The sequence below is a fragment of the Rufibacter immobilis genome (assembly GCF_003721565.1).
Lineage (GTDB): Bacteria > Bacteroidota > Bacteroidia > Cytophagales > Hymenobacteraceae > Nibribacter > Nibribacter immobilis.
Genome location: NZ_RJJE01000017.1, coordinates 953,779 through 1,011,449 on the forward strand (window position 1 = coordinate 953,779; position 57,671 = coordinate 1,011,449).

Consider the following 57,671-nt stretch of genomic DNA (forward strand, 5'->3'; position numbering starts at 1 on the left):
GTGAACAGCGCCACCGACGCATTCACTTCCTGCAACTCCCCGGCCTGCACCCCCTGCTCAATAAAAGAAGCCAGTTTTTTCTCATACCGGCTTCTCAGGTTCTTGAACTCCTGCAAAGGCTCCGGGGAGAGAAACTTCCAGTCATTATTAGCCACGGAAACGGCCGGTCCTTTGGTGGTCATGAGCCGGATGTGCAGCCCAATGAGCGCCTTCAGTTTCTGGGTGATGGGCTGCTGCGCCTGCTCAATCTCGGTGAGTTGGGTAATATAGGTGTGGGCGATGTCAAAACAGATGGTTTTCAGGATCTCGTCCTTGGAGCTGATGTAATGGTACATGGTGGCGGCATCCATCCCCACCTGCTCGGCCAGGTCGCGCATAGACGTGCCCCCAAAGCCTTTCTCCTTGAAAAGTTTGGCGGCTTCCTCTATGATAAACTCCCGGCGGATGTCCTTCTTTTTCTTGGCCATGTACGTTGTTCCGCTTCGGCGAAAGCTTCTAGCGCATCCTTATATGACACCTGCTGCCCTCACTGAAACTTCTTCCTTTAACAAGTATAGAGAGATTATACTTAAAAGTCAAATGTTTGTTTGAAAATATTAGTCTAACAGAAAAGCCCCGCCAGTACTTCCACTGACGGGGCTTTTCTATTGCAACCAATGCTTACCGGTCTCGCCAGAGGTACACAGTTAATCGTTCTTCACCAGGAATTCATAGCGTTTGTTTTCCTTCTCATCCAGGATGCAAACAAATTCGCCGGTTTTAAGGGGTTGGTCCAGCACCAATCTGCCAGAGTTCTTGTAACCGGAAACACCAGCCACAATGGCCGGAGAAACAATAGAAGCCTCTAACTTGGTCCTCAGGCGCTCCTGCCCGGTGGCATCCAGCACCAATACCGTGAACAATTTTGGGTCAACAGAAGCAGCCGTGTACCTTAGGATATCTATTAAAAGAATACCGCCGGTGGGCACCTTGGCCAGTTCTTCCTTCTTCAGAGCCTCGTTCCATTTTTTTGCTCGGGCATCTCGCTGCACTTTCGCCTTCAGTTCTTTGGGCGTGTCATAAACAACGGCGGTGGTACGGTTAAGCGTCACGTCCAGGATGTTCAAATCCTTGGTGGGCAACGGCTGCTCGTGCTTTTTTACGCCCTGCGCAGCCGCAATTACTGGAAGTAGTAGGACAATAGAAAGTAAAATTTTTCTCATATTTAACTAAGTAGGTTTAACCATAACAAACTTAATTTTAAACAGCCACATCCGCAATTCCTCTAAAAAATAAACTGGTTAAAATTTAATCATAATCTTAGCTCCTCCACCTAACCGGCAAAGCTACTACTGCCTTCTAGATGCTTCATTGAACATATTTATAGAGAATTATCTATATAAGCCTTTTTACCAAGCAAAGCACTGATGCAGATCAGTCTTCTTTAATTGGATTTAAGTAAATATCACTTTTTAAACATTATTTCATACATTAAATATAGGATTAATCATAAACTAACAAACGTTAATTTTATGATTGAGTAAAGACACAGGAAACCCTTTAGGTGAAAGGTGGGAGTTCAATGTTTAAGAGAAAGTAAGGGAAGTGAAAGAGCGGCGAGGGCAAGGCCGAAAATATTTTTAAGATTTTATGATAAAGTTGAACGTTTTTCTTCCGTTATTGGTAGTAACGATATAATTATTAAATCAATATGAACAACGGTAAAGTAAAATTCTTTAACACCGAAAAAGGCTTCGGCTTTATTAAAGACACCAATTCCAATCAGGAGTATTTCGTGCACGTATCTGGTCTGGTAGACGAAATCAGAGAGAATGACGAAGTTACTTTTGATCTTAAAGAAGGCAAAAAAGGACTAAACGCGATCAATGTGAAGTTGGCTTAGTCCTTCGCTATAAAGACATTGAATTAAAGCCTTGCCTCCTGGCAAGGCTTTTTTTGTGCCAGCTGCCGCCGTTTAGGGGCCGTTTTTCCAAAATAAAGCCTAAACCAGCGGCAGGAACAATTAGGAAAAACGTTGCATTGACAGCATTTTCAGGAGTATCTTGTACTACTGAACCATACGTTTCTCATTGTGCAGCACCCCAAAGACAAAGAAGCCCTCTCCCACCTTTATAATAAAGTTCTTCCCCCACTGGCCGAACGCATCTACCAGCACCTTACCCAGATCACGCCCCTGTTCGATGACTTCGGGCTGGAGAAAATAGTAGACACTTGGACGAAGGACCCTAACGCCACCTCGGGCAAAGAAATCAGCCTGGAGAACGGCAATGTGCTGTACATGGGGCTGCGGTTGCAGCTCACCGGTTTTCAGGGGGGAAGTGTACCGCCCTTCGACCTGCGCAAAGACCTGCTGTTCACGCTGGGCTACTCGTCTTACGAGGTAGGACCCGACAAAAACACTCCCTGGACAGAGAAGCCGTACTTGCAACCTTGGACCACCTCTGAGATGGAGGAACTGGCCGAACGCTGGTGCGGTGAATTAATTGATGACATCACGGCAAAACTACAGACGCCGGAGAGGTAATTCAACCGCCACACGGGCTACTCCTTTTTCCGTTCACCAAAACCTGATTGCGCTATGTTGCCTCCACCAGATGATGAAGACTTCGCCCTGCCAGACCAGTTGCCCCTCTACCAGAAAGGCCGCGAAATTTTTGCCGTGACCCAAAAGATTGTGGCGCTCATTGAGGACGACGAGGAAATACTGGTTTCCCTCAAAGACTGCATGCTCCAGGATGCGGCCCTGCTCACGGTGAAAGTGGCCGGCGCCGAGGCCGGGGACCTCTACGACCTGCGGATGGAGAACGCCACCCTCATCCGGAAAGCGGCCCGAGACCTACTCACCCACTGCACCAGCCTGGAAATGTTCGGGTACCAAGACGTGCATTACCTGCGCATTCTGCGGGAACTGGTGGAGGATTACCGCCTGTTTTTCCTGGATTGGGTGCAGGGCTTTGATCCCTGGCATGCTGTTCTAGATCCCTGGGGCCTGTTCAATCCGCCGGGGGCTTAACTCATCTGGCTCTGGTTTGGGGCAGTTTTCAGAAAAAGAGCCGCTAAACGCCCATTCCCTTACCCTGCCGGAACTGCGCCCGCTGAATGGAGAAAAATAGAAGAGCAACTTATTTCAGAGGCGGAAGTAAAAGTGGCTAATGGCGTAAACAAGCACCTGATGCTATCCTGCCATTGCTCATCCCCCTTAGTACATGAAGGAAATACAGGACATAGTGCGGGCCTTCGCCCAACATGAGAAAGCCGGGAAACAAACGGCCTTGGCTACCGTGGTACACGTGGAAGGCTCCTCTTACCGCAGGCCCGGTGCCCGGATGCTGGTATCTGAAGACGGGCAGTTGACCGGGGCCATTAGTGGCGGCTGCCTGGAAGGTGATGCCCTCCGGAAGGCGCGGCTGGCCATGGCCCAGGGAAAACCCTCTCTGGTGAAATATGACACCATGGACGATGACGACGCCAAACTGGGCGTGGGCCTGGGCTGCAACGGCATCATCCATATTCTCATAGAACCTATAGATACCACCCAACCTACCCATCCGCTGGCCCTGCTGCAAAAGGTGTTGGAACGGCGGCGAACGGCAGTGGTGGTAACGCTTTTTTCGTTGCAGGACCGCAAAGCCCCGCAACCGGGCACCTGTTTGCTTTACCTACCGCATCATCAGAATTGCCAGCCATTCCAGCACTTTTTATCTCCTGCCCTGCTTGCGCAACTGGAGCCACACGTGCTGCAGGCCGCTGCGCAGGAAGAATCCCAAACCGTGGAGCTGGAAGAGCAGGGACAAACCTATACCGCCTTTGTGGAAGTGCTCAAACCGGCCCCGGCCCTGGTCATTTGCGGAGCGGGGAACGATGTGCTTCCGCTGGTACACCTGGCGCAGGTTTTAGGCTGGCACACCACCGTGGTAGATGGTCGGGCTAATTACGCCACGGCAGAACGTTTTCCCACGGCTCAGCAGGTGATTGTCTCTAAACCCGAGCAAGTGCTTTCCCAGGTGGCAGTTGACCAACACACGGTGTTTCTGCTGCTCACGCACAACTATAACTATGATATAGCCATGCTCCGGCAGCTGTTGCCGCTGCAACTGAAATATGTGGGGGTGCTAGGACCTAAGAAGAAGACCGAACGGCTTCTGGAAGAGCTGCAGCAGGAAGGAATGTACTTAGACAGTGAGCAAAGGCAATCGCTGTTTGGACCGGTGGGCTTAGACATAGGCGCCGAAACCTCAGAAGAGATCGCGCTCTCCATCCTCGCCGAGATTAAAGCGGTATTCGCCCAACGGGGCGGCGGAAACCTTCGGGAAAAAGCGCTGCCCATCCATGCGGCGCAGGAAACATCAGCGGCACCTTTTCCCTCTTAGCCTTATGACCAAGACCGGCATTGTGATTCTTGCGGCGGGTGCCTCCACCAGACTAGGCCAGGCGAAACAGAGTCTTCTGTACCAGGGGCAGACCTTGTTGCAACGGACGCTAGATGTAGCTTTGTCCTTAGGCGATGCCCGCGTAGTGGTGGTGCTGGGAGCCAACGCCGCTACTATCCATCCGCAGCTTAAGACCGCTGAAGCCGAAGTGATCATCAACCCTGATTGGCCCGAGGGCATGGCCTCTTCCATCCGTACGGGCCTGAGCGCCCTGGTACATCTTGCCCCCGAGACTTCCTCGGCCCTGTTCCTGCTCTGCGATCAACCCTTTGTGACAACTTCGCTGCTTCAGCAGATGACAACGGCGCTGGAAAAAACCGAAAAAGGAATTGTGGCCTGTTCCTACCAAAACACCCTTGGGGCTCCGGTGCTCTTCAGCCAAAAATTCTTTCCCCAGCTGATGCAACTGAAAGGCCAGGAAGGTGCTAAAAAGCTACTACACAAACATCCGGAACAGATTGAAACCATTGCCTTTCCGCAGGGCGCCATTGACATTGACACCCCCTCAGACTACGCCGCGTTGCAGCGGCAGAAAACTAATTCTTAAGCTCTTCCCTCATCACTCCTATTACCCAATCTCCTCCACCAGCCGTTTAGCGGCTCTTTTTCCTAAATCGGGCCAAAACTGGAAACGGCACATGCAGCCGGTTAGAATTCTTCTATTCTACCGTAAACAGAACCCAGACCTACGCGTAAAGGAATAGAGTCTGGTTGAGTTATACCTCAGCCAGCAGGGATGGGATAGGCGTGTGCACATGCCTGTGCGGAAGGAATTGCGGGTCGCTGAGAGAGAAAGCGGCTTTTCTAAACAGGATGTTTCACCCGTTCAACCGGAATTTCATGAACTCAGAAAACGAACCGGGCAACGCCGTCTCCCAACGGCCCACCCTGCCCGACTCCCGGCCCGTCACCCTCCGGGTCAACGGGACCACCCACCACTTGCAGCTCGCCCCCTGGACCTCCTTGCTGGATGCCCTGCGCGAACACCTCCACCTCACCGGCACCAAGAAAGGCTGCGACCACGGCCAATGCGGCGCCTGCACCCTGCTGGTAGACGGCAAACGCATCAACTCCTGCCTCACTTTGGCCGTGATGCAGCAAGACAAAGCCATTACCACCGTGGAGGGCCTGGCCCAGGGCGATGAATTACACCCCGTACAGCAGGCGTTCATAGACCATGATGCTTTCCAGTGTGGGTACTGTACCCCAGGCCAGATCTGCTCCGTCATAGGTTTAGTGAACGAAGGGCAGGCTAAAACGCTGGACGACATCAAAGATCTTATGAGCGGAAACGTGTGTAGATGCGGGGCTTATGCCAACATTATTCAAGTAGCGCGTGAGGCGCTGGAAAGGAACACCGGCCTATGAGACCTTTTTCATACACCCAATCTCCAGATGTGACCACCGCCGTTCAGGAAGTCTCTGCCCAGGGAGCCAAATTCATTGCGGGCGGTACCAACCTGCTGGACCTCATGAAGATTGATGTCATGAGCCCCAGCCATTTGGTAGACATCACGCAACTGGCCCTGAACACTATTGAAGAAACTCCTGACGGAGGACTTCGGTTAGGGGCTCTGGCCAAGAACGCTGACACCGCCTACCATGAACTGGTGCAGACCCGGTACCCTTTGCTCGCGCACGCCATTCTGGCGGGAGCCACGGCCCAACTCCGCAACATGGCCACTGACGGTGGAAATCTTTTGCAGCGCACCCGCTGCTATTACTTCTATGACACCCACACGCCCTGCAACAAGCGGGAACCGGGCTCCGGTTGTTCGGCCATTAAGGGGTATAACCGTGACCTGGCCATTCTGGGCACCAGTGAACATTGCATCGCTACCCATCCATCAGACATGTGCGTGGCCCTGGCCGCCCTGGAAGCCACGGTGCATGTAAAAAGCAGCCAGGGCGAAAGAGCCATCCCCTTCGCGGAGTTCCACCGCCTGCCCGGCGACACGCCCCACCTGGACACCAACCTGCATCCCACTGAGATCATCACCGCCATTGAGTTACCGGCCAAAGGCTTCGCCCAGCACTACGCGTATCTAAAGTTGCGGGACCGGGCTTCGTATGCGTTTGCGCTGGTGTCAGTGGCGGCGGCTTTGGAACTGGAAGGCGATACGGTGAAAGAAGCGCGCATTGCCTTGGGCGGCGTGGCCCACAAACCTTGGCGGGTACCGGAGGCTGAGGCGCTGCTTCAGGGCAAACCCGCTTCCAAAGAAAACTTTAGAGCAGTAGCCGAAGCGTATCTGGCAGGTGCAAAAGGGTACGGAGACAACACATTCAAAATTGAGCTGGCCAAACGTGCCATTGTACGTGCACTGGAGCAAGCCATTAGTATGGAGGGCAAGTCATGAAAGAGAACTATACAGGTGCTCCCGCCAATCGGGTAGACGGGCGGGCCAAGGTAACCGGAGAAGCCAAATACACCGCCGAGTTTGACATCCCGGAGGTGGCCTACGGCGTTGTGGTGAACAGCAGCATCGCCAAAGGGAAAATCAAACGCATAGACACCTCCGCAGCCCTGGCTTTACCGGGCGTGTTGCAGGTGTTCACCCATGAGAACCGCCCCGGCTACACCTGGCTGGACAGCCACTACCAGGACGAAGATTCGCCGCCCGGTTCTCCGTTCCGGCCACTGTACAGCAAGGAAATCATGTTCAGCATGCAGCCCATTGCCCTGGTAGTAGCCGAAACCTTTGAACTGGCCCGGTACGCCGCCCTGCTGGTACAGGTAGACTATGAAATGCAGCCCCACGAAACAGACTTCAAGGCAAATTTGAAGGATGCCTACCGGCCGAAGAAGTACAAATCCACCAAGCCCCCGGAACCGCGCGGCGATGCCGAAGGCGCATATGACCAGGCGGCTCTGAAACTGAAGGAAACCTACATCCATCCGCCCCAGCACCACAACCCCATGGAAATGCACGCGGCCATTGCCAAATGGGATGAAGACGGAAAGCTGACGGTTTATGACAAGATTCAGGGAGTGCAGAACAGCCAGAAATACCTTTCCAACGCGTTCGGGCTTAAGCCGGATGACGTGCACGTGATCTCGCCATTTGTGGGCGGGGCATTCGGGTCTGGCCTACGGCCGCAGTACCAACTGTTTCTGGCGGTGCTGGCGGCGCGCGAACTCAAGAGAGCCGTGAAAGTGGTACTGACCCGGCAGCAGATGTTCTCCTTCGGCCACCGGCCCAACACCTTGCAGGAGATTTCCATTGGCGCCTCCACCGAAGGCAAACTGGAATCCGTTCAGCACCATGCCTACGGCGAGACCTCCCGCTTTGAAGACTACCACGAGGATGTGGTGATCTGGCCCGGGGTACTCTACCACTGCGACAACATGAAGGTAAGCCACCAGCTGGTGGGGCTGGACGTGTACACCCCATTGGACATGCGCGCGCCCGGCGGCTCTACCGGTATTTTCGCGCTGGAGATTGCCATAGACGAAATGGCCTACAAGACCGGGATTGATCCCCTGGAGTTCAGGCTCCGGAATTATACTACCACTGACCAGAGCAAAGGCCTGCCCCACTCCAGCAAGGAACTGAAGGAATGTTACCGGCAGGGCGCCGAACGGTTTGGCTGGGACAAGCGCTCCATGGCCCCACGGTCCATGAAAGAAGGCAACCAGCTTATAGGCTGGGGCATGGCGCACGGGGCCTGGGAAGCCAAACAGCAGGAAGCCTCGGCCAAAGTGGTCCTGAGCCCCGAAGGGAAACTGACCGTAAGCAGCGCCACCGCCGACATTGGCACCGGTACCTACACCGTCATGAGCCAGATTGCCGCCGAGACCATGGGCCTGCCGCTGGAAAACGTCACCTTTTTGTTGGGTGATTCCACCTTGCCCAAGTCGCCGCTGGAGGGCGGGTCCTGGACGGTGGCCTCGGTGGGTTCTGCCGTGAAGCTGGTGTGCCAGAAACTACAGGAAGACCTCCTGAAACTAGCCCAGAAAATGGAGAACTCGCCTTTCAAGGATGCCCAACCGGAGGAAGTGTCCTTTGCCAACGGGCAGATGTTCCTGACGCAGGCCCCCGCCAGCTCTATTTCGCTGCTCGCGCTGCTGCAACAGAACGAAGGAAAACCAGTGGAAGCCGAAGCCACCCAGAAACCGGAGAAAGAGCAGAAGAAATACTCCAGCTACTCCCACTCGGCCACGTTTGTGGAGGTACAGGTAGACGAAGACCTGGGCACCATCAAAGTCACCCGGGTGGTGAGCGCCATTGCCGCCGGACGCATCATCAACCCCAAAACGGGCCGCAGCCAGATTCTGGGCGGCACCGTGTGGGGCATCGGTTTCGCGTTGCAGGAGCATACCGTCATGGACAATCACCTGGGCCGCTTCATGAACCACGACCTGGACAAGTACCACCTGCCCGTGAACGCCGATACCCCCGCCACCGACATTATTTTTGTGGAGGAGAAAGACGAGGTGGTCAACCCGCTGGGCGTGAAAGGTCTGGGCGAGATAGGTATTGTGAGCGTTACCCCTGCCATTGCCAACGCTGTCTTCCATGCCACCGGCAAGCGCATCAGGGAGTTGCCCATCACCTTAGATAAGTTACTATAATTGCTTTGCGTTTAGGGGCTGTTTTTCAAAAAACAGCCCCTAAACGCTTTTATACCCTTGGTTTCAGTTTAGTACTCACCGCCTGCACGGCAAATCCTGTCTCCTCTTCACCGCAGGCTTCTTTCCATAGAATCCTCCCAGCCAGTTCATCGCTTCCCAAAGAACTGCAGAGCACCAATGAATTTCCTTTTGTCCTGATTTTGGAAAAAGAGCCGCTAAACGCAAAGCCTAGTGCCTGGCTGCTTTCTCAGCTTCCTGCAAACCGTCTGGAGTGAAGCGGCAGAAGATGGACATGTCTGGCGCGTGGTCCAGCTCCACCAGATTCTTGTAGTGCAGGTCCCTGATTTCCTGCTCAATTTCGCCCAGTGACAAGCCCGGGGTCTGCGCCGAGATGGCCACCGGATCAAGAGGCCAGCTGGTTTGATCTTCCCGGTCTTTCACCAGGGCATACATTGCTTTCAATATTCTGCTTTCTTTCGCCATAGCCAATAGATTTTGTCGCGTTCGTTCTTATTGTCTGGTAAGGGAGTTCCAAAAAACGGCCCCTGCTGATGTACGCAAAAACTCCCCCCATGGCCAAACAGCGCGTTATGCCGCGCATGAACGGCAAAATTGCAAGCCAGGGTTTAGGGGCTCTTTTTCCAAAAACAGGCCCAAAACGCAGGCCCTTCGCCCGCTCCTTACGGTGTCTCCTGCTCCAGCTCCACAGATGGCAAGGGCTGCTTTCGGTTGAGCTTCTGGACTACCTTGCCTAAACTCAACCCCTGCACAATGATGGAGAAAAGCACCACTATGTACGTGATGGAGACAATGAAATTGCGTTCCATCCCCTGGGTTAAGGAGAGGGCCAGCGCAATGGAAATACCGCCCCTGAGTCCGCCCCAGGTCATGATGAGGAGCGTACGGCCGGGGAACTGGTGCTTGAACCGGAACAGCAGCGCCGGCAGGAACAGAGACACCAACCGAGCCAGCAACAGCAGCGCGATAGCGGCAATCCCCACATACACGAAGGCATGGTGGATGGGAATAACAATGAGTTCCAACCCAATAAGCACAAACAACAGGGCGTTCATGATTTCATCCGTCAGCTCCCAGAACTTGTGCACGTAATCAGTGGTGGTGGCAGACATGGCGTATTCAGTGCCGCGGTTGCCAATGAACAGGCCCGCCACCACCATGGCCAAAGGGCCCGAAAAGTGCAGCAGGGGGGCCAGAGCAATACCGCCCATCACCAGCGCCAGCGTAATCAGGACCTCGGTTTGGTAATGGTCAATGGATTTCATCATGCGGTAAGCCAAGTAGCCCAGTACCACGCCCAGCAGAATTCCGCCGCCCACTTCTTCCAAGACCAGCAGCCCAATCTCTGAAGTTTCAATCTCGGAGGCGCCCTCTCGGGCGATGTTAAAAATGGTCAGGAACACGACTACCCCCACGCCATCGTTGAAAAGCGACTCCCCGGTAATGTTGGTTTCCACGGCTTCAGACACGCCCGTCTTCTTCAGGATAGACAAGACTGCAATGGGGTCTGTGGGCGAGATGAGCGCCCCAAACAGCAGGCAATGGATGAAAGGAACCGGCTGGTACAGAAACGGCACCAGGTAGTACAGCATGGCCCCCACCGCAAAAGTGGAGATAAGCGTGCCCACCGTTGCGAACGCCAGAATAGGCACCATAGACTGCCGGAGCTTCTTCACGTCTGTGTGCAGCGCCCCGGCAAACAGCAGGAAACCCAGCATGAAATCCAGGAGGAAATCTGAGAAATCCAGTTGCGTGAGCAAAGCCCGCAGGAAATGCACCAGCGGCGAAGTTATACTTCCCGCTAAAAGAATCACCAGCGACAAAAGCAGCGACAGCACCATTAAACCAATGGTGGCGGGTAGTTTTATAAACTTAATATTGATGAACGCCAGCACCGCAGACAGCGCGATGATGAGTGAGAACAGTTGCAGTGGCTCCACAGGCACGTTGGTTTAGGTACATCTTTCCCCTCACGTACGAAAAATCTGGGTGCAATGCGGGAGATTCAGGCTAAAACCACTCCTGAATCTCACGCACTTGTACTAGTCCAGCTTCGGCTCAGGACCTCTGAACGCGTCTTTCCTGGCCACCGCCGGCAGCTTCACGGGCCGGTTTTCTTTAGCCGATTGGTAGATGGCTTCCATGATGCGGTGGTCCTGCAAACCTTCCTGCCCGGGGGTGAACGGCTCCAGGTCTTTGAGAATACACTCAGAGAAATGGTCTATCTCGGTGGCGAACTGGTTTTTGTGCTCCATCTCTATGTCCTCCTTTTTGCCCAGCTTACCTTCGGCGCGGGAGGTTTTGAGTTGCTGGCCGGTGTAGGAAAAGGCGGGGTCCATATTGAGCCAGCCGCGTTCGCAGAGCACCCGGTAGCGGCGGCTCTCGTGGGTGTTGTAGTGGGTGGCGCAGTTGGCCACCACCCCGCTGGGGAACCGCATCTGCCAGCTCATGAGCTCCTCCACTTCCTTGAACAGCGGGTTACCGGGCGTGCTGTACTGGTAGGCGAACACCTCCGTAGGCTCCTCACCCAGCAGAAACCGGATGGTGTTGAGGCAGTACAGCCCAATATCGGGCAGGGCCCCGCCCCCGGCCAGCGCTTTCTTGTGCCGCCAGTGCTGCGGATTGGCAGAACTCTGGCAGTTGAACGCCTCTATGAACTTAGTTTCCCCGAATTTCTTGTCGCGCAGCAGCGTGCGGGCGTGGCGGTTAAAGGGCTCGTACTGGATGCGGTAGGCCACCATGAGCTTGCGGTTGGCTTTCTGGCAGGCGTCAATCATGGCCTGGCACTCGGCCGAGGAATTGGCCATAGGTTTCTCGCAGAGGATGTGCTTGCCCGCCTGCGCGCCCCTAATGGTGTACTCGGCGTGCATGGAGTTGGGCAGCACAATGTAAATGGCCTGCACCTCGGGGTTGTCTTTGAGTTGGTCGTAGGTCTGGTAGCTGTAGCAGTTCTCGGGTTTGATGCCGTATTGCTGCGCCACTTTCCGCATTTTCTCGGGGCTGCCGCTCACCAGCGCCACCGGCTTGGATTTCTTGCATTGCCCGAAGGCCGGCAACAGTTCCTCCAGCGTGAGGTGCCCCAGCCCCACTAGGGCATAACCAATCCGCCGGTCGGGCGGCAAAGGCGTGGGCGTGGGTCCCGACTGGCGGTCGGCGTCTGATTTCCAGGGTTCCAGTTTGATGGGCTCTTCCAGTCCCGCCGGAATCTGCGCCGGGGGCGAAGTGGGCGGCGTTTTGGGCACGGTCTGTCCGTTGGGGGCGTTCATGGCACCTCCGGTAGTGGCGGCGGAAGCACCTGTTTCGGCTCCGGTTTCGGTGGTTTTGCAGGAGGCTACCAGCGTGCCTACCACCCCGGCGGCTACGCCTTTACCGGCCAGTTGCAGAAAACTCTTTCGGCTCAGGGGCTCGGTGAACGCATCGGGAAGAAGTTGAACGATTCTGTCTAAAGGAAGCATAGCGGCAGGCTAAAGGTGAAACATGCGGGCAGGCAATGGCCTTTGTCCCTTTGTTTTAACCTTCCTTCGCCAGAAAAGTTATGTCTGCTCTTTTATAGTAGTGACCTGGCTACAGCCTTGTTCTATTTAACCCAAGTTGCGCTTTATGAAAGCAGTTGGCCCATTACCCACCCCTAACCCCTCCGAGGAGGGGAATCCTCTACAAAGTTGGCGGGAAAAAGTCCCCTCCTTGGAGGGGTTAGGGGTGGGTATCACAGTCAGGGGGAAACATTGCAACTTAAGTAAAGCGGAAACATCGGCTGCTGTCCGAATGGCTAGACCAGCAGAGGCAGGTGCCGTGCTCCCAAATAAACGCGGTGCGTTTAGGGGCTGTTTTTGGAAAAAGAGCCCCTAAACACACCGGAAAAGAAGAAAGGAGAAATTACGCTTTCCGGAGCAGGCGGCGCATGGCCCAAAGCCCCAGCAGCGGCCCCAGCGCCAGAAACAGAAACCGCCGCTCGGCCCCTGCGTAGGCCTCCACCCACTGTAAAAACTGGATGCTCACAATGGTAATGGCAAACCCGATGGAGTTGACGATGGTTAAGGCGGTGCCCTTCACGCTGCCCTCCGCCGACTGCGCCACCAGCGTAGAGAACTGCGGCGAATCCATGACCACGGCCAGCCCCCATACCACCAGCACGCCCAGAAACCACGGGAAAGGCAACTGAAAGATAACCGGCGCTACCAGGCAACACCCCAATGAAACGGCCAGTGCCACCGCCGCCGTACGGGCACTGCCCACTTTCTCTGACAGATACCCGCCCGCCACGCAGGCCAGCGCCCCCACCGCAATAATGCTGAAAGACAGCAATGACACCGGCACCGGCGCTTCTGGATGTTGTTGCGCGTACAAGGCCAGCAGCACCGGCACCAAGGCCCAGAACGTGTACAGCTCCCACATGTGCCCGAAGTACCCGAACGCCGCCGCCCTAAAGTCTTTCTGCCGGAAAATCTGGAAAAAGGCCGAAAAGTTAGGCTGCGTGCTCCGGCTCCGGAACGGACCATCGGGTACCAGCGCAAAGACGCTTAGCCCGCCCAGCACCGCCAGCCCGGATGTGCCCCAGATCACGTACCGCCACGGCAAGCCCTGCGTGAGCGCCTTGAGCAAATGCGGAAAGGCCGTGCCCAGCACCAGCGCCCCCACTAGAAACCCCAGCGCTTTGCCCAGGCCGCGTTGGTGGTAATCTGCGGCTATCTTCATGCCCACGGGGTAAATGCCCGCCAGACAGAAGCCCGTCAGAAACCGGCTCCCCAGCAAGGTAGCCAAGCCACTGGCCCCCAAGAGGCTCAGGTTGCAGCCCGCCCCCAACAACGCGCACACCAGAAACACTTTAGACGGCGAGAATCTATCTGAAATGGTAAACACCGCAAACACCAACGTGCCCAGAATAAACCCCAACTGCACAGAAGACGTGAGGTGGCTGAGTGTGCTTGCTTCTAAATGAAACTGCGTAATAAGGTTAGGCAGCACCGCATTGCCCGCGAACCAAAGAGAGGTGCAGGCAAATTGGGCCAGGACGATGGTGGGGAGGGTGTGTTTATCCAATTATAACTTAATTGCCCATCTTAAATAGAAAGCAAAGAAAGGATCTGAGATAAATAAACGTGTATCTTTTTTATCCCAATCTAATACCGGCTCACCTGTTATTTCAGATTTTGCTATCTCATCCATTTTGGTAAGAACTCGTGTGATTTCATGGCCCTGTGGAGCGTTTTCTGCCAAAACTTTCTTCAACGAACCTCTTAATTCCTCATAACTAATTTCTGTTTTCGGTCCTGTATCTGCAATTCCATGTAAAATAGCCGCATAAATATCAACTTGACTGCCGTCATGTAACTGGCGTTGTAACCTATCTGCTCTTTGCCTTGGCCCTCTTGCTAATCTTTCAAAAGCTGACTTAGAACTTATTGTTTCAACAATTTCACTAAAAAAATCTTTATAAGAAGATATTGAAAGCTTTTCAGGATTACCTAATACAGTTTCTTTTTTTCCATTGTTTTTACAAAGTCTAAGACAAAATTCCTGCATCAAATGAGGACTTCTGAAGCTTTCCTTAATCAAAGTATCAATGATTGTCGGATCACATTCAAGATTTAGTTCTTTAAATCCTTTATTAGCAATTTCAGCGAGTTCATCATCACCCCATAGTGGTATTGATAATTGAACAACGCGCCCCGTCATTTCTGCCTCAACCTTTATTGCATCGTATGCTCTATGTGGAACAGCAAGTATAATTACTCTTAAACCATTAAATATAGGTTGTTTTAGCGATCTGATTATAGACTGTTGAATATCAGGTTTAACATAATGAAAATCATCTATTAGTAAAATAATTCCTTGCTGCTGAAGATTTTTTAAAGCTGTAACTTTAAGATTCCTAACTTTGTATGATGATTTAGATATCTCGCTTAAGTTAGTCTCTTTATCTCCTGATTTCGCTCCAAGGCTGAAAGGGCCTATATTTATTCCCCCATTAAATTCTCCAGACTCTTCAACTGAGTTCGTCTTTTTTTTTGCTGTAGAATCTTCAATATCAATATTAAGTTCTTCAAGTATATATTCCCAAAAATCAGACTCTTTTTCAATTGTTCCACCAGAAATAAATATACTAGACTCTAAAGGTAATAATCTGTTACATAAAACAGTTTTCCCCGATTTAGTAGGTCCAGTTATAGAAATTAATTTATAACCTGTTTCAATATAGTCATTCAATTTTTCTTCTAAGGATAAGTTAAGTCTTGGATTATATGTTACAGCTGGAAATCCACCAGCAACAAACACCTCAGTAGCTTTCATATTTTTTAAAGTAAGTTTTAAATCAAGAAAAATAATTATCCTACACCGCCACCGGCGCCTTAATCCCCGGCCACGGCTGATACTCCTCCAGCGTGAAATCCTCAAAATCAAATCCGAAAATATCCTTCACCTCGGGGTTCAGTTTCATTTTGGGTAGCGGGCGCGGTTCGCGGGTGAGTTGGAGTTGGGTTTGCTCCAGGTGGTTCGTGTAGAGGTGCGTATCGCCGCCGGTCCAGATGAACTCGCCGGGTTGCAGGTCGCAGACCTGGGCTACCATCATGGTGAGCAGCGCGTAGGAGGCAATGTTGAAGGGCACGCCTAAGAACACGTCGGCGGAGCGCTGGTAGAGCTGGCAGCTTAGTTTGCCCTCGGCTACGTAGAACTGGAAGAACGCGTGGCAGGGCGGCAGTTTCATGTTGTTGACCTCGGCCACGTTCCAGGCGCTCACAATGAGGCGTCTGCTGTCGGGGTTGCGCTTGATCTGGTCAATCACTTGGGTTATCTGGTCAATGTGGTCGCCGTCGGGCGTGGGCCAGGAACGCCACTGGGAGCCGTACACCGGACCCAGATCGCCGTTGGCATCGGCCCATTCGTCCCAGATGCTCACGCCCCGCTCCTGCAACCACTTCACATTGGTCTCGCCGCGCAGAAACCACAGCAGTTCATAGATAATAGACTTGAGGTGCACCTTCTTGGTGGTCACCAGCGGGAAGCCTTCCTGCAAATTAAACCGCATCTGGTAACCGAACACACTCAACGTACCGGTGCCGGTACGGTCTGCTTTCTTCACGCCGTTGTCCAGAATGTGGCGCATCAAATCTAAGTAAGCCTGCATTGTATTAATTGAGAATTGGGAATTATGAATTAGGAATGGGTGCGTACCCATTGGAGCCTTGAAGATAGGAAAAACCGCTGCTGGTTGGCTTTCTGGAGACGGGAAATTATCAACAGCACTGGAAGAAGCGTGCCACGCTGGGTTTAACGATGCAGGCAGATGTTTCCGTTTTGGGTCCGTTTTAGGAAAAAGAGCCCCTAAACGGAAAAAGCATGGCAGGGGCCACCTCTCCTTGCGGTTGCCTTAACAGAGGAGAACACAAAGGGCAACCCCAAGGGATTGCCCCAACTTTAAATACCGTTAAAAAGGAAAACTACACAGCCGCCCCGCCCTCGCCAAAGGCGACCGAGTAAAACGGTGTTTTCTAATTCCTAATTCCTAATTCTTAATTCCCAATTCTTAATTCTTCCTACTCTTCTGGCTCCACGTGTTGCCGTTCCTGTTTCTCGCTGAGGGGCCAGATAAAGGAGCTGGACTGTTTTTTCCAGCCGATGGCGCGGTAGAAATCATCTTTGCCCGGAGCCGCGGTGAGCGTGATGAAATGGTAGTCGTCGGCTTCCAGTTTCTCGCGCAGGGTTTCCACAATGAAAGAACCAACCCCCTCACCCTGAAAATCGGGGTCCACCACAATATCGGCCAGCATGGCGTAATACCTGCCGTCGTCCACCGTGCGGCCAAAGGCCACCACCTCGTCGTCATCGTTGTAAATGAAAATAGAATAAGCGCTTTTCTCAAAGGAAGCTTTAATGTCCTCGGGCTCCCGCACTGACCACCCCACCTTCCCAAAAATATCGTCCATCTTCTTCCAGTCTATGGTAGTTAAGTCGGGGTTGAGTCTATGTTTCATGGTTTTGTTTGGTTAGAGGTAGCGTACAAAACGAGCCGTACCGAGGGCGCGCCAGGGGCATTCAAACTTTCTTTGCCAGAAGGAAATCAGAAGCTGGTAGAGGCAGCTTCCGGCACCCCTTCAATGACATTTCTGGTACGGTCTTCCAAAAAAAGAGGTTATTGCGTGCAGCCCGCGGCAATGGCATGGGGTACAGGCAAGTGCCTACACCGGCTCCCAGGCGGGTTTTGCGGCGTGGCAACCCAGAAAAAGCAGTATTTAAACCGTAAACCGATGGTTTCCCTTCCCGTTTTAGAGAAGGCTACAGATGTTCCGTTTTCTGGATATCTTCATGCCTTCACACTGTAGGTAAATTCTATGAAGAAAATTTTGATGATGGCGCTTCTGGTCGGTACCATGCTGTCCTGCCAGAAGAAAGCCGATTCTGGCGCGGCGGCCAACGTGGCGGCCAATGCCCAGCTCAACACCATGTTTGAGAACTACTGGGACCAGTTCTTACGCTATTTCCCGCTGGAGGCCACCGCCCAGGGCGACAACCGCTACAACCACCTGCTGCCCAACGACAACACCAAATCTTTCCGCGACAGCCTCCAGACTTTCTACCAGCAGCACCTGGACAAACTGCGCCAGTATGACCGCGCCAGCCTCAACGCCAACGACCAGATCAGCTATGACATCTTTGAGTATGAGCTGGAAACCCGGCTGGAGGGCCTTAAGCTGAACACCTGGATGATGCCGTTCCAGCAGTTCTGGGGCTTGCCATTAACCATGGGCCAACTGGGGTCCGGCACCGGAAACCAACCCTTCAAGACCACCAAAGACTATGACAACTGGCTGGGCCGCGTGAAAGGCTTCACCGTTTGGGCCGACAGCGCCATTGCCAATTTCCGGCAGGGCATGGCCGCGGGCGTGGTATTGCCCAAACCGCTGGTGATTAAGATGATTCCGCAGTTGCAGAGCATGGTGGTCACAGACCCTACCAAGAGCCTCTTCTACGGCCCGGTACAGAACTTCCCCGCCGAGGTGCCCGCCCCCGACCGTGCGCGCCTGACGCAGGCGTACCGGGAGGCCATCATGACCCAGTTGGTGCCTACCTACCAGAAACTGGCAACGTTCCTGCAACAGGAGTACCTGCCCAAAGCCCGCACCAGCACCGGCATCAAAGATATTCCCGGCGGGGCCGATATTTACAAGTACCTCGTGAAGAACTGGACCACCACCGACCAGACCGCGAACGAGATTTACAAAACTGGCCAGCAGGAAGTAAAGCGCATCAACGGCGAAATGCTGAAAGTGAAAGACCAGGTAGACTTCAAAGGCAATCTGGCCGAGTTCTTCACCTACCTCCGCAGTGACCCCAAATTCACGCCGTACAAAACGCCGGAAGAAGTGCTCAACGCCTTCAGGGCTATTCAAGCCAAGATAGAGCCTAATCTGAATAAGATGTTTGGGAACAGACCCAAAACCCCGTTTGAGATCAGGCAAACCGAAGCCTACCGGGCCGCCTCCGCCTCCGCCGAATATAACCCTGGCTCACCAGACGGTTCCCGCCCCGGTATCTTCTATGTGCCCATCTTAGATGCCAGCACGTTCAACACCACCTCCGGCATGGAGTCGCTGTTCTTGCATGAAGCTATTCCCGGGCACCACTACCAGGTCTCGCTGCAACAGGAAAACCAGAACCTGCCCAAGTTCCGCCGCTTCAGCTGGTACGGTGCCTACGGCGAAGGCTGGGCCCTCTACACCGAATCTTTGGGCAAGGAGCTGGGCCTCTACACCGACCCTTACCAGTACATGGGCGCCCTGGGCGATGAGATGCACCGGGCCGTGCGGCTGGTGGTAGACGTGGGCATGCACACCAAAGACATGACCCGCGAGCAGGCCATTGAGTACATGATGTCTAACATGGCTATTTCTGAAGAAGGCGCCACTGCCGAGATTGAGCGCTACATGGCCATTCCCAGTCAGGCCCTCTCCTACAAGATTGGCCAGCTCAAAATAAGAGAGCTGCGCGAAAAGTATGAGAAAGACCTGGGCGATCAGTTCAAACTGGCCGCATTCCATGATGAGTACCTGAAGGACGGAAACATGCCCCTCCGAATTGTGGAGCGTAAAATGGAAACCTGGGCGCAGCAGCAAAAGAAATAACGCTGTTTTCCAAAGGCAGATAAAAAAGGCTTGTCGCTCCCTGGGCGGCGGGCCTTTTCTTTTTTAGGCCAACGGGCAGTAGGAATTCTTGCGGCAGCCATTCCCGTTTAGGGGCTCTTTTTCCAAAAACAGGCGCTAAACAGCGGCATACTTTTTTTAAGTAACCACTAAGTACGTTGGCAGCTGCTTCATTTTCGCGGGCATCTAGTTACCTCTACGCCTGGGCATTTATGGCAAAAAGGGCAAGGGCTGCGGCAATCTGTGCTTTTTGGCTTATTTTTACCTCAGCAAAAGAAATACAGGAGGTGTGGCCCGTTCTGGCTTCCTTTTTGAAGGTGTTTAGTTGAGAGATAAGAATTATGAAAAGAGTATTTCCTACCCTAATGGCATGTGGTCTGTTGTTTTCCGGTATGGCCACCCAGGCCCAAACCCTGGCCACACCAGCCGCCAAGGAGCAATCTTCTGCCACCGCCAAACCACAGGACGCTAAATTGGGAGCCAAGATAAACGCCCTCATTAAAAAGCAAGCCCCGGCACCCGCCACGGCGCAGGCCAAACCCGCCACTCCCGCGACACCGGCTGCCGCCGCCGCAAGTTCCTCAGAAGACACGGCTGCCCCTAAAACGGCCCCTATCACGGCCAAGGAGTCCAGGGTAGACCAACTGATTACCGAGCGCGAGCAACTGGTGCTCAAATACGATTACCTCAAAACGCAGAGCAACAACTTCTGGGGCAAAGCCTCTAAAGAAGACATGCGCGCCGTGATTGAGGCCCTCAAAGAAGTGCTCCAGAAAGACGAGCAGATCATCCATGCCGTAGAGCAGGCCAACCTGGAAACCCGTAGAAACGTGGCTAAACGCGCAGCCGAGCTGGAAGCCGAAGCCAGAAAACTGAACACCCAGGTACTGGGCGACAAACGGGTAGTCACAGACAATATCTACGACCTTAAAAGCTCCCTTACCAACGCCCAAAACCTGATTAAACGCAGAGACCGCGAGATCAAAGACCTGGAGGAACAACTGCAAAGCTCCAAAGACGCTAAATTTGAGCATGATGCCATTGCCGCTTTCTTTGCCATGCTGGCGCTGGTATTGGTAGGGTATATTGTAAGGCTTAGAAACAAACTCACCGGTCTGCGGCAGGAAAAACACGTGAAAGCGTGAGTGAGCGCCTGGTTCCTGCGGCCAAATACCTCACCTATACAGAGGCCATCGGTTTGTACAACGCGCTTGAGCAAGTGGGCGTGGTGGCTCTGGTGAAATCCTGCGGCCCGCCCAGCCTGCCCTTCGGGGATGGACTGTATTACCAGCTTCAGCTTCAGGAGAAAGACCTAATTACCGCTCAACCGGTCCTGGACGAGTTCACCCAGCAACAGGCTAACATAAGCCAGGAGACTAAAACCTGCCCCAACTGCGGCTCCTTACAGGTATGGCCCCAACGGAATTTATCCTGGTGGAAAAAGGTTCTCTATGCTGGCACCACCGTGTACCAATGCACCGGTTGCAGCCATTCATTTTTTGCTTAAAGACGCTCGTAGCAAGTAGCGAGTAGCACGTATCATGACCAGGTAACTGGTTTCACTTAAATCGTGATACCTGATACGCGCTACGTGATACCATATTTAGAATGGACAAAATCTTAAACGAACTATTAGACGTGCGGGCCCTGCTTAAACTGGAGCAGGAGGAAGACCGCAGGCAATACCAACTCAAAAACGCCCAAACCAGCATCACAGAACGAAAACGCCTGGGTATCTGCTGGTATCCGGTGAATGTGATCAAACAGGAAGTAGGCTTTGGAAACAAGATGGTGGTGGAACTGGAGCGCATCTCCGGCCGCGACCAGCTGCACATGTTCCAGGCGGGCTCCTCGGCGGCCCTGTTCACCAACGGAGAAGGCGGTACCCTCAATGGGGTGGTACTGGAAGTGAAGCGCAACAAGCTGAGGCTGGCCACCACCAAAGAAGACCTCCCCGACTGGCTGGAAGGCGGAGCCCGCTTAGGAGTGGAACTCACCTTTGATGAAGTAAGCTACCGCGAGATGGAGATTGCGCTCATGAAAGTAATGGAGGCCGAGAAAAGCCGTCTGGCCCAGCTGCGCGATATTTTATTAGGCGTTGAGCCTGCCATCTTCCGCCGTGAGCGCCCTTTCACGCCCATTGCTGCCCTCAATGATTCCCAGAATGATGCCGTACGCAACATAGTGCAGGCCAAAGACGTGGCCATCATCCATGGTCCGCCGGGCACCGGTAAAACCACTACCTTGGTGCAGGCCATTTTGCAGACCTTACAGACCGGTGAGCAGAAACTATTGGTGACGGCGCCCAGCAACACGGCCGTGGATCTGCTCACGGAGAAACTGGCTGAGCAGGGCGTGAACGTAATCCGCATCGGGAATCCGTCCCGGGTATCTGAAGTACTGCTGGAACATACCCTGGATGCCCAGATCATGCACCACCGCGAGTACCGGCAACTGAAGAAACTCCGGAAGTCTGCCCAGGAATACAAAGCCATGGCCAGTCAGTACAAGCGCAGTTTCGGTCCGCAGGAACGGGCGCAGCGTCAGTTCATGAAAGAGGAAAGCAAACGCGTTTTGGCTCAGGCCGATGACGTGGAAGAATACATCACCGAAGATCTCTTGGACCGCGTTCAGGTGATTACCTGTACCTTAGTGGGCTCAGCCAACCGCACCATCCGGCACCTGCAGTATGACACGGTATTCATAGATGAGGCTGCCCAGGCCCTGGAGCCCGCCTGCTGGATTCCCATTACCCGCGCCAACCGCGTAGTCTTAGCCGGCGACCATCACCAGTTGCCCCCTACCGTGAAATCTATGGCGGCAGAACGCGGCGGTCTGGCAAGAACCCTGTTTGAGAAGTGCATTGAGCGCCAACCGGAGACGGCCGTCATGCTCACTACCCAATACCGCATGCACGAGCACATCATGGGTTTCTCCAACCAACAGTTCTACCGCGGCGAGCTGCAGGCCCACGAGAGTGTGCGCACGGCTACCCTTTCTGAGGTACATCCTGTTTTTGAGACCGGTCTCATTGTGGAATTCATTGACACCGCCGGCTGCGGTTTCAACGACCAAACCATTGGCGAAGGCAGCAGCACCGCCAACCCAGAGGAAGCTGATGTGCTCCTGAAACACCTGCTCAACCTGCTCACGCCGTATGAACCGGCTGAGGCGTCTGAGGCCCAAACGGAACCGCGTCTGCGCATCGGTATCATCTCACCCTACCGGGCACAGATCAACTACCTCACCGACCAGGTGGAGCATGAACCTAAACTGGCTCAGCTACTAAGCAGAAGGCAGTTGAGTGTGGGTACGGTAGATTCCTTTCAGGGGCAGGAACGGGACATTATGTACATCAGTATGGTGCGCAGCAACCCAGAGGGGGAAATAGGCTTCCTCGCCGACATCCGGAGGATGAACGTAGCCATGACCCGGGCAAAGAAAAAGATGGTCATAGTAGGCGACAGCGCCACCCTGGGCCAGCATCCGTTCTACCAGCAGTTCATGAACTACGCTGAGAGCATTGGCGCTTACCGCAGTGCCTGGGAGCTGCTCTCCACTGACCCGGAATAAATCCTTTCCCATAAATTCACCGTTAGAGGCACTGTAGACTATAAAAACGCTACAGTGCCTCTGCTCTTTCAGCGGGGATCCTTTATGTAACACAACTGGAGACAGCACAGCTTTTATAGAACTACTTAAAAAGCAGAGCTACCGGAAAGCCTATAGAAGCAGATTAAAATTCTTTTCTCATACAGAACGAATTACAAAACCAAGTATAGAAAAACACGAATAGTTACCATTCATTTTTTATCTTTATAACAAGATCACCAAAACCTGTCACCAAATGAAAATAGAAGAGAACAAAGTGGTGTCGCTCACCTACGAGCTGCGCGTAACAGACGAAGAAGGCGAAGACACCCTGGTGGAGACCGCCGACGAAGAAAACCCAATGGTCTTTTTGTTTGGTGTAAGCGGCCTGCCTGAGAAATTTGAGCAGGAACTGGAAGGGAAAGCAGCGGGCGATTCTTTCAAATTCACCGTGTCTTCTGAAGACGGCTACGGCGATTTAGACGAGTCTGCCGTTGTACCGGTGCCTAAAAACGTGTTTGAGGTTGATGGCAAAATTGACGAGGAAATGGTGCAGGTAGGCAACTACATCCCCATGTCTGACAACGAAGGCAACCACATGCAGGGCCGTATTGTGAGCGTGGAATCTGACCACGTACTCATGGACTTCAACCACCCGCTGGCAGGCATGGACATGCACTTTGAAGGCAAAGTGATTGACGTGCGCGAGGCCACTCAGGAGGAAATTGCCCATGGTCACGTTCACGGCGCTGGCGGACACCACCATTAAAAGAAAGCTCTGAGTCTTGATAAGGCTCAGTTTGAATAACAGAAGAAGGCCAACCTGCATAAGGTTGGCCTTCTTCCGTTTCGGGGCCGTTTATAGAAAAACGGCCCCGAAACGGAAAGTTGTAGGAAAAATCCCATGTGGTTGTCCTTTACTTTTGCTCCCTTAAAGGCAATAGTTCTATTTCGCCTGTAGTATTTCTAATTGTCTTTTGGCACCCGCATTGTTGGGGGAAAGCGCTAGTGCCTGTTTGTAGTTCTTGATGGCTAATTCTTTTTCTCCGTTGCTCATCAAGGCTTCGGCGTAGCTGTCAAAGGTATTCCCGCTGTTGGGGTACAGGATGGTATTGAGTTTAAAAGCGGCCAGTGCCTTCTCTAAGGAACCTTGTTTCCAGAGAAGATACCCCCAATCATTTAAGTCATTTTCTGGGATAGTAAACGAAGGGTTTTTCTTCTTCTGGTCTCTGACCGTCTGCTCCAGCCCTTTAAAGCCTTTCTGTTTGAATGCTTGGTGCAGCACCCGTATTTCTGGTGGCAAACCGAACCCAGTGGCAGGTTTCATGGAGGGAACATAGAAACCCGCCAGTTCATCTATGAAGGTTTCTGGGGCACAGCCAATCCTGTTGGTGAGAACCACAATGGTTAAGTCATCTTCGGGATAAATAAAGAAAGCTGAACGTCCGCCCCCAACGCCGCCAACCGCCCGATGCTCTGCCCGGTTCATGGTGGGCCAGCCCATGGCATACCCATTCAGTAGCCTGGTGAAACCACTGAAGGTGCCATTGTTCAAAGGAACAGGAGACCAAAGGGTGGAGACGCTGTTTTTCTCTTTCAGCAGTTGCCCCTTCTGAAGCGCAATGGCCCACTGCGCCAGTTCCTCAGCGGTACCGTACATGCCCGCCGCCGTTCTGCTTGGCGCTGGAAACGCTTCGGCTACGTTACTGTACTTCCTGTTTCTGTAGCTGTATGATTTGGCCATGTTGGGAACCACATCATAGAAATCCCCGAACCCACTTTGCGGCATGCCTACTGCTGCCAATTGGTTTTCTTTGATAAAGTCCTGGAAAGGTTTGCCTGTTAACTTCTCCAGCACTAGCCCCAGCAAGACAAAACCTGTTTGGTTATAACTGAACTTTTCGCCTGCCTTAAACTCCAAAGGCTTGCCCAGCACACTTTTCCATTGGTCATCCCCCACCTTTTGGAACAGCCAATCGCCCGTGGCAGGATCAATCACATCTGGCAGGCCTGAGGTGTTGGAGACCATTTGTCTAATGGTCACGCCGCGCCAGGTCTCTGGAAGATTATCTAAATAAGTAGAAACTGGAGCGTTCATATCCAGCTTCCCTTGTTCTATCAGTTGCATGAGAGCTACCCCTGTAAAGACCTTGGTAATGGAATTGAAGGTGAAGACTGTTTTAGAAGTCACTGGCGTGGCAAATTCCAGATTAGACACGCCGTAGGCCCCTGACTTGATGATTTTTCCCTGACGAACTACCGCCACCTGAAGACCCGGAATAGCGCGTTCTTTCATAGTCTTCTGCAGAAACAGATCCACACTATCTGTTTGGGCAAACGCGCTTTGGTAGTAGAAGAGCATCATGATCATTGCGAAAGCTAAACCTAGTGGGCGCAATGCAGGTGAAAGTTTTTGTTGTGGTTCCATCTTATAGCTCGACCAGGGGTTACAAAGCGTTTACTACTTTGGCCTGGTCTCTACACAGCAGATGCAACAAGAGCAAAAACAGTTGCTTCAAAGAACAAAAATGAAATAGGAACCTTAAAGGAACTCCATTTCAGGGTATTTCAAGTTTAGAAATATTATAGAAGCTGAACCTGCTGGGCAACGTATTGCTGCAATTCCGGGAAGAACCTACTGAACTCTTCTTTGTATGATTCATAATTCTCCAGTAACTCCTCTCCTGCCGTCTCCATGCCAGAAGCAAAAGTCGCCCTTCGGCTGAGGCCGCGAAGGGCTTGCGTGATGCCTTCCACCTGCGCGTATGACACTAACCAATTGTGCTGTACCATGTAGGGCAGAAAACGCTGTACGCGTGCTGGCAGAAGCGCATAATTTGCTTGCACATGGGCGTAGGCTTCTGTCGCGAAGGTTTCCAAAGGTTGGGAGCAGTACCGTGAGAAATCAGCGGCCAGGAAATGGTCATAATAGATATCGGTGATCACGCTGGCGTACTTGCGGTACTTCGGCCGAAGGCGTTCTTTTGATTCATGCACCACGGCGTGGGTGTCGGTGAAGCGGTCTATGAGGTGGTGCAGACGAATACCCTGTTGTACCCGCGCAGGATACTGCTGGAGCTGGTTGGCCCGCACGCCATCGGCAATGAAGTTGCCCAGTTGCAGCGCCGGGTCGTTGTCAGACAGGAAAAGGTGGGCCAGGTAGTTCAACAGGAAAGTCTTGAAAACCAAAGGTACGTTTTCTGGTTAAAGAAGTAGGCACCTGCGCAACAGGAACCCTTGCCGCAGTTGTTCGTATTCTTTCACAAAGTACAAGACCTAAACTATGGAAAACGCACAAAACCAAAACCGGGGCGATGTGAAGGCCCTGATAGAGAAAATCAACGATATCAATACCGCCATGCTCAGCACCGTGGAACCAGACGGAACTATCCGCTCGCGTCCCATGCGCCATCTGAAAGTGGATGAGAGCGGCGCCATCTATTTCTTCACCGGCCACAATTCCGGCAAAGCCGATGAAATCAAGAACGAAAGCCATGTGAACCTGAGCTACGCCAAACCCGGCGACCAACTGTACGTGTCAGTATCCGGCACAGCCAGCGTGTACCGCGACCAGCAGCAGATTGACGACCTCTGGAACCCGTTCATGAAAGCCTGGTTCCCCGAAGGAAAGGAAGACCCGAACATCGCTATCCTGAAAGTGACCATCGACCAAGCCGAGTATTGGGATTCGCCGAGCAGCGCGGTGGTACATTTATACGGCGTGGTGAAAGCCGCCATTACCGGTGAGCCGCCCCACCCCGGCGAAAACAAAAAGATCAATCTGTAGTTATACAGGAGAAAGGGAGTTCACACTCCCTTTTTTCTTGCCCTTACCTCGGCACAATTTGTTTCATGCTGTTTAGGGGCTATTTTTATGAAATAAGGCCCAAAACAGAAACTACAATTCACATTGGCTACTCCCCTTTCCCCTGTGCATACCACGCTTACCTTGTTCGGAATCAAACCTGGTCACTGGCGCTGGGGCTTGGCGCAGATGGGTACCTCGCAGCGGCCGTTGCAGAAGGTAAAAGGCTTGAACTTCTTCAAACTGTTGGGCAGTGGCCAGGGCCGAGGGTTCAGCCTCAAACCCAACTGGTACCGCTACGGCCTCATGGCCACCTGGTCCTCCCCCGCCGCCGCCGAAGATTTTTTCAAAGGCCACCCGCTTTTAGAGGAATACCGCCAGCACACCTTTGAGCAGTACCACCTTGACTTGCAACCGTTGCAGGCGCACGGCCTCTGGAGCGGCCAAAATCCGTTCACATCAGAAACCCTTCCGGCTCCCGCCGATAAACCCATTGCCGTACTCACCCGCGCCTCCATCAGACTCACCAAAGCCTTGGATTTCTGGAAACACGTGCCCCAAGCCAGCGCCAGCCTGGATCATGCGAACGGTTTATTAGCATCCATTGGCTTAGGCGAAGCTCCTTTTTTGAGGCAAGCCACCTTCAGCCTCTGGAAAGACGAAGCCAGCATGAAGGAATACGCCTATCGCATGGCCGCCCACCGCGAAGTCATCAAAAACACCCGCACCCGCGGCTGGTACTCTGAGGAGTTGTTCGCCCGGTTCACCCCGCTGCACAGTGAAGGCACCTGGAATAGCGTGGATCCTTTGCAGGGGCTGGTGTAATTGGCGCAGACGCTCGCAGGTCCTCCGGACGCTACGAGGTCTTTGGGAGTCCTGAGTTCTGAGTCTTGAGTCCAGAGTTTATAAAGTAAGCTGAGGTAAGCTGGCGCGAGACTAAAGTCTCGTGACAAAGGATGATGCGAGTCTCCAGACTCGCCGGGAACCAAGAGCTGTTTTTACACACAGGAGTCTGGAGACTCCACCCACCGCAAGGCACGAGTCTGGAGACTTGCGCCAGTATCTGGGAAAATGAAATTCCGTTTCTGGCCTCTTTCCTTCAAAACAGCCCGAAAACGGAAAAACAGAATTCCGTCTCAGGTGAGGGCGAACGTTTACACAGAAGAACACGCATACCAAATAATTCCCCTCCTCGGAGGGGCAGGGGTGGGTTCTACCCGTTTACCACCGTAATACCGCCCACTCAAAAGACCTCGTAGCGTGCGCAGCACCTGCGAGCGTCTGCGCCAATGCGTTTAGAGCTTCTTTTTCTGAAATCAGGCCAAAAACAGCCACAGAAACCACGCTCCTGTACGCGGTGAGACTCCTCCTTTTTGCAGAATTTCCCTTACTTTTGCCTTCGGCCTAGTTCGGCCCCTTGAAAAGCACATTCCAACTGAAACCATACCCATGTCAGAGTACGACTACCGATCCATTGAGCAGAAGTGGCAGCGCTTCTGGAGTGAGAACAAGACGTTCAAGACCGAGATTGACCCTAGCAAACCCAAGTTCTATTCGCTGGACATGTTCCCGTATCCGAGCGGGGCGGGTCTGCACGTGGGGCACCCGCTGGGCTACATCGCCTCTGACATTGTGAGCCGGTACAAGCGCCTCAAAGGTTTCAACGTGCTGCACCCCATGGGCTTTGACTCCTTCGGCTTGCCGGCCGAGCAATATGCTATTCAGACCGGGCAGCACCCGGCCGTGACCACCAAGCAGAACATTGAGCGCTACATTGAACAGCTGAACAACCTGGGCTTCTCCTTCGACTGGGACCGCGAGGTACGCACCTCAGACCCCAGCTACTACAAATGGACCCAGTGGATTTTCATGCAGCTCTTCAACAGCTGGTACAACTACAATACAGAAAAAGCCGAGCCTATTGACACGCTGGTGGCCGAGTTCACCATGCGTGGCAACACGCACGTGAATGCCGCCTGCGACGAGGACACGCCGCACGTGACCGCCGATGCCTGGGCCCGCCTTTCTGAGAAAGAGCAGCAAGACCTGTTGCTGAAATACCGCCTTACCTTCCTGTCGGAAGCTGTGGTGAACTGGTGTCCGCAATTAGGAACCGTTCTGGCGAATGACGAGGTAAAAGATGGCGTATCGGAGCGCGGTGGTTATCCGGTGGAGCGTAAACTTATGAAGCAGTGGATGATGCGCATCACGGCCTACGCCGAAAGACTGTTGCAGGGCCTTGACACCATTGACTGGCCTGAGCCGGTGAAGGAGATGCAGCGCAACTGGATCGGGAAATCTGTGGGTGCGGAGCTTCGGTTCCAACTGGATGGCCACGAGCACAAGCACATCACCGTGTTTACCACCCGCATTGACACCATCTTCGGGGTGAGTTTTGTGGTGCTGGCGCCCGAGCATGAATATGTAACCGAGATTACCACCCCAGAGCAGCGTGCCGAGGTGGAGGAATACGTGACCTGGGCCAAGAACCGCTCGGAGCGCGACCGCATGTCTGATGTGAAAACCGTGACCGGAACCTTCACCGGCGCCTACGCCATTAATCCTATCTCCGGCGAAAAAGTACCCGTTTGGATCGCCGATTACGTGTTGGCAGGCTACGGAACCGGGGCCGTGATGGCCGTACCGGGCCACGACACCCGTGACTACGCCTTCGCGAAGAAGTTCAACCTGCCCATTCCTGAGGTAGTTGCTGGTGGGGATTTGACCAAAGAAGCGTATGCGGGCAAAGAAGGCAAGATCATTAACTCAGGTTTCCTGAACGGTCTGGACGTGAAAGAAGCGATCAAAGCCGGTATTCAGCACGCCGAGGAGTTGGGCGTGGGTAAAGCCCGCATCAACTATAGAATGCGTGATGCCGTGTTCGGTCGCCAAAGATATTGGGGTGAGCCGGTACCGGTGTATTACAAAGACGGAATTCCGGCCTTGCTGGAGGAAAGCGAGCTGCCGCTGGTACTGCCGGAGGTGGATGCTTATCTGCCAACTGAGACCGGTGAGCCGCCGCTGGGCCGCGCGCAGGACTGGAAATACCGCGGCGAATTTGAGTACGAACTGAGCACCATGCCGGGTTGGGCGGGTTCCAGCTGGTATTGGTACCGCTACATGGACCCGCAGAACGACAGCGCCTTCGCCAGCAAGGAAGCCATTGATTATTGGCAGAACGTGGACTTATATATTGGTGGTTCTGAGCACGCCACGGGTCACCTCCTCTACTCCCGCTTCTGGAACAAGTTCCTGTTTGACCTCGGGCTGGTGAACCAGGACGAGCCGTTCAAGAAGCTCATTAACCAAGGCATGATCCAAGGTCGGTCGAACTTTGTGTACCGTGTCAAAGACTCCAACACGTTTGTTTCATTTGGGCTGAAAGACCAGTACGAAACCACCGCGCTGCACGTAGATGTGAACATCGTAGAGAATGATGTACTGGACACAGAGCAGTTCAAGGCCTGGCGACCTGACTTCGCGAATGCGGAATTCATCTTGGAAGACGGCAAATACCACGTGGGCGTGGAAGTGGAGAAAATGTCCAAGTCCAAGCACAACGTGGTGAACCCGGACAAACTAGTGGAGGAATACGGTGCCGACACCCTCCGCATGTACGAGATGTTCCTGGGGCCATTGGAGCAGTTCAAGCCATGGAACACCAACGGCATGGACGGCGTGTACAAGTTCCTGCGCCGCTTCTGGAAACTGTTCTTTGACGAGCAAGGCAACTGGGCTGTGACCGAAGAGCAACCCACGCCGGCCGAGCTGAAGTCATTGCACAAAACTATCAAGAAAGTGGAGGAAGACATTGAGCGCTTCTCCTTCGGGACCAGCGTGAGCCAGTTTATGATTTGCGTGAATGAGTTGTCTTCCTTGAAAACGAAGAAGCGCGCCATTCTGGAGCCGTTGACCGTAGTGCTGGCCTCCTACGCCCCGCACATCACTGAGGAACTCTGGAGCCGCTTGGGTCATACGGAGAGCATCACCTACGCCGCTTACCCAGCCTGGAAAGAGGAATTCCTCACCGAGAGTACTTTTGACTATCCTATCTCCGTGAACGGGAAAGTGAAAAGCAAAATGACCTTTGACCTGAAAGCCTCTAAAGAGGAAGTAGAAACCGCCGTGCTGGCCTCTGAGCAGGTGCAGAAACTTTTGGAAGGCAAACCAGTGAAGAAGGTGATTGTGGTGCCGGGCAAGATTGTGAACGTAGTGATTTAGTTTCCGTTTAGCGCCTGTTTTTCTGAAAACAAGCCGAAAACAGGAAATAAGCAGAAGGCCGCTGAAATTCAGCGGCCTTCTGCTTTTATGTCCAATTTTATGTCCAATGTTGTTATGCTACTCTCTACCCCCTTTCTTGTCATCCTGAAAGGATCTTGTGAGCGAACTAGAAAAGCATTGATTAAACGCTTCTGCCGCTTGCCCACAAGATCTTTCCAAGATGACAAAGTAAAAGTACTTGAGTATTCAAGTAGTGACTATCAATTTAATACAGCCTTCATCAAACCCCTAATTCCACCCTCACCTTCTTCGGGAGGCACTTCACCACCAGTTCATAGGAATGGTCAATGAGCTCTGGTAGCAACCCCATGGGAAGGGAGGCCTCTGGGTAGATGGTGTTCCAGTGTTTCTTGTTCATGTGGTAGCCGGGCTGAATGACATGGTACTGTTCCCTGAGTTCCACCGCCCGTTCCGGGTCACATTTCAGGTTCACGCCCTCGGCGTAGCTGTTCAGGCTGCACATGGCAAACATCTTTCCGGCCACTTTAAAAACCAGGGTGTCTTCGCCGAAAGGCAGGGTTTCCTCTACGTGAGGCTTGGCTAGGCAGTAGTCTCTGAATTCCTCTATGTTCATGAAGGCCAAGGTATAAAAAAGAGCCATTCCCTCAAAAAGCAAATGGCTCTCTAATCCTGTAGGAAGTATCAAAAAACTCCGATGCTGTTTAGGGCTAATTCCCGAAAAACGGCCGCTAAACACAAGCGGTGGCTAGTTCAATTTTACCGCGTCATCAACTTTATCACCAGGTACACTAGTCCGCACAGGAACATGAGCATGGACACCTTGTTGATGAGGTGCATGGTGCGCAGGTTGAAATTGGTTTTGCGGTTGGGGTCTTTTTTCCGGAAGAAGTAGGTGGCCACTTCCGTGAAATCAAATAATCCTTTCATATCTTTTCTTTTGAAGATGCGACTTCCTTAGTTAAATAACAGCCTGTGCCACAGAAAGATTGTCAAGCTGAGGTGATTTTTTGCTTACGCCTCCACGCCCACCGGCTCCATCCAGTTGCCGTCTTCCCGTATCAATTCAATCAGTTCATCTACGGCGCGTTCTTCGGGCACCGATTTCTTGATCACCTGCTGACCGCGGTACAGCGCAATCTTGCCTTTGCCCACGCCCACGTACCCGTAATCGGCATCGGCCATCTCGCCGGGACCGTTCACAATGCAGCCCATGATGCCAATCTTCACACCTTTAAGGTGGTCGGTGCGTTTCCGGATCATGGCGGTGGTTTCCTGCAAATCAAACAAGGTACGGCCGCAGCTAGGGCAGCTGATGTACTCTGTTTTGCTCATGCGCGTTCTAGCCGCCTGCAAAATCCCGAAGGCCAGTTTGTTCAGCCCTTCCAAGGTGTAGCCCCACTCCTCTTTGCTGCGGTAACTCAGGTCCTGGGTGCTTAGTAAAACCCCATCCCCGAAGCCGTCAATGAGCAATCCTCCCACATCAGTGGCGGCGTAGAGTTGCACTTGTTCATCGGTAAGATCTTCATAGGAACGTTTGATGATGACCGGCACGGGCTGTCCCTGGTTCATGAGCCGGATGAAGGCTTTGCGCTGCTCCGGCATGGCGTGCTCGTTTTCCGTTTCCAGAATCAGCACCACGTCTGGGCGGTTGTGCAGCGTTTCAATGAAGTCATTGGTAAGTTGGCCCAATGACACCTGCACGAAGTTGAGTTTCGGGTGCCAGGAATCGGCGGTTTCAAACTGCACGGCGGTGTAGAGCGGGTAACGTTCTTCGCGCTGTTCGGCTTCCAGCCAGGCGGTGTAGTCCACGATCTCTTTCAGGCCGTTGGGCAGCATGAACGTGATAGGCGAGCTGCCGGTATACACGTAATCTGCGCCCTGGTCAGACATGTGGAATTTATCCAGCACCGGCGAATAGATATGCCCTACCGGCCGAAGGTCTTCATACGTGATGTCTTCCAACCGGCTCAAGTCTGCCACTACGCGCGGCACGTTATGGCTGCCCAGGTTCAGCACCTCGCGGGTTTCACGGCGGTGGTACTGGAACGGGTTGTACGGCAGATGGCAGATGGGTTTGATAGGCGTATGGCCGGCGCGGGTGGCGTAACGGTCAATCAGCATTTTCGCCACTGGCGCTTCCAGTTCCGGGGCCTCGGTGAGGGAAACCCGAACGGTATCGCCTAGTCCGTCTTCCAGCAGCGTACCAATCCCTACGGCTGATTTCACGCGTCCGTCTTCCCCTTCCCCGGCTTCGGTCACGCCTAAGTGCAATGGGTACGGCTGCAATCCTTCCTCCTCCAGTTTCTGCACCAACAGGCGGTAGGCTTGCACCATCACCTGGGTATTGCTGGCTTTCATGGACAGCACCACGTCATAGTAATTCAGGTCTTCGCAGATGCGCAGGAACTCCAGGGCGCTTTCCACCATGCCTAGCGGGGTATCGCCATAGCGGCTCAGGATACGGTCAGACAACGAGCCGTGGTTCGTACCGATGCGCATGGCAGTGCCGTACTCCTTGCAGATGTTCACCAGCGGCGTGAAGCGCTCGCGTATGCGGTCAAGCTCGGCCTGGTAGGTGGCATCTGTATAGTCAATAATCTGAAATTTCTTTTTATCGGCGTAGTTGCCGGGGTTCACGCGCACCTTCTCCACCAAACGGGCGGCCAACTCGGCGGCGTTGGGCGTGAAGTGGATATCAGCGATCAAAGGCACGGTATAGCCGCGGGCGCGGAGTTCTTTCTTGATGTTGCCCAGGTTTTCGGCTTCTTTCACGCTGGGGGCCGTGATGCGCACATATTCGCAACCGGCCTCCACCATGCGTATCACCTGCTCCACCGAGCCCAGGGTATCCATGGTGTCTACGGTGGTCATGGACTGAACCCGGATGGGGTTGTTTCCGCCCATGGCGAGGTCGCCTATCTTCACTTCACGGGAGAGGCGGCGGGTATAGTTGGTGAGGCTGGGGCAGTAAAGGCCTTCCAGCGCATGAGAATCTGTGTTCATGGGAAATGCGTTTTCCATACTTCTATAACTACCGGCTAAACCAGATTGTTCAGCGTAGTTTTTGTAAAAGTAACATCTTTTTTTGAGTTCATCCGCGGGCGCGGCCTACCCTAGGGTGCGGCATTTGGCAAGAAGGCACCTGTGCTCCTTTGGCTACTTCCAGTATAACTTGAAGTAGAATTTATGCGTACCTATGAAGCCAATCCTTAACACTCAATGCCTATGTCGCTACTATTCATATCACAAAGCCACCGCCAGACCGCCACTTCCTTGCAAAAAGAGGGGGTTCCTGCGCAGCAACTTCCTTCTACCATTCAATTGGCCCGCGAGACCGCCGAGAGTTGGCTGCACCAGGAAATTGAGCAGGGAAATCTGCCGCTGGTGATTCAGCTGGTGAATGGGAAATTCCCGGAGAGCAGTGCGCAACTGCTGTTGGAAGAGTTGAAAGACCTGCTGGTGGCTAAGTTTATTGTGAGGTTGAAGTTCAATTATGCACTTGCCAGAAACGCCGCCTCCATTGTGCTTCCGTTTGTGATGCAACGCCTGGTAGATCACCTGCAACAGAATCCTCAGTTCAAGACCTGGTGGGATGCCCTAGACCTGCGCAAACACCTACCCTCCAAAGCCGACCTTAAATCTAAGATCAGATCTGTGGGCCAATCATTGAGTGGAAATGCCTCGGCGAGTGAGAGTGCCTTTGCTTGATAGCTGTTGCGTTTAGAGCCTCTTTTTGAAAAAACAGGCTCTAAACGCAATTTTTTTTAATACTACTCCTATTCCTCCTAAGGTGGGTTCCGCAGCAGCGGATCTTCTGTGGAGGCGTTGGCCTCACCCTGTTCCTTTAAACGCTCCACCCGGTTCCCGATTCTTTCGTGCATCCTTTCGTCCTGGAGGTAGGTCTGTTGGTCTAAGTCAAAATCGGCGGGGCTATGCTCTTTGGCTAGTTCATGTAGCTGGAAGATATAAGTGTCAATCCGGTTGATGGCTTCAGACACGAATTCGGTGGCGTGCCCATTCTCCTCAGAGATTCCTTCCTTCACCTCCTCGGCGAGTCTGATTTCCTGCTGGATGAAAGGGGCAGGCGCATTTCCTTTCAGGCGTTCCTGCTCCAGGCGCTCTTTGAATTTAGGTACTTCAAAATCCATATTTCTTTGCTTTAACCCCATCTTCCGTTTCAACTCTGCCTTACGCAATTTTTTTTCAGTTGTTAGCCCATAAAAATGCAACCTTCAGGATTGAACGCCGTAGCCATGAAAAAAACTTACCCCCACTCCTATGTCCGTTCCTTTTTTACAGAGAAGTCACGCGTTTGCGGCGCAGTCCCTCCATAGAGCCGGTTTAACGGTTAGCCAGATTCCGCAGGCGGTACAGATTGCCCGCGAAACGGTGGAGCAGTGGCTCCAGAAAGAATTGGAAAGTGGCAATACCCATGAGGCGCTGCAGGTGCTGAAAGGTCATGTGCAGGAAAAAGGGGCGCAAATGCTTTTTGATAAACTCAAAGACATGCTGTTGGTACGTCTGGTGTTACACCTAGGTATAAAGAGCGCCTTGGCTACTAATATAGTAACCCTCCTATTGCCCTTCGTGCTGAAGCGGGTGTATGATCTGGCCCGGCAAAACCCCAAGATGCAGGCCTGGTGGCGCGAACAGGAATGGCGCCAGCACATGCCTACCATGGAGAAGGTCAGGAACATCATCAAGGAAGTGGGCCAGAACCTGAAGCCCGCCAGCCGGAAAACAACCTCTACAGATCAGGCGCTGTTCATCTAACGGCGGCAGCTCAATAAATATAGTTGGGCGTTTAGCGGCTCTTTTTTGAAAAACGGCCGCTAAACGCATTTTCATAAAAAAAGCCTCTGCATTACTGCAGAGGCTTTTTTTATGAAATGGAAACTAAGATTAATGACGGAACATCATCTCGCGGTATTTCACCAGCGGCCACTGCTCATCGTCTACAATCAGTTCCAGCTTGTCTACGCTGTAGCGGATGGAATCAAAGTAAGACATGACCTCATCGGTGTACATGATGGCGCGCTCGCGGGTATCCTCAATTTTGTTGGCTACTTTCCGCTTCTCAATCATGGCCTCTACGTTGGTCTTGATGGTGGTGAGGTGGCGGGAAATAGTTTTGATGGTTTCCACCGTGGTCTGGGTGTACTCATCGTCCTCCAACCCAATCTCACGCAGCCCTTTGATGTTCTGCACCAGTTTGGTCTGGTAGGCGATAGCCGTAGGGATGATGTGGTTCATGGCCAGGTCACCCATCACGCGCGCCTCAATCTGTACCCGCTTGATGTAGTCTTCCAGTAGAATATCATGACGGGCATGTAATTCACGGGTGCTGAAGATGTTGTATTTGGTAAACAACTCAGTGGCAGTTTCATCTACCAGCTTGTCCAACGCCTGTGGTGTTTTACGGATGTTGCTCAGCCCACGACGCTCCGCTTCCTCTTCCCACTCTTTAGAGTAACCGTTGCCTTCAAACCGCACGGCTTTGGAAGAGATCACGTACTCGCGCAGCACATCAATAATGGCTACTTCTTTTTTCTTGCCTTGCGCCATCAGCTCATCCACGCTCTTCTTGAACTCCACCAGTTGGTCGGCCACAATGGCGTTGAGGGTGGTCATGGCGTTGGAGCTGTTAGCCGAGGAACCTACTGCCCTGAACTCAAACTTGTTGCCGGTGAAGGCAAACGGCGAGGTACGGTTACGGTCTGTGTTGTCAAGCAGGATTTCAGGGATTTTATCAATGCCCAGCTTCATGTACACGTTGTCGCCTTTGTCTAGCGGCAATTTGGCGGTACGCTCCAGTTCGTCCAGCACTTCGGTCAGTTTTTTACCCACGAACACCGACATGATGGCCGGTGGCGCTTCGTTAGCGCCCAAACGGTGGTCGTTGCTGGCAGATGCGATGCTGGCGCGCAGCAAATCCGCGTAACGGTGCACCGCTTTCACGGTGGTGATGAAGAACGTGAGGAATTGCAGGTTTTCTTTAGGGCGACGGCCTGGGGCGAACAGGTTCACGCCAGTGTCGGTGCTCAGGGCCCAGTTGTTGTGCTTCCCGCTTCCGTTTACGCCTTTGAAAGGTTTTTCGTGCAGCAACACCTTAAAGTTATGCTTCTCTGCTACGCGGTCTAACAAATCCATTAACAGTTGGTTATGGTCTACCGCCAGGTTAGCATCTTCAAAGGTGGGAGCGCACTCAAACTGGTTAGGCGCCACCTCGTTGTGGCGGGTCCGCAACGGAATTCCCAGTTTATGGGATTCGGCCTCAAAGTCAATCATGAACGCGTGTACCCGCGAAGGAATAGCCCCGAAGTAGTGATCTTCCAACTGTTGGCCTTTTGCCGGCTCATGGCCAAACACGGTACGGCCAGCCATCACTAAGTCAGGACGGGCATCATACAAAGCACGGTCTACCAGGAAGTACTCCTGCTCAATGCCCAGCGTGGTGGTTACTTTGGTTACTTCTTTATCAAAATACTGGCAAACGTCTAAGGCGGCTTTCTCTACCAGATCCAAGCTTTTCAGCAGAGGTGCTTTATAGTCCAGGGCCTCACCGGTGTAAGAAACGAAGATAGTTGGAATACAAAGGGTTTTCGCACCGGCGTTTTCAATGATGAAAGCGGGTGAAGTAGGATCCCAGGCGGTATAACCGCGGGCTTCAAAGGTGTTCCGGATACCCCCGTTCGGGAAAGAAGAGGCGTCTGGCTCCTGCTGTACCAAGGCGCTGCCTTTGAACACTTCAATGGCGCGTCCGTCTGAGCTCAGGTCAAAGAAGGAATCATGTTTCTCGGCGGTTTCACCGGTCAAGGGCTGGAACCAGTGGGTGTAGTGCGTGGCCCCGCGGCTCATGGCCCAGGTTTTCATGGCACCGGCCACAGCGTCGGCCAGGGTGCGGTCAACTTTGGAGCCAGATTTAATGGCAAACTGCAGGCGTTTAAAATAGTCGCCGGATAACGTGGCACGCATGGCCTCTAAGCCAAATACGTTGGTTCCGTAGAAATCTGAGATTTTGTCAGAAGGTAGCTTCACCTCTACTGGCGTCCGTTGGTTTACCAACTCAAGTGCCTTAAAACGAAGAATGGCCATGAAATTTTGTTTGGGTTTGTATTCTGGTTTCAAATGTAATAGATGAGAATTTACTTTCAAGCTACACCCTTAAAATTTTAGGGTGTTTTTTCAAAAAAATAGGCTTCAACCCGCAAAACCACCCTCGTTTCAGAAGCCATTACCTCCTCAAATGATTCTCTTTTAACAAAACCACCCTTATTTTAATACCCCACCCTTATTCTAGTGCCTTTTTTAGCGGATGGGGCAAATGCGGTATATTTGCCGCGTGAAAAGACTATTGACCAAAACTGCTTCTTACTTTTTCTTCTGGACGATCTTTTTTGAAGTATGCCGGGGAATCTTCCTGCTTTACCATATAGACAAGACCTCCGCGCTGACCGCTTCTGAGATTGGGAAAGTGTTCTGGTACGGCCTCCGGATGGATCTTTCCTTTGCCGCCTACCTCAGTGTGTTGCCATTCCTGTTCTTTCTGCTGGAAACCAGTTTCCGGAAAACAATCTTCCTGAAAATTACGCAGTGGTACACGTATGTGATGTTGCCGCTGCTCACGTTACTCATCATCGCAGATCTGGAACTTTACTCCGCCTGGGGCTTCCGGCTGGACTCCACGCCCCTGCAGTACCTCAACACCCCGGCAGAAATGATGGCCTCAGCGGCTTCGGCCCCAGTTTGGCTCTTGGTTCTCTTGTACCTGCTCCTATTAGTAATAGGTCTATTCAGCTTCAGAGCCCTTAGCCGCCGCTGGGAAATTTCGCCCCGGCGGAACCCACGGCAGGTAGTTCTGGAACTGGCGGCGGGGATATTCCTGCTCGCTTTGCTAGTCTTGCCCATCAGGGGTGGTTGGCAGCAGATTCCTTTAAATCAAAGCGATGTCTACTTCTCCCAGAAAGTGTTCGCGAACCATGCCGGGGTGAACGTGCCCTGGAACGTGATGCACTCCGTGATCAAGAAGAACCACCAGACCAAAAACCCTTACCAGTACTTTGAGGAGCACCAGGCACAGGCCCTGGTACGGGAAGTGTATGCCGCTAAAAGTGATTCTATTCCTTCCCTGCTCAAAGGAAAAAACCCGAACGTGCTGTTCATCATCCTGGAAAGCTATACCGCTAAATTTATTGGCGCGCTGGGCGGCCCTGCCGAGGTAACCCCTCACTTCAACGCTCTGGCCAAGGAAGGAATTCTGTTCCAGAACATTTACGCGGCCGGGGACCGCAGCGAGAAAGGCATGGTGGCGCTGTTGAGCGGTTACCCGGTGCAGACCACTACTTCTATCATCAAGACGCCCAAAAAGACGGAGCGCCTGCCACAGCTGGCCCTGGAACTAAAGAAACAGGGGTACCAAACCAGTTACTACTACGGCGGCGAACTGGCCTTCGCGAACATCAAGTCTTACCTCATGAACGGGCAATATGACAAGCTGGTGGAGAAATCTGACTTTGGCCGCGAGCACTACAATTCCAAATGGGGCGTGCATGACCATATTCTGTTCGACAAGGTGCTCCAGGACCACCAGAACCCGCAGCAGCCCTTCTTCACCACCGTCTTCACCCTCAGCAGCCATGAGCCCTATGACATTCCCATTCCGGCCAAGTTTGCGGGAACCGATGAGGAAACCCAGTTCAAGAACTCCTTCTATTATACAGACTGGGCTTTGGACAACTTCATCTCCGCGGCCAAGAAGCAGCCCTGGTGGCAAAACACGCTGGTGATTTTGGTGGCAGACCACGGTCACCCTTTCCCGGGCCGCGACCAGAACGATGCCCCCAGCAAGTTCCGGATTCCGCTGCTGATGGTGGGCGGGGCGCTGGCGGTGCAAGATACAGTCATTTCCAACATAGGCTCCCAGACTGATCTGGTGCCCACGTTGCTGCAACAACTGGGCCTGCCGCACCAGCAATACACCTGGAGCAAGAACCTGCTGGATGCCAAAGCCACACCGTTTGCCTTCTACGTCTTCAACGATGGTTTCGGGATGGTGACGCCGCAGGGTGCGGTAACCTTTGACAACGTGGCCAAACAGCCCATCCATCGTGATGCAGCCGTTTCAGATCGTCAGGTAAACCAAGGCAAAGCCTATATGCAGGTCAGCTTCGGGGATTTCCTGAAGAAGTAAATCACTTGGCGTTTAGGGGCTCTTTTTTTAGAAAAGAGCCCCTAAACAGGATTGACAGGCAGAGATTTCGTATTTCATTTACATTCTCCGTACCTTTGCCCCCTGATTATGAAAAAGGTAGCTTTCTATACACTAGGCTGTAAGCTGAATTTCTCCGAGACCTCTACCCTGTCGCGCATCTTCCAGGAGCGGGGGTTTGAGAAGGTGGAATTCACAGACACGCCCGATATCTACGTCATCAACACGTGCTCCGTCACTGACAACGCCGACAAGAAATGCCGGAAAGTGGTGAAGGAAGCCTTGAAGCACTCGCCTAATGCGTTCATTACCATTGTAGGATGCTACGCCCAGCTGAAGCCGAAGGAGATTTCTGAAATCCCGGGTGTGGACGCAGTGCTGGGAGCCGCCGAGAAATTCCAGCTGGTAGACATTCTGGAGACCTTTGAGAAGAAAGACACGCCGCAGGTGCACGCCAGCGCAGTGTCTGAGGCCAATACTTTCGTGAACGCCTACTCGTTCGGGGACCGTACCCGCACCTTCTTGAAAGTGCAGGACGGCTGCGACTACTCCTGTACGTTCTGCACCATTCCGCAGGCGCGCGGCAAATCCCGGAGCAACACCATTGCCAACGTGGTGAAAGAAGCGCAGGAAATAGGTTTATCCGGGGTGAAGGAGATTGTGCTTACCGGCGTGAACACCGGCGATTTCGGGTTGCAGGAAGGCGTGCGCGTGGAAAATTTCTTCCAACTGGTGCAGGAACTGGATCAGGTAGAGACGGTGAAGCGCTTCCGGATTTCATCCATTGAACCTAATCTTTTAAGTGAAGAGATCATTCAGTTCGTGGCAGGTTCTCAGCGGTTTATGCCGCACTTCCACGTGCCGTTGCAGTCGGGGAGCAACAAGATTCTGAAGCTCATGCGCCGCCGTTACCTGCGGGAACTGTACGCCCAGCGCGTGGACTGGATCAAAACTGCTATGCCGCACGCCTGCATTGGCGTGGACGTGATTGTGGGCTTCCCCGGCGAGACCGAAGAAGATTTCCTGGAGACCTATAACTTCCTGAACGAGCTCAACATCAGCTATCTGCACGTGTTCCCGTACTCTGAGCGCGCTAACACGCTAGCCATTGACCTGCCCGGCGCCGTGCCGCAGAAAGAACGCAACCGCCGCGCCGACATGCTCCGCATCCTGTCGGAGAAAAAGAAACGCGCCTACTACGAGAGCCAGATCGGTTACGAAGGCAAAGTCCTTTTCGAGGCCGACATTACCGACGGCTACATGGAAGGCTTCACCGAGAATTACGTGCGCGTAGTGGCTAAATATGACCCGGTGCTGGTGAACGAGGAAAAACACGTACGCCTCACCAACATCACCCCGGCCGGCCTCATGGAAGCCGAAGAAACGTACCACGAACTTCTGGCGCATTAATTTCCGCCTACTAAAATTACCTAAACGCAATGGCCCGGCTTTCTTCTGAAGGCCGGGCCATTGCGTTTAGGGGCTCTTTTTCTGAAATCAGGCCAAAACCAGCTACCCAACATTGACATCCGGCTGCGCCGACGCTCCTTTCCGGGCCATGCGCTGGGCCAGCATACTGGCAATGATGAGTTGCAGGGCGTGGTAGAGCATGAGCGGCAGCAGGATAATGCCCACCGTGTTGGCATCGGGGAACAGCACCTTAGACATGACCGTGCCGTGCACCAGTGATTTCTTGGAGCCGCAGAACATGGCCGTGATGCGGTTCTCCCGGCTGAAGCCCAGCAAGTTACTGATCAGGGCCGTAAGCCCCGTCACCACCAGAAACAGCGCCACCATGGCAGCGCCCAGCAGAAATAAATCCAGGGCGCTGAACCCGGCAAACATGTTTCGGGCGAAGGAATCGCAGAAGGATGAGTACACGATGAGCAGGATAATGGTTTGGTCGAAGAGTCTCAGGCGGCTTTTCTGCGCCTCGGCAAAGGCCCCAAATTTCCGGTTCAACAGAATACCCAAGGTCACGGGCAGTACCACTTGGAGCATCAGCTTCAAGATTACACTCGTGAGGTCCATATCGGCGGCGGAGCTGGTGCTGGTGAAAAAGCTCATCCAGACGGGCGTCATGAATACACCGATGAGGCTGGAGATACTGGCGTTGAAGATGGCCGCCGGGATGTTACCGCCCGCAATGGACACCATCACCACCGACGACGATACCGTTGACGGCAAAGCCGCCACGTAAAACGCGCCCAGCCAAAGCGCGGGTGTGGCACTATTGGGCGCTACCGCGTGGCTCCCCCACACCAAAACGGGGAACAGCAGAAACGTGCTCAACTGCACTACCATATGCAGCCGCCAGTCGCTGAGGCCGGCTTTGAGTTTGGCGGGGCTCAACCGAAGGCCGTAAAAGAAAAAGATGAGCGCCACGCCGTAGATCGTAACCTCCTCCAGCGGCAAAGGTCCGTTTTCTTCCCCCAGCTCCGGCCAAAGATAAGCCAGCACAATCATCGCCAGCAAAAACAGCAGAAAGGTATCTAGCCCCACGCGCTGCAAAAGTCCCTGTAGGCTAAACTTATTTTTGGGGGTGCTGGCGGAAGTGGCTTCTTTCATGTGCGGCTTAATTGATTAAAATGCGGAACTGATGAACGGTTCAAAGGTACGAAGGGCAGCTTACTTCTGCCTCAGCTTCGCTTACCCCACCTCGCTGGCAAAGGTTTTCTTCCTCCAGGAATCCATTCTTGAGAAGAAGTAACCATCTGAAAGCTGTTTAGGGGCTCTTTTCGGAAAAGAGCCCCTAAACGCACGACTAGTCTTTTCTAGCGCTTTCGTCCGTTCCGGAAGTTTTCATTCTCTTCCACCCTCAACCTAGTGTCCGATTTCATCATATCTCCTGTTCGGTTCTGAACACCAATCGATTCTACACATTTCATAAATCCTTGATTTAAAGTACTTTAATCACAGGTCGCACTTTTGGTCAGAATCTTGTCAAGAGCATCGAAAACGCTTTGCAGAAGGAAACAAGACATCATCTGAAAAGAAATTTGAAAACCGAAGCAACCAAAATACAACTCACTTCATCTTTCTATCCAAAGCGCTTTACCTGAATTTCCTAATCCAACCTCCACCCTTTATGAATTCCCCCTTTGCTATGAAAAATCTCTATACCTTCTTTTTTCTCGCTTGCTTTTGCCTCTGTTGTACCTTCAAGGCTTGGGCGCAGACCGGCCAAGGGTTGACCGGAACGGTGGTGGACGCCAAAGGCGAGCCGCTCAGCTACGGCACGGTGGCCCTCATCCGGAAAGCCGATGCCGCGGTGGTAGACGGGGCAGGTGTAGAAGTCAGCGGCCAATTTAAGCTCAAGAGCCCCGCCCCCGGCACCTATTTCCTGAAAGTTACCGCCATGGGCTATGGCACGCTGGAGACTCCCGCCTTTGAGGTGAACCAGCCGGGCTTTCAGAAAGAGTTCGGGAAACTGGGGCTGGCGCAGGACTCTAAAATGCTGAAGGAAGTGACTGTAGAATCCATGCGGCCCACTATCATCAGCCACCCCGACAAAATGGTGGTGAGCGTGGAAGGCACCGTGATGGCCGCCGGCAGCACCGCCATGGAAGTTTTGTCTAAATCGCCGGGCGTGTGGGTAGACCAGGACGGCAACATCCAGCTCAACGGCAAGGCGGGCGTACGGGTCATGATTGACGGCAAACTGACCTACATGAGCGGCAAACAGCTGCAGACCATGCTCCAGTCCATGCCCGCCGACAACATCAAAGACCTGGAGATCATCACCAACCCTTCGTCTAAATTCGATGCCGAGGGAAATTCGGGCATCATCAACATCAACCTGAAGAAAAATCAGATGACTGGTCTGAACGGCAGCGTGTACAGCGGCTACCAGTACAACAAACTGCACGGCTACTCGGCGGGCACCAACATCAACTATAAGAGCGGCCAGTGGAATTCCTTCCTGAACGCCGATTTCGGCAGGAGGACGAATTTGCGCACCAACACCATGACCCGACTTTTCTGGCAGGAAGGCCAGCCCACCAGCTTTGACCAACGCGGGCGCGAGGAAACCTTCCGAAATGTGCCGTCGGTACGCTTGGGCACCGATTACCAGCTGAACGACAAACACAGCATCGGGGTCATGGCCTATGTGATGTCTGTAGACTATGACAATTCCTTCGTGACCGAGACGTACCTGCGCAACAGCAACCCAGTGGAAGACTCGCTCATCAACGCCCGGAACCTGGTTGCCGCCGATTATTTCAACATCACTTTAAACGGGCACTACGCCTTTAAACTAGACACGCTTGGCAGCACCCTCACCACTGACGTGGACTACGTGAAAATCACCGATAACAATGACGCGGGGTTCTTCAACAGAGGCCAGTACGTGAACCAGGCGCCACAGCTCCGGCTGGAGCAACTGGGCAGCTACAACCCCACCACCTTCCACATCTATTCGGCCAAGGCCGATTTCTCCCGGAGATTCCAAAACAAGAGCAAACTGGAAGCGGGTCTGAAAGCCAGTTACGTGGAGTCTGACAACGAGCTGCGGTTCTATTTTGTAGAGGGAAAGAATCAGCGCCCAGATCCAAACCGGAGCAACCACTTTATATATAAGGAGAACATTTACGCCGGGTACGCGAACTACAGTGCCAACCTGGGCGACCGCTGGAGCGTGCAGGCGGGGCTACGGGCGGAGCAGACGGTCTCCAAAGGCAGATCTGTGACCCTGAACCAGACCACGCCGCGCCGTTACCTGGATTTCTTCCCCAGCCTCTTCCTGCAACAGAAAGTAAGCGACAACTACCAAGTGACCTATAACTACAGCCGCCGCATCAACCGTCCGCAGTACGATGACCTGAACCCGTTCATTTTCTACCTGGATCCTTTGACCTGGGCCCAAGGCAATCCCGACCTTCGGCCGCAGTACACCCACTCCTTCCAGGTTTCACAGACGTTCAAGAAAGACTACATCCTCACGCTGGGTTACGCGCACACCAAAGATTTCATCGCGGAGATTCCGGTGCAGAACAATGAAACCAACACCACCATCTTCTCGCAGCGCAACGTGGATGCCTTCAAGAACCTGAACGGTACGCTGGTGGTGCCGGTACGCATCATGAAGAAATGGGAGGCGAGCAACAACCTGGGCTTCGGGTTCCAATCCTTCACCACGTATTTGCAGAGCAATCAGCCTATCCTGAACGAGCAGTTCTATTACATGCTCAACTCCAACCACACGCTTCAGCTGCCCCAAAAAATAAAGATGGAGCTGAACCTGGGCTTTCAGGGTCCGCAGGCGTACGGCCTCTACACCATTGAACGTACCTGGTGGCTGGACTCCGGCCTCAAGCGCTCCTTCCTGAAAGACAACCTGGATGTGAGCCTCACCGTGACCGATCTCTTCAGAACCCGCAAGGTAGTGGGCTCCGCCAACTTTGACGGCAACGTGAACGCCTTTGACCAGTACTTCGCGGCGCAGAGCTTTAGGGTGAACCTGCGCTACCGTTTCAGCAAAGGCCAGAAGTTTGAGCAGCAGCGCCGCTCCACCAACCTGGAGGAACTGGACCGCGCCGGCGGCAATTAAGACCCATTTGCGTTTAGGGGCTGTTTTTGGAAAAACGGCCCCTAAACGCAAACGGTCAGATCCTGCAAAGCCCTGCGCCTGCCCCTCTTCCAGCACCGGAAAAAATATTTTAAAATAAATGCAACAGTACCTTGTGTTACATAGTACCTTCTAATATATTTGTTCCATCAACAGTAACCCATCACCTAATTACTATCCCTATGGAAAATCACCTTCTCCTTCAGCTCTTCCTCCAGATCGTCTTGATCCTAGGCACTTTCACCATTGGGGTATTCGGGTATGTTCTCCTGTCTTCCCGCGTGGGCAAGAAAGCTCGTACCGGCACAGAATTGCCTCTCCGTTTCCTCTAGGGCTTTTTTTTTGCCAGTGTACCTTGCATTACATAGTACTATAAACATCATCTACCACAAAAATCCATACAGTTATGAAAAAGATGTACAACTTCCTCCTGCTACTGGCCGCTCTGGCTTTTCTTACCCAGGCGGCTCTAGGCCAAACCAACACCGGTACCCTCACCGGCCTGGTAGTAGATGAAAAAGGCGAACCGCTCAGCTACGGCACCGTCGCCTTATTGAAAGCCGCAGACAAATCTGTGCTTACCGGTACAGCCATTGAGTTAGACGGCAGATTCAACCTCAAAACCCCCGCCCCCGGAACGTATCTGCTGCGCATCAGTGCCATGGGCTTCACCAATCAGGACCTGGCTCCCTTTGAGGTTACCGCTGCCGGGTTTACCCGTGATTTCGGAAAAATCGCCCTGAAACAGGATTCCAAGGTGCTCAAAGAGGTGACCGTGCAGAACTTGCGCCCCAGCGTAGATGTGCAGGCCGATAAAATGGTGGTAAGCGTGGAAGGTACCGCCATGGCCGCCGGCAACACTGCCTATGACGTGCTGGCTAAGTCGCCGGGGGTGTGGGTAGACCAGGACGGGAATATCCAGCTGAACGGAAAGCAGGGCGTGAAAGTGATGATTGATGGAAAATTAACCTACTTGGATGGAAAACAACTACAAACCATGTTGCAGGGCATGCCTGCCGATAACCTTAAAAACCTGGAGATTATCGCGAACCCATCGGCTAAATATGACGCTGAGGGAACCGGGGGCATCATTAATATCAACCTGAAGAAAAACAACCTGGACAGCCTAAACGGCAGCGTGTACGGCGGTTACCAGAACAATACCAAAAGCGGCGGTAACGGTGGCCTCAACCTGAATCTGAAGCAGGGTAAATGGAGTTCGTTTGCCACCGTAGACCTGGCCCAGCGCCCGCGCAAGAGAACCTTTACCATGGACCGCGTTTTTGACAATGAAGGCACCAACTCCTTCCTGAACCAGTCTGGGAAAGAAGAAGGCAGTTCGTTTTCCCCTTCAGTGCGCGTGGGCACAGACTATGACCTGAACAAAAACCACAGCCTGGGGGGCTCCGTGAGCTTGTCTAAAACCAACTCCAACTCAGGCGTTAGCACCAACTCCAGTGAAGAAGACCCCAGAAAAGAAGGGATGGTGTTTAACCAGACCACCACGCACAACAGGCAACGGTACAATGGTGCCTCCTTTAACGTGCACTACACCGGCACACTGGACACCCTGGGCACCACCCTTTCCGCAGATGTGGACGTGGTGCGCATCAAAGACAACACGCCCAGCGATTTTTTTAACCTGAAAACCTTCGCCTTTAAACCCTGCACGGAGAGAGACTATTTTGAAACCCTTAACCCCACCTCATACCAGATCTATTCAGGCAAAGTAGATTACGCCCGGCCAATGCCCTCCATCAAAGGGAAATTGGAACTGGGGGCCAAAGCCAGCTACGTGGAGTCTGATAACCAGATAGATTTTTACACGCTGGAGAATGGAGTGCGGGTGCCGCACACGTTACGCAAAGGCGACCACTTTATCTATGACGAGAAGATTCTGGCGGGTTACACCAACTTCAGCGCCAGCCTGAGCCCTAAATTCACTTTACAGGCCGGTCTGCGGGCCGAATACACCAATTCTGAGGGAAATTCCATCCCCAATAATAAAGTGACGCCCCGCTCCTACCTGGACTGGTTCCCCAGCGTGTTTGTGCAGCAGAAAGTGTCTGAGAACTACATGGTCAGCTATAACTACAGCCGCCGCATCTTCCGGCCCCGCTACAGCAACCTGAACCCGTTCCGGTTCTACATTGACGCCAACACCTACGCTGAGGGTAATCCATATCTGAAACCGGAGTACACCAACTCTTTCCAGGTCACCCAAACGTTCTGGAAGAACTACAACCTGATTCTGGGCTATGCGCACACCAAAGACGATATCTCAGAGGTGCCTTATTTCTACCCAGCCGAGAACGTGATGGTGTTCAGACAAAGCAATGTGGAGAGCGCCACCACCAACGCCACCTTGGTAGTGCCGGTAACTGTTACCTCCAAGTGGAACATGAACAACAACGTGACGGTGGCTTACCAGGAATTTCAGACGTTGGTGAATGATAAAATTATTGAAAACGCCCAAACCTTGTTCATGGCCCAGACCAACCACAACATTTTGTTGCCCCATGGCTTTAAAGCCGAAGTGAACGGTACGTACCGAGGCAAAGGGGTATTCAACGTCTACAAAACAGATCCGGCGGGTTGGGTAGATGTGGCCATTAAACGCTCCTTCTTAAAAGAGAAACTGGATGTGAACCTGGCCTTTACAGATATCTTCCGGACCCAGAAAATGCAGGGTATTTCCATTGTGAACGGGAACACAAACAAAATAGACATGTACCACTTCAACCAGAGCGTGCGCCTGAACCTGCGCTACCGCTTTAACAAAGGGGAGAAATTTGAGATGAAGCGCCGCAACTCTAATTTGGAGGAAGTAAACCGGGCCGGCGGAAATTAATCTCCTGGGCAAGACAACTTTCTTAAGCTTACCATTAATTTTCTTAAATTGGAGCCCTAACAGATGATCAGGGGCAGCGCAAGGTGTCGCGGCCCCTGATTGATTTTTACCATTCTTAACTTTTGACTGTGAGCATTTCAAAAAAGCTTGTGCTGCTATCTGTACTAGCAGCTTCTTTCGCCGCCTGCAAAAACGAACAGGCCTCTACCCCAACCCCTGCCGCCAAAACGGAGACTGCCGCTGAGACCACGGCTGGTGCTGAGGAGTCTGCTCCGGCCCCCGCGGCGGCCGTTGCCCCAGAGATTGTCTACGTCAACTCAGACTCGCTTCTCAACAGATACCAGTACTTCAAAGACGTGAAAGCCAGACTGGAAGCGAAAGGCAAACGGATGGAGAATGACCTGCGCACCAAAGCCACAAGTTTCCAGCGCGAGGTAGAGCAATACAGACAAGCCGCCAACGGAATGGGCCAGGAACAACGTGCCACTACAGAACAGCGCCTGGCTCAGAAAGAGCAGCAGTTAGCTGCCCAGCAGCAAAACTCGGCTAACCAGCTGGCCAAGGACGAGAACGACGAGATGAAGAAAATCTACGAGAAAGTAGAAGCGCACCTTAAAAAGATCAGTGCCGAGAAAGGATATAAAATGGTGTTAACCTATACCCGCGGCAACAGCGCCATTCTGTACGGAGACGCTTCCCTTGACATCACCGAAGAGGCATTGAAAGGCCTTAACCAGGAATACAAAGACAGCAAAGCCAACGCGAAGAAGTAATTTAATTTCTTCATCTATAGGATTAAAAGCCTGGCCCATAAAGCCAGGCTTTTCTGTTGAAGGCTAGAATAGTTTTACTTTTTTTCTGATAGTCTTTGCCCAGTCTCTCTCATGGAGAAGGGGTTCTTACTGTTCCCAATGATCTGCGACCCATAGATGCCGGTATGGCCTGAGAAAAGATAGGCCACCACGCAAGCCATGGCCGCGTACACGCCACTAGGGGCTCCAAACAGCTCTATGGCCATCAAAGTACAGGCCAGAGGTGTGTTGGCCGCTCCCGCAAATACGGCCACAAAACCCATACCCACCAGCAACTCCAGTGGCAACGGCAACCACGGAGAAAGCGCATTCCCCAAGGTAGCCCCTATGAAAAAGAGCGGAGTCACTTCTCCCCCTTTAAAGCCGCAGCCCAGAGTGAGGGCCGTCAAAGCAATTTTTATGAGGAAATCATAAGGAGGAAGTGGAGTTTCAAAGGCAGCCACAATAGTAGGAATCCCCAGTCCTATGTATTTTGTGGTACCTAACAGTACAATACAAACCAGCAGCAGCCCTCCGCCAAGGGCCGGTCTCAGCGGCGCGTATAGCACCTGCTTTTGGAAGAAAGCGGCCACATTGTGGGATGCCCAGGAAAAAATACGTGCTGCCAGGGCAAAACAAATTCCGGCAAGCAAAGTGGCCCCAAACGTCCAAACAGTTAAGGCCGGCACTTCAATAGTTGGGTAGAGGGTATGCTCCACGCCCCAGGCAGTAGCGACACCATCAGCAATAATGGCCGCCAATAAGGCCGGCACCAACGCCTGATACCTGATTTTACCTATCGTAGAAAATTCCAGGGCAAACACCGTACCCGCCAGCGGCGTCCCGAAAACGGAGGCAAAGCCAGCGCTCACGCCGCAGATCAACAAAGTTCTTCGGTCTCTAGGCCGTAGCCTAAGTAGTTTCGTTAACTGGTCGGCTAAGGCTCCACCCATTTGGGCGGCGGTTCCCTCCCGCCCCGCTGAGCCCCCCACCAGATGCGTGATAAGCGTGCAACCCAACACCAGCGGCGCCATTACCCACGGCAGCAGGTGCCTTGTAGGCTTCTGGATTTCCTGAATAAGCAGATTATTCCCCGCCGCCGAGGTGGTTCCCCAGGTATGGTATAGCCACCCCACCAGAAAGCCTCCCGCGGGCAGAAACCAGATGATCCAGGGATCGGCCTCTCTATATTCCGTGACAGCATCTAACAGCACCAGGAACAACGCAGAGGCACTTCCTCCAATGGCGCCCACCAAAGCACTGATCAAAAGCCAGCGCCCCAGGTACAGTGCCAGTACCACCGGCTGGCGCCGCTGCCCGAATTTTGAAGATAAGTTCTTGAGAAAAGAAAAAGGCATAACTACTCCTCTTGATGTAACATCAATGGCACATTATCACTCTGATAATGCCGAAGCAGGAGTCATCAGCCTACAGGAAAGGCGGTTTATAACAGGTGGTACCCCATCACCCTAAGCATTGACAAAGGTAAAAGAAGAAAGATTAAGACTCAAGAATCCTTCCGGCTCCCCTTGCCGTTTAGCGGCCGTTATTCCAGAATCTGGCCTAAAACGCAATAGGGTTTACAGGATTGATAGAATCAACTGTTCATAAAAAAAGGAAACCGGCAGCTGCAACTTGTTTTGAGGCTAATTCCAGAAAAACAGCCCCTAATCGCAAAATACTATTCGTAACGGAGCGATTCAATGGGGTCTAATTTGGAAGCTTTGTAGGCGGGGTAGTAACCCGAGAACAAACCCACACTCACGCAGATGATCATGCCCACCAGCATCCAGAGCCACGGTACGAAGAACTCGCCCTGCCCAATGAGAATGGCAATGCCGTTGCCCATCAGCACCCCCAAAATGATGCCCGCAATACCGCCCAATACACAGATCACGATGGCCTCAATCAAAAACTGCTGCCGTATCTGGTGAATGGTGGCGCCCAAGGCTTTCCGGATCCCAATTTCGCGGGTACGCTCCGTTACGCTCACCATCATGATGTTCATGAGCCCGATGGAGGCGCCCAACAGCGTGATGAAACCCACCAGGAAACCACCAGTCTTCAGGTAGCCCGTGATCTTGTTCAGGGTCTGCTCCACAGAGTCACTGCGGGTTATCTCAAAGGAATCTTCCTGGCCCAAACGGTCTTGGCGCACCTTGCGCATAATGCCGGTGGCTTCCTCCATGGCGTAGGCAAGGCTGGTGTTGTTCAGGATCGCGGATTTGATTTGGAACGTCAACGGCGACGGGGTAGGAATCTGCGTGGCTGTCTCCAGCGGAATAATGATCTGGCGGTTGCTGCCGCCGCCACCCAATCCGCCGCCTTCGCTCTTGATTCTGCCAATCACTTTGAACCGGCGGCCCAGCAGCACCATGCTTTTGCCTTCGGGATTCTGCTTGGGGAAGAGTTTACCGGCTACTTCCTGGCCAATGATGGCTACCGGGGCTCCGCTTTCCAACTCCAGAGTGGAGAAGGGCCGTCCCTGCTCCAGGTCATAATTCTCGTTTACCAGAAAATTCTCATCACCGCCCACCACGCTCATGTTGGGATTGGTTTTGATATTGCCCGCTTTCACGGAGGCGGCCCCGCTGACCTGCGTGCTGATGCTCACCCGGGCCTTCTCGCTCATGAGCTCTTTGTACTGCTTGGCCTGGAACTCCGTAATGTCTGGGTACACTTTGCTCTGCCGGCCGCCCCGTCCGCCGCCGTCCCACTTCTTCTCAATATCAAACGAATTGGCCCCCAACGTAGAGAAAGTGCTGGAAACCGAATACTTGATTCCCTCAATAGCCGTTAAGATACCCACCAGGGACATAATCCCGATGGAGATGATCAGGGCGGTGAGCACCGTACGGAGCAAATTGCTTTTGATGGAGCGGAAACCTTCTTTGGTATTTTCTATGAAGTTCATGTTTTTCTAGGAACCAGTACCGGAACAGACTATCTGTCGTAAGAAAGTGTGTTTTCTTACTTGCATAAAAGTAATGGTTTTCCCGTTTATTGCCCGTTTTTCTTACATTCGTTTCAAACTAACTGTGCATGAAGACTTTGCCCCGGATTTTATTTCTTCTGCTGGCTTTGGTTCTGGTGGCTCCGGCCAGCTGGGCTTCTTACCTGCTCCTGCCCATGGACCAGAACCAGAAGAACCACCTCAAGGCCTATGGACTAGCGTATTGGTCGCTCCAGCGCCAGGCCGAGGTGGAATGGCTCCTCAATTACAAGGGCGGTGCTTTCGCCATGAAACATGCCCCAGAACTGGAGAACGAACTGGTGGTGCGCGGCATCAGCTACCAGACCATTTCAGACGCGCAGTACAGCCAGATCCTCTCAGAGATAGCCGCCCCCGAGTCTAACATGGACGTGATGAAGCTGGAGAAAGCGCCCAAGATTGCGGTGTATTCCCCCAAATCCAAGCAACCCTGGGACGATGCCGTGACGCTGGTGCTGACCTACGCTGAGATACCGTATGACATTGTCTATGACCCCGATATCCTGGAGGACAAATTACCCAAGTACGATTGGCTTCACCTGCACCACGAAGATTTCACGGGCCAGCAAGGGAAGTTCTACGCCGCCTTCCGGAACGCGCCCTGGTACCTGGACCAGAAGCGGGAATCTGAGGCCATTGCCAAACGCTTTGGCTTTGGCAGCATTCCCCTGCTTAAGAGCGCGGTGGTGCAGCGCATCAGGGATTTCTGCGCGGGCGGGGGTTTCATGTTTGCCATGTGCTCCGCCACTGATACCTATGACATCGCCTTGGCCGCCGTGGGGGTAGACATCACCGAAACCATGTTTGATGGTGATCCCTCAGACCCTCAAGCGCAGCAGAAGCTGAACTTTGACAACACCTTTGCCTTCAAGGACTTCACCTTGATCCGGGACCCTTATCACCCCGAGTTCTCCAACATAGACAACTCCCAGCTGGAGCGCGGCCTGCGGGAGCAGAACGATTATTTCCAGCTCTTCACCTACTCGGCTAAATGGGACCCCATCCCCACCATGCTCACCCAGAACCACGAGAAAACCATCAAAGGGTTCATGGGCCTAACTACCGGTTTCAAGAAACGCCTGATCAAATCTGAAGTGGTGGTGATGGGCGAGAACAAAGCCATAGACGAAGCCCGTTACATTCATGGCACCTTCGGGAAAGGCACCTGGACCTTCTACGGCGGCCATGACCCCGAGGACTACCAGCACTTCGTGGAGGAGGAACCCACCGATCTGGCACTTTATCCCAACTCGCCCGGCTACCGTCTGATCCTGAACAACATCCTGTTCCCGGCGGCCAAAAAGAAAAAGCAGAAGACGTGATAGCTTCTGATCAAAGACGTTAGCAATCTCAAAAAGAGAGGCGTTTAGGGGCTGTTTTTGGAAAAACAGCCCCTAAACGCCTCTCTTTTATATTCAGGATAATCTGATGCTAATTTAATGCATCCGGTCTGGGCGGTGCTCCAGGTTGGCGATGATGTCGGCTTCAATTTCCAGAAGTTCTTTCAGACGGGCGTCAACCACTTCTTTGGGCATGTATTCCTTGGCCAGTTTCACAAAACTCACATAATGGCCCGCTTCCGAAACCATTAACTCATAGTAGAACTTCTGCAGCCCTTCGTCCTTCAGGTTTTTCCAGAGCAGCTTGAAACGCTCGCAGGAGCGGGCCTCAATGAGGGCATTCACCAGCAAGTGGTCCATGAGCTGACGTTCGCGTCTGTCGCCCTTCCGGATGTGCTTGCTCAGTTGCACCACGTATTCATCGGGGCGGTTACGGCCCAGTTCATAGCCGCGCTTCTTCAGTTCCTCCAGCACCCGCTCAAAATGGCTCCATTCCTCGGCTACCAGGGCGATCATTTCCTCTACCAACTTTGTTTTGTCTGGATACTTCACAATGAGCGAGATCCCCGAAGTAGCAGCCTTCTGTTCACAGTAAGCATGGTCCACGAGAATGTCCTGGATGTTCATCTCCGCGATGTTCACCCAACGGGGATCGGTAGGCAATTGTAACTTTAAGATTGATTTTGCCACGGTTGTACTGCTTGATTCTACTGCTTTTTGTGTAGAGCCTATTTAGTGAAAGCTCCTGTTGCGTTTAGGGCCTGTTTTTCTAAAAACAGGCCCTAAACGCAAGGTCAAAAATAATCAATTTAAATGGTTCTTAGCTTAATCATAGAAGTTCCACTGGATGCCAAACGTAAAGCTGAACGGGTTGGCAACGTAGTACGGAGTGGCGAAATATCCTTGCTCCCAACTACTCACGGAGGCGTTCAGGTTACTGGCTTTCAGGAATAAGTTTAGGGTTTTGATGTCCACGTTCAGGAAAACATCTAAGGTTGGGTAGCGCGAAACCAGAAACTCGTTCTGCAAATGGAACTGCTGGGTCACGGGCATATAGCCGTCGGCGTAATAATCTGAGTGCCACGTAACTTCCACCCCAGTCTGCACGTTGATGGCGCCTTTGAACAACGGACCGTACACATAGGCTCTAGAGTTAATGTACCACTCCGGCATCCGGATCACCTCGTTGCCCGTGATGCGGTTAAAGTAGACGTTGTTGTCCAGCACAAAGGATTTCACTCCAAATTTATACCTAAGGTTGGCCTGTACCAGATTCATGTTACCTGCCACCTGGGCCGGCTGCCCCCACTCCCCTTTTTCCGTGGCCGTGGAATCCTGGAAGTACACGTAATTGCGCAGATTGGTGAATTGTAGCTGGCCCTTCAGGTAATGTTTTCTGTATCCTACCTCCAGCGCAGCGGCGGTTTGGTTGGCCTGTGTATTCTCAAAGTTATGGGACCACTCATAATGGTTACTCAGGAATACCCGCTGGAGCAACGTGGGCGAATAAGAAGCACGCGTCTGCCGGAAAGACAGGAATTTATACCGGGCTTCTGCGTTAAGCCGATAATCGCCGCCCCCAATCTGGAACTCCCCGTCGGTGGTCACATAGATATCGTTCTTCAACCTGAACTGGGCCTCGCCCCCAATGAAGTTATCGGCAATGGAGCGCCGGGTACGGTCGGTGTAGGTAATGAGCGTGTCATCGTTGACAATACCGGCCGCGCGGCGTATCCCCTCTGAGGTGAGTGTATAGGAACCGTCGCGGCGTTTGGCATAGGCGCGGTACACAAACAGTTTCCCGCTTCCCATCACCCCAAAGGTGTTCTCTACCTGGCGGAAAGTAGATTCATCATTGGTACGCGAGGGGTTACGGATTACCCTGGGATAGAACTTCAAGAGCTGCGTTGCCGTGTTGCCGCTACCCTGGGTTTCATACTGTAGGTTATCATCTGTGAACTGATTCACTTGAGTGCCCACGTCTAACGTATGGTACAACTGCAGCCCAGCCCCAAGGAGTTTGTACCAATGGGTGGCATGCAGATTGTTCCTTTTTTCTTCTGAAGCGGCCTGCGCCAGCCAACTAGCCTCTGGTTTGTAATCAAAGAGGCTATCAATGTTGTCTCCTTCTTCCGGCCGAATCCCCCCTAGTTCTATATGGTCATGGCTGGTTTGGGTGTAATTGGTCATGATGCGGTAGCGCTCATTCTTGCTGAAGTAGTGAGTAAACGCCTGAATACCGTAATGGCTCACCAAACCGTCTCTCCCCGGAATCAATGACCCGAACTGGCGCTCTGTGCCAACCCGCTCGTAACCAATACCCACGTTCCAGTTAGGGGCAATGTTGCGGGTGTGCTTCGCCCGGAAAATTGTCTCTCCCAGAGAGCCCTGGTAATAATTGAGGAACGTGAACGGCGATTTGGTGTCATAGTACTCTAACCTGGCCGGATTGGCGGCATAGGGATCAAAAGCATTACGCCCCAAGCGATTCCCCAGCACGGTGGGCATGCGCCAGAAAAGCGGTTGAGACGCCGTTCCTACGTTTCCCAAATCCTGCTGAATGGTGGAGTCATAGTACCAGTAACGGTAGTTGTGCAGGTTGGTGAGCGAGGTATCTATGCGGGTGGGCGTAAGATTTCCTTTGAAGATATCTGCCTCCCTAATGACCATAGTGGTAGCCGACCCATAGATAGCCTTGGTGGAGTCGTTCAGTATTTGCGCTTTGGTTTGGGTGAAAGTCCCAAAACCTATCAGAAAAGACGCAAAAAGTAGTTTCTTATAATTCACAGTCAAATTTAAGAATTAATATCTGTTCCCGCTGCCCTGCACCCAGGCAGTGACGGTTTGGTCAAAGGTAGGCTGCTGCGGGGCAAACGCATTGGCAATGGGCAGATAAAACACCGGGTATTCCTGCCACAGCGGGGCCAGCGTAGAATCCTGCCATTTCACAGCGTCTTTCTGGGTCATGACAATACATGCGTTAGAGTTGTGCATGGCATTGTAAAAAGCCAACACCTCCTGAATTCGTTCTTCCGTCACCGCCGAATGGTCTTCCCAATCAAAATGACGCACCACGGCATGCCCGGCATCCCTTAGATGGCGCACCAACGGTTGGGCATTGGCGATTCCCGTTACCAGCACCAGTTCCTTGCCTAACGTTTTTCCCTGCCCAACCGGTACAGCCGGGGCATACACAATTTTGGAGAAGAACACCGGCGTATATGGGTTGGTATATTTCTGAATCTGAGAACTAATATTCTCCTGCTGCGCTTGATCAAGTTGGTCTGGGCACTTGGTCACTACTACGGCATCTGCTCTACGGGCACCACTTCGGAATTCCCGCAATCGCCCGGCGGGCAGCACGTAATCCTGGGTAAAGAGTTGATTGAAATCGGTGAGCAACAGGTAGGCAGACGCTTTCACGGCCCGGTGCTGGAAAGCATCATCTAGCAGAATCACCTCCAGGTCCGGAAAGAGTTGGAGCAGCCGTTGGATTCCCTCTGCCCGTTTCTCACAGACCGCCACCCGAACTCCACTTAAGCTTTGCGTGTACTGATACGGCTCATCGCCTATAGAAGCAGGCGTGGCCCGGGCATCTGCCAACACGAAGCCTTTGGTAGTCCGTTTGTAGCCCCGGCTCAGAATAGCTATTTTACGGGGCTGTAGCAGCCGGGCCAGATACTCCACCTGCGGGGTTTTCCCGGTGCCGCCCACATTTAAGTTCCCAACGCAGATAACCGGAATGGGCGCCTGATAGACATGGTAGACCTGGTGGTCGTATAACCAGTTGCGCAGACGCATGATGCCGCCGTACAGCAGAGAGAAAGGAAACAGTGCGTAGCGCAGTACGGGCATTAGAGTGGTCATTACCTGCAAAAGTACATGAAAATTAACTTTCTTTGCCGTCTCAGGCTCTAAAGCGATAGAATGACCAAGATAAAAGAAGTGGTGCAGGTACTGGAGCGGTATGCCCCGCCTGCCTATCAGGAATCTTATGACAATGCCCTGCTGCAGGTAGGTGACCCAGAAGCCACCGTCACCGGGGTTTTGGTAACCTTAGACTGTACCCTGGAAGTGGTGCAGGAGGCACTGGAGCGCGGCTGTAACCTCATTGTGGCCCAT

At 52.9% G+C, this 57,671-nt stretch carries 48 protein-coding genes and 1 riboswitch (2 of these 49 only partly in view); of the genes, 26 read left to right on the forward strand and 22 right to left on the reverse strand.

Translation table 11 applies throughout. The features are described 5' to 3' along the window. Positions 1 to 467, reverse strand: partial view of a TetR/AcrR family transcriptional regulator gene (locus EFA69_RS16920; protein ID WP_123134256.1) — the 5' portion only. Its footprint begins 124 nt before the window's first position; only the first 467 of its 591 coding nucleotides appear in the window; the start codon lies at positions 465 to 467; its stop codon lies beyond the left edge, outside the window. Between the two features lie 219 nt (positions 468 to 686). Further along, positions 687 to 1,202 (reverse strand): hypothetical protein, encoded by a 516-nt coding sequence (locus EFA69_RS16925; protein ID WP_123134257.1) that lies wholly within the window; start codon positions 1,200 to 1,202, stop codon positions 687 to 689. Between the two features lie 488 nt (positions 1,203 to 1,690). Here EFA69_RS16925 and EFA69_RS16930 point away from each other — a divergent pair, with 488 nt between their 5' ends. From EFA69_RS16930 to EFA69_RS16965, 8 genes are all read left to right on the forward strand, one after another. After that, the gene (locus tag EFA69_RS16930) at positions 1,691 to 1,882 is read left to right on the forward strand and encodes a cold-shock protein (protein WP_123134258.1); all 192 of its coding nucleotides are present in this window, start codon (positions 1,691 to 1,693) and stop codon (positions 1,880 to 1,882) included. A gap of 189 nt (positions 1,883 to 2,071) precedes the next feature. Beyond that, positions 2,072 to 2,524, forward strand: coding sequence for a hypothetical protein (locus EFA69_RS16935; RefSeq protein ID WP_245964614.1), 453 nt, complete (start codon positions 2,072 to 2,074; stop codon positions 2,522 to 2,524). Between the two features lie 54 nt (positions 2,525 to 2,578). After that, positions 2,579 to 3,013 (forward strand): hypothetical protein, encoded by a 435-nt coding sequence (locus EFA69_RS16940; RefSeq protein ID WP_123134260.1) that lies wholly within the window; start codon positions 2,579 to 2,581, stop codon positions 3,011 to 3,013. Between the two features lie 193 nt (positions 3,014 to 3,206). Continuing rightward, on the forward strand, positions 3,207 to 4,370 hold the full coding sequence (locus tag EFA69_RS16945; protein ID WP_123134261.1) for an XdhC family protein: 1,164 nt from the start codon (positions 3,207 to 3,209) through the stop codon (positions 4,368 to 4,370). A 4-nt stretch (positions 4,371 to 4,374) separates the two neighbouring features. Further along, positions 4,375 to 4,977: a nucleotidyltransferase family protein gene (locus EFA69_RS16950; protein ID WP_123134262.1), complete on the forward strand. Its 603-nt coding sequence runs from the start codon at positions 4,375 to 4,377 to the stop codon at positions 4,975 to 4,977. A 293-nt stretch (positions 4,978 to 5,270) separates the two neighbouring features. After that, a complete protein-coding gene (locus EFA69_RS16955; protein ID WP_123134888.1) occupies positions 5,271 to 5,798 on the forward strand; it encodes a (2Fe-2S)-binding protein in 528 nt (175 codons plus the stop codon). Then, complete coding sequence (locus EFA69_RS16960) at positions 5,795 to 6,787, forward strand: FAD binding domain-containing protein (protein ID WP_123134263.1); 993 nt, start codon at positions 5,795 to 5,797, stop codon at positions 6,785 to 6,787. The genes EFA69_RS16955 and EFA69_RS16960 overlap by 4 nt, the downstream gene beginning before the upstream one ends. Next, complete coding sequence (locus EFA69_RS16965) at positions 6,784 to 9,003, forward strand: xanthine dehydrogenase family protein molybdopterin-binding subunit (RefSeq protein WP_123134264.1); 2,220 nt, start codon at positions 6,784 to 6,786, stop codon at positions 9,001 to 9,003. Before EFA69_RS16960 ends, EFA69_RS16965 begins: the two co-directional genes overlap by 4 nt. A 228-nt stretch (positions 9,004 to 9,231) precedes the next feature. On the opposite strand, the gene EFA69_RS16970 is transcribed toward EFA69_RS16965, so the two are convergent. The 7 genes from EFA69_RS16970 to EFA69_RS17000 form a co-directional block, all read right to left on the reverse strand. Beyond that, positions 9,232 to 9,486 carry a hypothetical protein gene (locus tag EFA69_RS16970; protein ID WP_148041397.1) on the reverse strand — a complete coding sequence of 85 codons (255 nt, stop codon included), beginning with the start codon at positions 9,484 to 9,486 and terminating at the stop codon, positions 9,232 to 9,234. A gap of 197 nt (positions 9,487 to 9,683) precedes the next feature. Continuing rightward, entirely contained in the window at positions 9,684 to 10,961 is a 1,278-nt protein-coding gene (locus EFA69_RS16975; protein WP_123134889.1) for a cation:proton antiporter, read from the reverse strand. 102 nt (positions 10,962 to 11,063) lie between these two features. Further along, positions 11,064 to 12,476, reverse strand: a complete 1,413-nt coding sequence (locus tag EFA69_RS16980; protein WP_123134266.1) for a Gfo/Idh/MocA family protein — start codon at positions 12,474 to 12,476, stop codon at positions 11,064 to 11,066. A 421-nt stretch (positions 12,477 to 12,897) separates the two neighbouring features. Next, positions 12,898 to 14,061: an MFS transporter gene (locus tag EFA69_RS16985; RefSeq protein WP_123134267.1), complete on the reverse strand. Its 1,164-nt coding sequence runs from the start codon at positions 14,059 to 14,061 to the stop codon at positions 12,898 to 12,900. Next, positions 14,062 to 15,312 carry a hypothetical protein gene (locus tag EFA69_RS16990; protein WP_123134268.1) on the reverse strand — a complete coding sequence of 417 codons (1,251 nt, stop codon included), beginning with the start codon at positions 15,310 to 15,312 and terminating at the stop codon, positions 14,062 to 14,064. Positions 15,313 to 15,352: 40 nt separating this feature from the next. Further along, positions 15,353 to 16,147, reverse strand: coding sequence for a thymidylate synthase (locus EFA69_RS16995; protein WP_123134269.1), 795 nt, complete (start codon positions 16,145 to 16,147; stop codon positions 15,353 to 15,355). 409 nt (positions 16,148 to 16,556) lie between these two features. Further along, positions 16,557 to 16,994, reverse strand: coding sequence for a GNAT family N-acetyltransferase (locus EFA69_RS17000; RefSeq protein WP_123134270.1), 438 nt, complete (start codon positions 16,992 to 16,994; stop codon positions 16,557 to 16,559). Positions 16,995 to 17,351: 357 nt separating this feature from the next. Here EFA69_RS17000 and EFA69_RS17005 point away from each other — a divergent pair, with 357 nt between their 5' ends. From EFA69_RS17005 to EFA69_RS17025, 5 genes are all read left to right on the forward strand, one after another. Beyond that, positions 17,352 to 19,142: a DUF885 domain-containing protein gene (locus EFA69_RS17005; RefSeq protein WP_123134271.1), complete on the forward strand. Its 1,791-nt coding sequence runs from the start codon at positions 17,352 to 17,354 to the stop codon at positions 19,140 to 19,142. Positions 19,143 to 19,501: 359 nt separating this feature from the next. Continuing rightward, positions 19,502 to 20,305 (forward strand): hypothetical protein, encoded by an 804-nt coding sequence (locus tag EFA69_RS17010; protein ID WP_148041398.1) that lies wholly within the window; start codon positions 19,502 to 19,504, stop codon positions 20,303 to 20,305. Continuing rightward, complete coding sequence (locus EFA69_RS17015; protein WP_123134273.1) at positions 20,302 to 20,667, forward strand: hypothetical protein; 366 nt, start codon at positions 20,302 to 20,304, stop codon at positions 20,665 to 20,667. The genes EFA69_RS17010 and EFA69_RS17015 overlap by 4 nt, the downstream gene beginning before the upstream one ends. Positions 20,668 to 20,768: 101 nt before the next feature. Further along, positions 20,769 to 22,733: an AAA domain-containing protein gene (locus tag EFA69_RS17020; RefSeq protein WP_123134274.1), complete on the forward strand. Its 1,965-nt coding sequence runs from the start codon at positions 20,769 to 20,771 to the stop codon at positions 22,731 to 22,733. 274 nt (positions 22,734 to 23,007) lie between these two features. Continuing rightward, positions 23,008 to 23,520 (forward strand): FKBP-type peptidyl-prolyl cis-trans isomerase, encoded by a 513-nt coding sequence (locus tag EFA69_RS17025; RefSeq protein ID WP_123134275.1) that lies wholly within the window; start codon positions 23,008 to 23,010, stop codon positions 23,518 to 23,520. 177 nt (positions 23,521 to 23,697) lie between these two features. Here the strand turns inward: EFA69_RS17025 and EFA69_RS17030 are convergent, their stop codons facing one another. Beyond that, entirely contained in the window at positions 23,698 to 25,179 is a 1,482-nt protein-coding gene (locus EFA69_RS17030) for a serine hydrolase (RefSeq protein ID WP_123134276.1), read from the reverse strand. Between the two features lie 155 nt (positions 25,180 to 25,334). Next, the gene (locus tag EFA69_RS17035) at positions 25,335 to 25,940 is read right to left on the reverse strand and encodes an acyl carrier protein phosphodiesterase (RefSeq protein WP_245964616.1); all 606 of its coding nucleotides are present in this window, start codon (positions 25,938 to 25,940) and stop codon (positions 25,335 to 25,337) included. A gap of 94 nt (positions 25,941 to 26,034) precedes the next feature. On the opposite strand from EFA69_RS17035, the gene EFA69_RS17040 reads away from it, so the two are divergent. The 3 genes from EFA69_RS17040 (at position 26,035) to leuS (ending at position 30,777) form a co-directional block, all read left to right on the forward strand. Beyond that, positions 26,035 to 26,538 (forward strand): pyridoxamine 5'-phosphate oxidase family protein, encoded by a 504-nt coding sequence (locus EFA69_RS17040; protein WP_123134277.1) that lies wholly within the window; start codon positions 26,035 to 26,037, stop codon positions 26,536 to 26,538. 144 nt (positions 26,539 to 26,682) lie between these two features. Further along, positions 26,683 to 27,381 carry a spheroidene monooxygenase gene (locus EFA69_RS17045; protein WP_245964617.1) on the forward strand — a complete coding sequence of 233 codons (699 nt, stop codon included), beginning with the start codon at positions 26,683 to 26,685 and terminating at the stop codon, positions 27,379 to 27,381. Positions 27,382 to 28,005: 624 nt separating this feature from the next. Next, on the forward strand, positions 28,006 to 30,777 hold the full coding sequence (gene leuS, locus EFA69_RS17050; RefSeq protein ID WP_123134279.1) for a leucine--tRNA ligase: 2,772 nt from the start codon (positions 28,006 to 28,008) through the stop codon (positions 30,775 to 30,777). Between the two features lie 280 nt (positions 30,778 to 31,057). Here leuS and EFA69_RS17055 read toward each other — a convergent pair whose 3' ends face one another. From EFA69_RS17055 to ispG, 3 genes are all read right to left on the reverse strand, one after another. Further along, a complete protein-coding gene (locus EFA69_RS17055; RefSeq protein ID WP_123134891.1) occupies positions 31,058 to 31,411 on the reverse strand; it encodes an MmcQ/YjbR family DNA-binding protein in 354 nt (117 codons plus the stop codon). A 143-nt stretch (positions 31,412 to 31,554) separates the two neighbouring features. Then, positions 31,555 to 31,725: a DUF6728 family protein gene (locus EFA69_RS20370; RefSeq protein ID WP_183906837.1), complete on the reverse strand. Its 171-nt coding sequence runs from the start codon at positions 31,723 to 31,725 to the stop codon at positions 31,555 to 31,557. 84 nt (positions 31,726 to 31,809) lie between these two features. Next, positions 31,810 to 33,819: a (E)-4-hydroxy-3-methylbut-2-enyl-diphosphate synthase gene (gene ispG / locus EFA69_RS17060; RefSeq protein ID WP_183906839.1), complete on the reverse strand. Its 2,010-nt coding sequence runs from the start codon at positions 33,817 to 33,819 to the stop codon at positions 31,810 to 31,812. Positions 33,820 to 34,023: 204 nt separating this feature from the next. Here ispG and EFA69_RS17065 point away from each other — a divergent pair, with 204 nt between their 5' ends. After that, positions 34,024 to 34,506 carry a hypothetical protein gene (locus tag EFA69_RS17065; RefSeq protein WP_123134280.1) on the forward strand — a complete coding sequence of 161 codons (483 nt, stop codon included), beginning with the start codon at positions 34,024 to 34,026 and terminating at the stop codon, positions 34,504 to 34,506. 77 nt (positions 34,507 to 34,583) lie between these two features. Here the strand turns inward: EFA69_RS17065 and EFA69_RS17070 are convergent, their stop codons facing one another. Next, positions 34,584 to 34,946, reverse strand: a complete 363-nt coding sequence (locus EFA69_RS17070; protein WP_123134281.1) for a hypothetical protein — start codon at positions 34,944 to 34,946, stop codon at positions 34,584 to 34,586. A gap of 130 nt (positions 34,947 to 35,076) precedes the next feature. Between EFA69_RS17070 and EFA69_RS17075 the strand changes: the two genes are divergently transcribed. Next, entirely contained in the window at positions 35,077 to 35,571 is a 495-nt protein-coding gene (locus EFA69_RS17075) for a hypothetical protein (protein ID WP_123134282.1), read from the forward strand. A gap of 129 nt (positions 35,572 to 35,700) precedes the next feature. Here EFA69_RS17075 and EFA69_RS17080 read toward each other — a convergent pair whose 3' ends face one another. Next, positions 35,701 to 37,893 (reverse strand): glutamine synthetase III family protein, encoded by a 2,193-nt coding sequence (locus EFA69_RS17080; RefSeq protein WP_123134893.1) that lies wholly within the window; start codon positions 37,891 to 37,893, stop codon positions 35,701 to 35,703. A gap of 247 nt (positions 37,894 to 38,140) precedes the next feature. Between EFA69_RS17080 and EFA69_RS17085 the strand changes: the two genes are divergently transcribed. After that, the gene (locus EFA69_RS17085; RefSeq protein WP_183906841.1) at positions 38,141 to 39,988 is read left to right on the forward strand and encodes an LTA synthase family protein; all 1,848 of its coding nucleotides are present in this window, start codon (positions 38,141 to 38,143) and stop codon (positions 39,986 to 39,988) included. A gap of 108 nt (positions 39,989 to 40,096) precedes the next feature. Next, positions 40,097 to 41,416, forward strand: a complete 1,320-nt coding sequence (gene mtaB, locus EFA69_RS17090; RefSeq protein WP_123134894.1) for a tRNA (N(6)-L-threonylcarbamoyladenosine(37)-C(2))-methylthiotransferase MtaB — start codon at positions 40,097 to 40,099, stop codon at positions 41,414 to 41,416. A 102-nt stretch (positions 41,417 to 41,518) separates the two neighbouring features. Here the strand turns inward: mtaB and EFA69_RS17095 are convergent, their stop codons facing one another. After that, positions 41,519 to 42,574 (reverse strand): bile acid:sodium symporter family protein, encoded by a 1,056-nt coding sequence (locus tag EFA69_RS17095; RefSeq protein ID WP_123134284.1) that lies wholly within the window; start codon positions 42,572 to 42,574, stop codon positions 41,519 to 41,521. Between the two features lie 538 nt (positions 42,575 to 43,112). Here EFA69_RS17095 and EFA69_RS17100 point away from each other — a divergent pair. From EFA69_RS17100 to EFA69_RS17110, 4 genes are all read left to right on the forward strand, one after another. Beyond that, a complete protein-coding gene (locus tag EFA69_RS17100) occupies positions 43,113 to 45,557 on the forward strand; it encodes a TonB-dependent receptor domain-containing protein (protein WP_123134285.1) in 2,445 nt (814 codons plus the stop codon). Between the two features lie 200 nt (positions 45,558 to 45,757). Then, on the forward strand, positions 45,758 to 45,907 hold the full coding sequence (locus tag EFA69_RS20375) for a hypothetical protein (protein WP_183906842.1): 150 nt from the start codon (positions 45,758 to 45,760) through the stop codon (positions 45,905 to 45,907). A gap of 74 nt (positions 45,908 to 45,981) precedes the next feature. After that, the gene (locus EFA69_RS17105; protein ID WP_123134286.1) at positions 45,982 to 48,426 is read left to right on the forward strand and encodes an outer membrane beta-barrel protein; all 2,445 of its coding nucleotides are present in this window, start codon (positions 45,982 to 45,984) and stop codon (positions 48,424 to 48,426) included. Between the two features lie 128 nt (positions 48,427 to 48,554). After that, positions 48,555 to 49,199: an OmpH family outer membrane protein gene (locus EFA69_RS17110; RefSeq protein WP_221175764.1), complete on the forward strand. Its 645-nt coding sequence runs from the start codon at positions 48,555 to 48,557 to the stop codon at positions 49,197 to 49,199. A gap of 74 nt (positions 49,200 to 49,273) precedes the next feature. Here the strand turns inward: EFA69_RS17110 and EFA69_RS17115 are convergent, their stop codons facing one another. Together EFA69_RS17115 and EFA69_RS17120 are read right to left on the reverse strand one after the other, a co-directional pair. Continuing rightward, a complete protein-coding gene (locus EFA69_RS17115) occupies positions 49,274 to 50,575 on the reverse strand; it encodes a chloride channel protein (protein WP_123134288.1) in 1,302 nt (433 codons plus the stop codon). Between the two features lie 49 nt (positions 50,576 to 50,624). Beyond that, positions 50,625 to 50,695: riboswitch (Fluoride riboswitch) on the reverse strand. A gap of 203 nt (positions 50,696 to 50,898) precedes the next feature. Beyond that, complete coding sequence (locus EFA69_RS17120) at positions 50,899 to 52,131, reverse strand: ABC transporter permease (RefSeq protein WP_123134289.1); 1,233 nt, start codon at positions 52,129 to 52,131, stop codon at positions 50,899 to 50,901. A 128-nt stretch (positions 52,132 to 52,259) separates the two neighbouring features. Here EFA69_RS17120 and EFA69_RS17125 point away from each other — a divergent pair, with 128 nt between their 5' ends. Continuing rightward, on the forward strand, positions 52,260 to 53,531 hold the full coding sequence (locus tag EFA69_RS17125; RefSeq protein WP_123134290.1) for an asparagine synthetase B: 1,272 nt from the start codon (positions 52,260 to 52,262) through the stop codon (positions 53,529 to 53,531). 114 nt (positions 53,532 to 53,645) lie between these two features. On the opposite strand, the gene miaE is transcribed toward EFA69_RS17125, so the two are convergent. The 3 genes from miaE to lpxK all read right to left on the reverse strand — a co-directional run bounded on the left by miaE (position 53,646) and on the right by lpxK (position 57,416). Then, entirely contained in the window at positions 53,646 to 54,239 is a 594-nt protein-coding gene (miaE, locus tag EFA69_RS17130) for a tRNA-(ms[2]io[6]A)-hydroxylase (RefSeq protein ID WP_262696995.1), read from the reverse strand. A gap of 135 nt (positions 54,240 to 54,374) precedes the next feature. Continuing rightward, positions 54,375 to 56,336: a putative porin gene (locus EFA69_RS17135; RefSeq protein WP_148041399.1), complete on the reverse strand. Its 1,962-nt coding sequence runs from the start codon at positions 56,334 to 56,336 to the stop codon at positions 54,375 to 54,377. Between the two features lie 15 nt (positions 56,337 to 56,351). Continuing rightward, a complete protein-coding gene (gene lpxK / locus EFA69_RS17140; RefSeq protein ID WP_245964618.1) occupies positions 56,352 to 57,416 on the reverse strand; it encodes a tetraacyldisaccharide 4'-kinase in 1,065 nt (354 codons plus the stop codon). Positions 57,417 to 57,476: 60 nt separating this feature from the next. On the opposite strand from lpxK, the gene EFA69_RS17145 reads away from it, so the two are divergent. Next, positions 57,477 to 57,671, forward strand: the 5' portion of a protein-coding gene (locus tag EFA69_RS17145; RefSeq protein WP_123134292.1) for a Nif3-like dinuclear metal center hexameric protein. The gene runs 903 nt beyond the window's last position; only the first 195 of its 1,098 coding nucleotides appear in the window; the start codon lies at positions 57,477 to 57,479; its stop codon lies off the right edge, out of view.

What these genes read in the sequence shown, in the direction of transcription:
- EFA69_RS17095 (WP_123134284.1), bottom strand. Translation starts at nt 42,574, where the DNA reads ATGAAAGAAGCCACTTCCGCCAGCACCCCCAAAAATAAGTTTAGCCTA.
- EFA69_RS16930 (WP_123134258.1), top strand. Translation starts at nt 1,691, where the DNA reads ATGAACAACGGTAAAGTAAAATTCTTTAACACCGAAAAAGGCTTCGGC.
- EFA69_RS17025 (WP_123134275.1), top strand. Translation starts at nt 23,008, where the DNA reads ATGAAAATAGAAGAGAACAAAGTGGTGTCGCTCACCTACGAGCTGCGC.
- lpxK (WP_245964618.1), bottom strand. Translation starts at nt 57,416, where the DNA reads ATGACCACTCTAATGCCCGTACTGCGCTACGCACTGTTTCCTTTCTCT.
- EFA69_RS17030 (WP_123134276.1), bottom strand. Translation starts at nt 25,179, where the DNA reads ATGGAACCACAACAAAAACTTTCACCTGCATTGCGCCCACTAGGTTTA.
- EFA69_RS17125 (WP_123134290.1), top strand. Translation starts at nt 52,260, where the DNA reads ATGAAGACTTTGCCCCGGATTTTATTTCTTCTGCTGGCTTTGGTTCTG.
- EFA69_RS20375 (WP_183906842.1), top strand. Translation starts at nt 45,758, where the DNA reads ATGGAAAATCACCTTCTCCTTCAGCTCTTCCTCCAGATCGTCTTGATC.
- EFA69_RS17070 (WP_123134281.1), bottom strand. Translation starts at nt 34,946, where the DNA reads ATGGATTTTGAAGTACCTAAATTCAAAGAGCGCCTGGAGCAGGAACGC.
- EFA69_RS16955 (WP_123134888.1), top strand. Translation starts at nt 5,271, where the DNA reads ATGAACTCAGAAAACGAACCGGGCAACGCCGTCTCCCAACGGCCCACC.
- EFA69_RS16950 (WP_123134262.1), top strand. Translation starts at nt 4,375, where the DNA reads ATGACCAAGACCGGCATTGTGATTCTTGCGGCGGGTGCCTCCACCAGA.
- EFA69_RS17020 (WP_123134274.1), top strand. Translation starts at nt 20,769, where the DNA reads ATGGACAAAATCTTAAACGAACTATTAGACGTGCGGGCCCTGCTTAAA.
- EFA69_RS16945 (WP_123134261.1), top strand. Translation starts at nt 3,207, where the DNA reads ATGAAGGAAATACAGGACATAGTGCGGGCCTTCGCCCAACATGAGAAA.
- EFA69_RS17065 (WP_123134280.1), top strand. Translation starts at nt 34,024, where the DNA reads ATGTCGCTACTATTCATATCACAAAGCCACCGCCAGACCGCCACTTCC.
- EFA69_RS17105 (WP_123134286.1), top strand. Translation starts at nt 45,982, where the DNA reads ATGAAAAAGATGTACAACTTCCTCCTGCTACTGGCCGCTCTGGCTTTT.
- EFA69_RS17075 (WP_123134282.1), top strand. Translation starts at nt 35,077, where the DNA reads ATGTCCGTTCCTTTTTTACAGAGAAGTCACGCGTTTGCGGCGCAGTCC.
- EFA69_RS17100 (WP_123134285.1), top strand. Translation starts at nt 43,113, where the DNA reads ATGAAAAATCTCTATACCTTCTTTTTTCTCGCTTGCTTTTGCCTCTGT.
- EFA69_RS17055 (WP_123134891.1), bottom strand. Translation starts at nt 31,411, where the DNA reads ATGAACATAGAGGAATTCAGAGACTACTGCCTAGCCAAGCCTCACGTA.
- EFA69_RS16960 (WP_123134263.1), top strand. Translation starts at nt 5,795, where the DNA reads ATGAGACCTTTTTCATACACCCAATCTCCAGATGTGACCACCGCCGTT.
- EFA69_RS16990 (WP_123134268.1), bottom strand. Translation starts at nt 15,312, where the DNA reads ATGAAAGCTACTGAGGTGTTTGTTGCTGGTGGATTTCCAGCTGTAACA.
- EFA69_RS17005 (WP_123134271.1), top strand. Translation starts at nt 17,352, where the DNA reads ATGAAGAAAATTTTGATGATGGCGCTTCTGGTCGGTACCATGCTGTCC.
- EFA69_RS16940 (WP_123134260.1), top strand. Translation starts at nt 2,579, where the DNA reads ATGTTGCCTCCACCAGATGATGAAGACTTCGCCCTGCCAGACCAGTTG.
- EFA69_RS16965 (WP_123134264.1), top strand. Translation starts at nt 6,784, where the DNA reads ATGAAAGAGAACTATACAGGTGCTCCCGCCAATCGGGTAGACGGGCGG.
- EFA69_RS17040 (WP_123134277.1), top strand. Translation starts at nt 26,035, where the DNA reads ATGGAAAACGCACAAAACCAAAACCGGGGCGATGTGAAGGCCCTGATA.
- leuS (WP_123134279.1), top strand. Translation starts at nt 28,006, where the DNA reads ATGTCAGAGTACGACTACCGATCCATTGAGCAGAAGTGGCAGCGCTTC.
- EFA69_RS16995 (WP_123134269.1), bottom strand. Translation starts at nt 16,147, where the DNA reads ATGCAGGCTTACTTAGATTTGATGCGCCACATTCTGGACAACGGCGTG.
- EFA69_RS16925 (WP_123134257.1), bottom strand. Translation starts at nt 1,202, where the DNA reads ATGAGAAAAATTTTACTTTCTATTGTCCTACTACTTCCAGTAATTGCG.
- EFA69_RS17115 (WP_123134288.1), bottom strand. Translation starts at nt 50,575, where the DNA reads ATGCCTTTTTCTTTTCTCAAGAACTTATCTTCAAAATTCGGGCAGCGG.
- EFA69_RS16980 (WP_123134266.1), bottom strand. Translation starts at nt 12,476, where the DNA reads ATGCTTCCTTTAGACAGAATCGTTCAACTTCTTCCCGATGCGTTCACC.
- EFA69_RS16970 (WP_148041397.1), bottom strand. Translation starts at nt 9,486, where the DNA reads ATGGCGAAAGAAAGCAGAATATTGAAAGCAATGTATGCCCTGGTGAAA.
- EFA69_RS17010 (WP_148041398.1), top strand. Translation starts at nt 19,502, where the DNA reads ATGAAAAGAGTATTTCCTACCCTAATGGCATGTGGTCTGTTGTTTTCC.
- EFA69_RS17000 (WP_123134270.1), bottom strand. Translation starts at nt 16,994, where the DNA reads ATGAAACATAGACTCAACCCCGACTTAACTACCATAGACTGGAAGAAG.
- EFA69_RS17120 (WP_123134289.1), bottom strand. Translation starts at nt 52,131, where the DNA reads ATGAACTTCATAGAAAATACCAAAGAAGGTTTCCGCTCCATCAAAAGC.
- mtaB (WP_123134894.1), top strand. Translation starts at nt 40,097, where the DNA reads ATGAAAAAGGTAGCTTTCTATACACTAGGCTGTAAGCTGAATTTCTCC.
- EFA69_RS20370 (WP_183906837.1), bottom strand. Translation starts at nt 31,725, where the DNA reads ATGAAAGGATTATTTGATTTCACGGAAGTGGCCACCTACTTCTTCCGG.
- ispG (WP_183906839.1), bottom strand. Translation starts at nt 33,819, where the DNA reads ATGGAAAACGCATTTCCCATGAACACAGATTCTCATGCGCTGGAAGGC.
- EFA69_RS17080 (WP_123134893.1), bottom strand. Translation starts at nt 37,893, where the DNA reads ATGGCCATTCTTCGTTTTAAGGCACTTGAGTTGGTAAACCAACGGACG.